The sequence below is a fragment of the Kitasatospora sp. NPDC096147 genome, assembly GCF_044763225.1.
GTDB lineage: Bacteria > Actinomycetota > Actinomycetes > Streptomycetales > Streptomycetaceae > Kitasatospora.
Window position 1 is genome coordinate 55,253 of the sequence record NZ_JBIWFX010000024.1, and the last position, 41,051, is coordinate 96,303.

Genomic DNA, 41,051 nt, shown 5'->3' on the forward strand with positions numbered 1-41,051 from the left:
TCGCCCCAGATCTCCACCACCACGTGCCGCCTTCGCTCCGCCGTACCGCCGTCCCGCCGTCCGGTCGTCGTGCCGCACGGTCCGCATCTGAACGATAGTCGGATCACCGGTACGGCGCCGAGGACCGCCCTCCGCTCGTCGCCTCTCCCCCGACACCCCGTCAGGTGGGTTCGGTAGCGTGCCCCCATGCAGAAGTACGAGGACGAGATCCTGGACGTGGTGGACGAGCACGACGCGGTGATCGGCACCGCCTCGCGGGCCGAGGTCTACCGGCGGGGTCTGACCCACCGCTGCACCTTCGTCCTGGTCCGCGATCCGCAGGACCGGGTCTTCGTGCACCGCCGGGCCGCCACCAAGGGCTACGGTCCGGGCGCGTACGACGCCTTCGTCGGCGGCGTGGTCGGCACCGGCGAGAGCTACGCCGAGGCCGCCGTCCGGGAGGCCGAGGAGGAGCTCGGCGTCTCCGGGGTGGTGCCGCGTCGGCTGTTCAACTTCCTGTTCTCCGAGTCCGGCTTCTCCTGGTTCTGCGACGTCTGGGAGGCCCGTTGGGACGGCCCGGTGCAGCCGCAGGCCGAGGAGATCGACTGGCACGGCTGGCTCACCGACGCGGAGCTGGCCGAGCGGCTGACGGAGTGGGAGTTCGTGCCCGACGGCCTGGAGGCGTACCGGCGTTACCTCTCCCACCGGAGCGACACGCCGGGGCAGTAGGGTGACGCCATGGTTTCGCGGACGCCGCCGGTGGCGGATCGGGACGGGCGGGCACCCCGCCGACGGCTGAGCGTGGACGAGCGCCGGGAGCAGCTGATCGCGGTGGCGCTCGACCTGTTCAGCCGGTACGCCCCCGAAGACGTGTCGATCGACGACATCGCAGCCGCCGCCGGGGCCTCCCGGCCGCTGGTCTACCACTACTTCCCCGGCAAGCAGGCGCTCTACGAGGAGTCCCTCCGGCGGGCCGGCCAGGAGCTGGCCGGCCGCTTCGAGGAGCCCCGGGAGGGTCCGCTCTCCGAGCGGCTGCACCGGGTGATGGGCCGTTACCTCGACTTCGTGCAGAGCCACGGGCCCGGCTTCACCGCCCTGCTGCGCGGCGGCTCGGTGGCCGCCAGCCCGGCCGGCACGGCCGTCATCGACCAGGTCCGCCGGGCGGCGGCCGAGCAGATCCTCTCCCACCTCTCGGTCGGCGACCCCGGTCCCAACCTCCGGCGCACCGTGCGGGCCTGGATCGCCAACGTCGAGATCACCTCCCTCGACTGGCTGGCCGACGGCTCGACGCCCCCGGAGGTGCTCCAGCTCCAGCTGGTCCAGGAGTTCACCGCCGCCCTGGTGGTCTGCGCCGCCCGTGAGCCGGCCCTCGCCCTCGACCTGGCCGCCTTCCTGGCCACCGAGTCGCACGACGGCCCCACCGCGCAGCTGGTCCGCCAGCTCGCCGCGCTGCTCACCGTCCCGGGCCTCCCCGAGGCCCTCGGCGAGCTGGCGGCTCCCGAGTAGCCGACGCCGCGTCAGGCCCCGGCGCCGGGCCGGGTGTCGACGGTGCGGGCCGCCGTACGGGCGCTCCGCCACCGGCTCCCGCTCCCCGGCGCCTTCCACGCGCCGACAGCCGCACTCCCGGGCGCGGTGGCCACCGCGCCGCCCGGGTCCGGGCTCCCCCGGGCCCGTCGGTGTGCCACCCGGCCGCACACCCCCGGCGCCGGGCCGCCGGACGGCCGTCCCGCCCCGAGGTCGGGCACCGCTGCGTCCGGGGGTTCTGATAGAAAGTGAACGGAATTTCCACCGGGGAGCGAGGGGGCCCACCGCCATGACTCTGGACGGCTTCGCGGGCGCGGAGCGGATCGGCGCCACGATCGACGTACTGGCCGACAGCCTGTTGAGCCGGGTGGCCACGCACTACCCGGCGGGCTCGCTGAGCAGCGGGCCGTCGACGCACCCGGCGGCGGAGGCGCTGTTCGGCCTGCGGCTCTCCCGCACCGGCCCGGGCCGGCTGACGGTCCGTGGGCTGGGCAGCGTGGTGGAGGCGTCCACCGTGACCGCCTTCGCCGAGGCCGACGCCCCGACCGCCGAGCTGTTCGGCCGGTACGGGGCCAAGGAGTTGCGCGGGCTGCCCGCCGAGGCGGTGACGGCCGCTCAGGTCGGGCTGCCGGTGGTGTCGGAGGCGGCCGGCGCGTTCCTGCGGCCGGAGTTCCCGCCCGCCGTGGCGTGGTTCGCCTCGGACCGGCCGGTGGCGGAGCCGGAGGAGCTGGCCACCGGGGCGGGCGTCGAGGTCCGCTTCGTGGTGTCGCCGGTCTTCCACCCGCTGGTGGCGCGCGGCAGCCGGGCCGACCGGGCCGGTCATCTGGCCGAGGTCGCCGAGGAGTTGTACGCGGGCGGCGGCGCGCAGGAGCGCCTGGAGTGGTCGGTGCTGACCGGTCTGCTGACCCAGCCCGCCGCCGCGGCCGGGGTGGTCTTCGCCGGGCTGGCCGCGCTGGAGGTGGACGGCCGTCCGAGCCGGGCCTCGCTGGTGGTCTCGCTGGGCCGCTCCGGCCGTCAGATCACCGAGCTGTCGGCCGAGTTGGCCGACTCCCGGCAGCAGGCCGAGGTGTGGACGGTGCTGCTGCCGGCCGGTCCGGCCGCCGTGCTGGTGGAGACCCGGATCGCCACCGTGCCGCAGCTGCTGCTGCCGGTCGGCCAGGCCGCCGACGAGCCGGACGCACCGGACAACACGGTGAGTTCGGTGGTCGAGGCGTTCCTCCCGCTGCCGGACGGCGTCTCGGTGCTGACGCTGCAGCTCGGCACCGCCCACCCGGAGGACTTCGGGCTGTACACCACCGCCTTCGCCGAGGTCCTGGCCTCCGTCCAGCTCGGCTGGGACGGCACCCGTGCCGCCCTGCCGCCGCAGGCTCCCGCCCAGGAGCAGCCGCAGGCCGCCGCCGCGTACCAGCCGGAGCAGCCCGCCTACCAGCCGCCGGCGTACCAGCCCGAGGTCCAGGCGGTCGTCCCGCCGCAGCCGGTGGCCCCGCCGCCGGTCGCCCCGCCCGTTCCCCCGCCCGCACCTGTGGCCGCACCCGCGCCCGCAGCACCCGCACCGGCGCAGCAGCAGCCGGCCGCGACCGGGCTGGCCTCGGTCGAGCCGGAGGAGCCCAAGGGCCGGTTCGTCCACGTGCCCCCGCCGGACTTCAACCCCTTCGCCCCGCCGAAGCCCGCCGCCGCTGCCGCCCCGGCCGCCGCCGCGCCGGCCGGGGACGAGGAGGAGCTCAAGGGCCGCTTCGTGCACGTGCCGCCGCCGGACTTCAACCCCTTCGGCGCCCCGCCGCCCAAGGCGTCGGCCCCCGCCCCGGCGGCGGCCGTCCCGGCTGCGGCTCCGGCCGCCGCCGACCCGTTCGGCACGGTGACCACCAACCAGCCGGCCGACCCGTTCGGCACGGTGACGACCGCTCAGCCGGCTGCCCCGGCCGCCCCGGTGGCTCCGCCGCGCCCGACCACCCCGCCGCGGGTGGCCGCTCCCGGGCCGCTGCTCGACGAGGACGGCAAGCCGAGGGGCCGGTTCGTCCACGTGCCCCCGGCGGACTTCAACCCCTTCGCCCCGCCGAAGCGCGCCGCCGCCCCGGCCGCCGCCGAGCAGGAGGAGGACGAGGCACCCAAGGGCCGCTTCGTCCACGTCCCGCCGCCGGACTTCAACCCCTTCGGCGCCCGGCCGGCCGGCTCGGCCCCCGCTGCCGCCGCCCCGGCCCCGCCCGCACCGCCCGCGAACAACCCGTTCGGCTGACGGACGGTCGGTCCACGCTCCGTCCGACGGCCGTCGGTCCCGAGGCACCCGCCTCGCGACCGGCGGCCGTCGCCGTTCCCCGGCGGCCCGCGCGCCCTCCGGCCGCCCCGGTCACGACACTGGTCCAGACCCATTGCCAGCCCCGTGGTCCGTCCCTACTCTCGCAGGACACAGGATCTCCGTGGCACCCCGACGGCCCGGCGGCCCAGCACCATTCGCACCTGGCACCGTCACCTCCCCACAGGTAGGGAGCGGACCGTCCGGGCCCCGGGCGGCGGCTCCCTGGACAGGAGTTCAGCCATGCGCAGACGTCGGTTCGGCCTGCCCCTGCTCGCGGCGGGGGCGTTGATCGCCCCGCTGCTGGCGGTGGCCCTGCCCGGCACCGCCCAGGCCGCCGCCCCCACCGCCACCTTCGCCAAGGGCAGCGACTGGGGCTCCGGCTACGAGGGCAGCTTCACCGTCAAGAACAACGAGACCACCGCGCTGAACAACTGGGTGCTCGAGTTCGACCTGCCGGCCGGGAACACCGTCGCCGCGCTCTGGAACGCGAGCTACACCGCCGCCGCCTCGCACGTCACCGTCAAACCGCCGGGCTGGCAGACCTCGATCGCCCCCGGCGCCTCGTACGGCCTGGGCTTCAACATCGCCTACTCCGGCACCTACAAGCCGCTGCTCAACTGCAAGTTGAACGGCAAGCCGTGCGACGGCAGCGGCTCCGACACCGTCCCGCCGACCGCTCCGGGCAACCTCCAGGCGAGCCTGGGCGGCAACGGCACGGTCGCGCTCTCCTGGACCGCGAGCGCCGACAACGTCGGGGTCACCGGCTACGACGTCTTCGACGGCTCCGTCAAGATCGCCACCTCGGTGGGCACCGGGCTCAGCCTCGGCGGCCTGGCCACCGGCAGTCACAGCATCACCGTGGTCGCCTTCGACGCGGCCGGGAACCGCTCCGCACCCGGCGGCCCGATCACCGTGGTGATCCCGCCGCCGCAGCCGGACACCGACCCGCCGAGCAGGCCCGGCACCCCCACCGCCGTCCCCGACTCCCGCTCGGTGGCGCTGAGTTGGGCCGCCAGCACGGACAACATCGGGGTCACCGCCTACGAGGTCTACAACGGTGCCGCGCTGGCCACCACCGTCCCGGCCGCCAACGCCGTGGTCTCCGGCCTCACCCCGGAGACCGACTACACCTTCACCGTGAAGGCCCGCGACGCGGCGGGGAACGTCTCGGTGCTCTCCGACCCAGTGGCCACCCGGACCACCAAGGAGGTGGTCAACCCGAACGCGCTGAAGATCGGCTACTTCACCCAGTGGTCGGTCTACGCCCGGGGCTACAGCGTCAAGCAGCTGGACACCTCCGGCACGGCGGCCAAGCTGACCCACCTCAACTACGCCTTCGCCAACATCCACCCGTCCACCAAGCAGTGCTTCATCACCAACAAGGCGGCGGGCAACGACTCCGACCCGAACGCCGGTGACGGCGCCGGCGACGCCTGGGCCGACTTCGGCCGGGGCTGGGACGCGGGCAGCTCGGTGGCCGGCACCACCGACACCTGGGACCAGAAGCTGGCCGGCAACTTCAACCAGCTGAAGCAACTCAAGGCCAAGTACCCCAACCTCAAGATGCAGATCTCGCTGGGCGGTTGGTCCTACAGCAAGTGGTTCTCCGACGCCTCGCTCACCGACGCCTCCCGCAAGGCGCTGGTCAGCTCCTGCATCGACATGTACATCAAGGGGAACCTGCCGACCATCGACGGCCGGGGCGGCGCGGGCTCGGCCGCCGGGATCTTCGACGGCATCGACCTGGACTGGGAGTGGCCGAACTCCGAGGGCCACCTCGGGAACGTCATCCGCCCGGCCGACAAGGCCAACTACACCCTGCTGGCCCAGGAGTTCCGCCGCCAGCTGGACGCGCTGACCGCCACCACCGGCAAGAAGTACACCCTCTCCGCCTTCCTGCCGGCCGACCCGGCCAAGGTGGACCTCGGCATCGACGTGCCCGGCCTGTTCGGCGCCTTCGACTTCGCCACCATCCAGGGTTACGACTACCACGGCGGCTGGGAGCTGCAGACCAACCAGCAGTCCGGCATCAAGCTCGCGGCCGGCGACCCGAACCCGGTGGCCCGGCAGTTCAGCTCCGAGATCGCCATCAACGCCTACCTGACCCGGGGCGCCCCCAAGTCCAAGCTGACGCTGGGCATCCCGTTCTACGGCCGGGGCTGGACGGGCGTGCCGCGCGGCACCACCAACGGCCTGTTCCAGACCGCGACCGGGCCCGCGCCGGGCTCGTACGAGGCCGGCTTCGAGGACTACAAGAAGCTCAAGACCATGGCCACCAGCGGTGGTTACACCATCTACCGGGACCCGGTGGCCGGCCACTCCTACATCTACAACGGCTCGGTCTTCTACACCTACGACGACCCGACCGAGATCGCCCGCAAGACCGCCTGGATCAAGTCCCAGGGCCTGGCGGGCGCGATGATCTGGTCGTTCGACGGGGACACCCCGAACGGCGAGCTGATGACCGCCGTGGACAGCGGTCTGAAGTAGCGCCCCGGAGCAGTGGCCTGACGGGGCCTCGACCGTCGGGCTCAGCCCGCGCGGCGTGCCAGGTGGACCACATCGGGCACGCCGCGCAGCACCGGGATCTCCTCGGTGCGCACGTCCGCGAAGCCGGCCGTCCGCAGCGCCTCCTCGAAGGCGGCGGACGGCTGGGCGCTCCACACCGCCAGCACGCCGCCGGGGTTGAGCCGCCGCTGCGCGGCGGCCAGCCCGGCCGGGCCGTAGAGGCCGGAGTTCTCCTCGGTGACGGTCCAGTCCGGGCCGTTGTCGATGTCGAGGCAGAGCGCGTCGAAGCGCTCGCCCTCACCCGCCAGGTAGCCGACCAGGTCACCGTGCAGCACGGCGACCCGGGGGTCGTCCAGCGCGTGCTCGGAGAAGGCGGCCAGCGGGCCGGTGCGGTGCCAGTCGATGATGGCGTCCTCCCGCTCGGCCACCGCGATCCGGCCCCAGCGCGGCTCGGCCGCCGCGTACGCCAGCGAGAAGCCGACGCCCAGGCCGCCGATCAGCACGCTCGGCCGCTCGACACCGGCCAGCTGGTCCAGGGCGGCCTGGACCAGCAGCCGCTCGGAGCGGCCGTCGGCGGTGTCCATCAGGAAGCAGCCGTTGGCGATCACCTCGTAGTGCGCGCCGCGCCGCCGCAGCGCCACCTCGCCGTACGGGCCCTCCCGGCGGTCGATCGTGACGGGGGCCTCGAAGCCGTCCCGGTCCGGCAGATCGGTCATCGGGGGCACGGTCATCTCGCTGGGTCCTTCGGTCGTTCGTCCGCGGCTGTCCGCCCCCGACTCTAGCCGCTCTCCCGGAACCGTCCGCCGCCGTACCGGCGCAGCGCCTCGCCGACGGTGACCCGGCCGGCCGGCAGCTCGCGCACCGGCACCAGGGCGCGGGCCCACAGCCCGTCCTGCCGGAAATCGCCGGAGCCGCCGTACCGGGTGCCCGGCACCGCCCAGACCGTGAGCCAGGCCACGCCGTCGGTCCGGTCCGGCCGGGGGGCGATCCGCACCGCCGTCAGCTCGGCCCAGTCCAGCAGCAGTTCGGTGCCGCCGCGCTCGCGCATCCCGATGCCCCGGCTGCCGATCCGCAGCCGCCTCGGGTGCCGGGCCCGGCGGCGGTAGCGGCGGGCCCGGGACAGGCCGGCCACCACCAGGTAGGGCGCCAGCAGGCCGAACGGGAACAGCGGGGCCCGGGTGAAGGCGGCGAAGGACGCCACCCCGGCCAGTCCGAGCCCGACCGCCGTGCCGTACAGCAGCCCGAGCACCCAGACCGCGCGGGCCAGCGCCGCGCGGCGGTGCGAGCCGTCGGTGACGAGGTACTCCTGCCACTCCTCGGGGCCGTGGTAGCCGGCCGGCAGCCCGCCCGGCGGCTCGGCACCGATCCCGGCCGGGGCGGTGACGAACCGCGGCCCGCCTCAGCGGGCCAGTGCGGCGCTCAACTCGGCCACCCCGGGCGTCAGATCGGTGCAGCGGGTGACCGCGTACCCCGGGTGGCCGCCGCGGGCCCCGGCCGGTTCGGCGTCCAGCGCCACGCCGGGCACCGGCCAGAGCACCAGCAGCGGATCGGGGTAGGCCCGGCCGGTGCCCTCGTAGTCCTCGACCGCTTCGGGGTACTCCAGGGCGACGGCGGTGATCTCGGCCCAGCTCAGCTCGCGGTCGTGCAGCGCGATCCCGTGCTCGTCCACCCGCAGCCTGAATGGCCGTGCCGCCTCCCGGAGTTGCGAGACCGCGAAGACCGCCGCGAGCAGCCCCACCCCCAGCAGCGCGTACTGCCCGGCGTCCCCCGGGCCGGCCTGCACCACCCAGGCCCCGTCCGCCAGCAGCACCGCCACCGCGAAGGCCAGCACCCGCCCGCCCCGGCGGCGCAACCGCCCGGCCCGTTCGAACTCCATCGCCCTCACCCCCTGCGGCGAGGATGCCCCGCCCGGAGAGGGTGCGTCGACCCCGGGCGGCGATCCGTGACCGACTCAGGACGTGAGCAGCACGCCGCCGTAGGCGACCCCGGCGATCAGCACCCAGGAGGCCAGGCCGAGCAGCGCCACCCGGGCGCCGGTCCGGGTCAGCGAGGACAGCCGGACGGCGCTGCCGAGGGCGAACAGGGCGGTGGCGAGCAGGAGTTCCTGGGCGTGCGCGGCCAGCGAGAGCGCGACCGCCGGGACCAGCCCGGTGCTGTTCACCGCCACCATGGCCAGGAAGCCGAGCACGAACAGCGGCAGCACCGGCGGCCTGGCCCCGGCCGCCGCACCGCGCGGACGGCGACGGGCCAGCACGATGCCGACCCCGGCCACCAGCGGGGCCAGCATCGCCACCCGCATCAGCTTCACCAGCACCGCCTCGCGCAGCGCCTCCGCCCCGGCGCCCTGCGCGGTGGCCACCACCTGGCCGACGTCGTGCACCCCGGCGCCGACCCAGCGGCCGAACTCCCCGGCGTCCAGCCCGAGCGGGGTGCGCAGCAGCGGCAGCACGGCGATGGCCAGCGTGCCGCAGAGGGTGACCAGGGCGGCCGAGGTGGCCATGTCCTCCTCCTCGCTGCCGGCCGCCTGGCCGACCGCGCCGATCGCCGAGGCCCCGCAGATCGAGTAGCCGGTGGCGATCAGCAGCGGCTGGTCGCCGGGCAGGCCGAGCCGGCGGCCCAGCCAGACGGTGCCGGCGAAGGTGGCGGCCACCACAGTGAGCACCATCAGCACGCTCGCCCAGCCGAGGCCGAGCACGTCCCGCAGTCCGAGCTTGAGGCCGAGCAGCACGATCCCGGCCCGCATCAGCCGCTTGGACGCGAGCCCGAGCCCGGCCTTGGCCGCGCCGCCGACCAGCGGGCGCAGCGCGGGCAGCTGACCCGCCGTCACCCCGAGCACCACGGCGGCGGTGAGCATCGGCACCGCCGGGACGGCCCGGTGCACGGCCCAGGCCAGCGCCACCCCGGCGGCGGCCAGGGCGAGACCGGGGCCGTGCCGGCGGACCGGACCGGGCAGGGTGGGGTGGGCGACGGCGCGCAGCGTGAGGGCCATGGTGGTTCAGCCCTCGGCCGGCTGCCGGTAGACCCGGCGGATGCTGCTGCCGAGCCGGGCCAGGTCGGCGCCGTAGACGTGCAGCGAGATCGCGGTGCCGGTGCCGGTGTTCGCCACCCGGTGGATGTCACCGGGCGGGGTGAAGCCGCAGACCTCGCCCTGACAGTTGGTCACGTCCTCGGTCGCGACCAGCCGGCCGGTGGGGCCGTCCGGGACCAGCAGGTAGCGGCGCTCGCTCTCCTCGCCCCGGTGCACGCCGGTGGCGCACCAGGAGACGTGGTCGTGGATCGCGGTGTGCTGGCCGGGCAGCCAGACCAGGGCGGCCACCGAGAGGCTGCCGTCCGGCTCGGCGTGCAGCAGGTGCTGACGGTAGCGGTCCGGGTCGCCCTCCTGCTGGGCGGGGGTGAGCAGGTCCGGGCTGCCGAGGTGCGGGGCGAGCGCGGCGGCGACCAGCCGGACCGTCAGCTCCGGCGGCAGGGCCCGGCCGACCACGCGGCGCAGCTCGTCGACCAGGCCGTGCATCCGCTCGGTACAGGCGTCCAGGGGCGCGGTGGTGGTTGTCATGCCACCGAGCGTGCGGCGCACGCGCGAGGGCGTCCAACGAGGATCCGTTGGCATCGTGGCTGCTCGCGCTTATGGATGACGGGGCGTTCGGGTACGTCCGTCGCCCTTTCGGCGGTCGGCCGTCCGGGTCGGCGGGAGGCGGGGGGCGGCCGGCCGGATGGTCGTCCCGGAGGGCACGCGGGGCCCGGTCGACGGGGTGACCCTCGGGGCGGTGGGCGGGACGGTGGTCCGGGGCCGGTCAGCAGCCGACCCGGGCGGCGGCGGCTCGGGTCAGCTCGTCCAGCACCAGTCCGGTGGCGGGCACCCGGAGGTGGTCGCGGAGCACGTAGGCGCTCACCCGGCGGCGCACGTGCGGCTCGGCGAGCCGGCCGGTGACCTTGGCGTGGCACATGAAGGAGAGCACCAGGGCCGGCATCAGCGCGATGCCGACCCCGGCGGCCACCAGGCTCTGCACGGCGAGGTTGTCGTCGGTGGTGAAGACCACGTCGGGGGCGAAGCCCTGGTCGGCGCAGACCTGGAGCAGATTGGCCCGGCAGCGCGGGCAGCCGGCGATCCAGCGCTCCTCGGCGAGGTCGGCGATCCGCACCGCCTGACGGCGTGCCAGCGGGTGGCCGAGCGGGAGCAGTACGGTGAGCTGGTCCTCCATCAGCGGGGTCACCTGCACCTCGGGCGGCACCTCGGGGTCAGCACCCGGGTAGCCGAAGGCCAGCGCGATGTCGCACTCGCCGCGCACCAGCCGCTGGACCGACTCGGGCGGTTCGGCCTCCAGCAGCTCGACCCGGATGCCGGGATGCTCGGCCTGGAGCCGGGCCATCGCGGCCGGGATCAGGGTGGCGTTGGCGCTGGGGAAGGCGCAGACCCGGACCCGGCCGGCCCGCAGCCGGGCCAGCGCGCCCAACTGCTGCTGGGCGGTGTGCATGCCGTCCAGGATGGTCCCGGCGTGCCGGGCCAGCGTCTCGCCGGCCTCGGTCAGCCGCAGGCCGCGCCCGGCCCGGGTGAACAGCGGGACCCCGACGCTGCGCTCCAGCGCCTTCATCTGCTGGGTGATCGCGGGCTGGGTGTAGCCCAGCGCGCGGGCCGCCGCCGAGTAGGAGCCGGTGGCGACCACCTCGTGGAAGGTGCGCAGGTGCCGGGTGTCGAACATCCCGGAATCATAAGCAGATTTTGGGACGGCCCCGTGATGCCTCGTCAGCTCCTTCTGGGTCCCACCGGTCTCACCGTGCCTCAGGAGGCAGGCCCATCGCCACCCCCGCCTTGGCCATCGGTGCCCCGCCCTTGATCCGGGGGCTGCGCCGGCCCCGCTGCTCGACCCAGCGGGCCAGCCAGGAGAGCAGCAGGCACATGCCGATGTAGACCGGAGCGATCACCATCACCACCGGGATGAACGGCAGGTCGTAGTCCAGGTTGGTGGCGATCAGCTTGCCCGCGTGCAGGAACTCCTCGTAGGTGATCAGGAAGCCCAGCGAGGTGTCCTTGAGCGCCACCACCAGCTGGCTGATGATGCTCGGCAGCATCGCCCGGTTCGCCTGCGGCACCAGCACGTACGCCATCACCTGGGTCTTGCGCATGCCGAGCGCGAAGGCGGCCTCGCGCTGCCCCTTCGGCACCGCCAGCACGCCGGCCCGGAAGACCTCGGCCAGCACCGAGCCGTTGTAGAGGGTGAGCCCGGCCACCAGGGCCCAGAGCGGCTGCACCTGCATGGCGACGAAGATGAAGAAGATCATCACCAGCAGCGGCATGGCCCGGAAGAACTCCACCACCACCGTGCAGACCCAGCGCACCGGCCGGTGGTCGGAGAGCCGCCCGGCGGCGAACAGCGCGCCGAACGGGAGCGAGAGCACCGCGGTCAACGCGAAGGCCTTGAGCGTGTTGCCCAGCCCGCGCAGCAGCAGCTCCTGGACGCCCTTGTACTCGAACGGCGACCACTTCTCGGAGGTGAACTGGTCGGTGTCGAAGAGCTTCCACACCACCCAGCCGACCGCCGCCGCCAGCAGCACCGTGGTCAGCACCCCGTAGAGCCGGTGCCGGGCGGCAGCCTTCGGGCCGGGGACGTCGTAGAGGGCCGAAGCCGTCGCACTCACCGGGACACCGCCAGCTTCCGTTCCATCAGGTTGAAGACCGCGCTGATCGCCAGGGTGATCACCAGGTACCCGGCGGCGATCCAGACGAAGGTCCAGATGATGCTGTAGCCCAGCTCGTTGATGGTCCGGTAGGTGCCGAGCAGCTCCACCACCGAGAACGAGCCGGCGATCGCGGTGTTCTTGGCCAGCGCGATCATCACGCTGCCGACCGGTGCCACCACCGAGCGGAACGCCTGCGGCAGCACCACCAGGCCCAGGGTCTGACCGAAGGTCATGCCCAGGCTGCGGGCCGCCTCGCCCTGCCCGGTCGGCACCGTGTTGATCCCCGAGCGGAGCGCCTCGCAGACGAAGGCCGAGGTGTAGCAGCCGAGCGCGAGCACCGCGAAGGTGAAGAACGGCAGCGAGACGCCGAAGCGCGGCAGCCCCAGCAGCACCGCGAAGAACAGCAGGGTGAGCGGGGTGTTGCGGAGCACCGTCACCCAGGCCGTGCCGAGCGTGCGCAGCGGCTTCACCGGCGAGACCCGGCAGGCCGCCATCAGCACGCCGAGCAGCAGCGCCAGCGCGGCGCTGACCGCCGTCAGCTCCACCGTGCCGAGGAAGCCCTCCCAGTACGTGGACCAGTTGTCCGTCAGGACCTTCACCCGCGGCCTCCTCCGTCAGTACCGGTCGATGGGCGGCGGCGTCGGCGCCGGTACCCCGGACAGTCCGAGGGTGGCGTCGTACGCCTTCTTCCAGTCGCCGTTCTCCTCGTGGTGCCGGAGCGCGTCGTTGATCGCGGCCCGCAGCACGGTGTCGTTCCTCGGCGTGCCGATGCCGTACGGCTCCTTGGAGAACGGCTGCCCGACCAGCTTCAGCTCGTCCGGCACCTTGGCCGCGTAGCCCATCAGGATGGTGTCGTCGGTGGTCACCGCGTCCACCTGAGCGGTGATCAGGTTGTCCACGCAGGCCGAGTAGGTGTCGTAGCCGACCAGGGTGGCCTGCGGGTAGTCCTTCTGGATCCGCTGGTACGGGGTGGAGCCGGCCGCTGAGCAGACCTTCTTGCCGGCCAGGCTCTGCGGCCCGGTGATGTCCTTCTCCTGCTGACGGACCAGCAGGCCCTGGCCCGCGATGTAGTACGGGCCCGCGAAGCCGACCAGCTTCTTGCGGTTGTCGTTGATGGTGTAGGTGCCGACGTAGTAGTCCACCTGGCCGTTCTGCAGCGCCGTCTCGCGGTTGGCCGAGGCGATGGTGCGGAACTGGATCTGCCCGGGGGCGAAGCCGAGGTCGGCCGCCACCATCTTGGCGATCTCGATGTCGAAGCCCGAGTACTCGCCGGTGGCCGGGTTCTTCTGCCCCAGGTACGGCTGGTCCTCCTTGGCCCCGACCACCAGCCGGCCCCGGCTGCGGGCCGCGTCCAGGGTCGGCGAGCCCTGCACCGCGTCGGCGCTGCCCACCTGGTAGCTGGGCAGCGCGCTCGGCTGCGGGCCCTTGGGGGGCGGGGTGCCGGGCTTGCCGCAGGCGGCGGCCGTGAGCAGCAGCACCGCAACGACCGTGAGCCGTCTCATCGCTGACCGCCCCTCAGTGCTTGAGGATCTTGGAGAGGAAGTCCTTCGCCCGGTCCGTCTCCGGGGCGGCGAAGAAGTCCTCCGGCGCGCGGTCCTCCAGGATCTGCCCGTCCGCCATGAAGACCACCCGGTGGGCCGCGCTGCGGGCGAAGCCCATCTCGTGGGTCACCACCACCATCGTCATGCCCTCGTCGGCGAGGCCCTTCATCACGTCCAGCACCTCGTTGATCATCTCCGGGTCGAGGGCGGAGGTCGGCTCGTCGAACAGCAGCGCCTTCGGGTCCATCGCCAACGCCCTTGCGATGGCGACGCGTTGCTGCTGCCCGCCGGAGAGCTGGGCCGGGTACTTGTCCGCCTGCGCGGCCAGCCCGACCCGGTCCAGCAGGGCCCGGGCCTTGGCCTCGGCCTCCGCCTTGGCGCGCTTCCTGACCTTCACCTGGGCCAGCACCACGTTCTGCAGCACCGTCTTGTGCGCGAAGAGGTTGAAGGACTGGAACACCATGCCGACCTCGGCCCGCAGCTTCGCCAGTCCCTTGCCCTCCTCGGGCAGCGGCACCCCGTCGATGGTGATCGTGCCGGACTCGATCTGCTCCAGCCGGTTGACCGCGCGGCAGAGCGTCGACTTGCCCGACCCGGACGGCCCGATCACCACCACCACCTCGCCCCGGCCGACCGTGAGGTCGATCTCCTGGAGCACGTGCAGGGCGCCGAAGTGCTTGTTGACCCCGCGCAGTTCGATCAGCGGGGTGAACGCGGCCGTCCCGCTCACTTCGAGCGCCGCCCCTTGAGCAGCCAGCCCAGCGCCCCGCCCGCGATCAGCGTCGCCAGCAGCGCGATCCACAGCGGCGCGGTCACCGTGAACACCCAGAACTGGATCTTCACCTTGTCCAGGTTCGCCAGCAGGAACCACACCGCCAGCACCACGATCGCCCCGATCGCGATCGCCCGCGTGGGGATCCCCGCGATCTCGCCGCGCTTGCCCGACCCATCACCCGTTGTCTTGGTCACCGGTCGAGCATGCGCCCGCCCCGGCGGAGCCCCGCCGCACCACTCCGACGATCGCACCGACACCATCCGTACGGCCCAGTCAGCCGAGCACCTCGGCCAGCACGGACACCCCCGCCAGCACGAGCGTGACGGTCCCGGCGAACGCCACCGCTCCGGCCCGCACCGCCGCCGCCCGCCCCGCCCCCTCCAGCCGGGCCAGCTTGGCCGCGCCCGCCGCCACCAGCAGGGCGAACAGCAGCACCACGGCGGTGGCGAGCAGGACGAGGGCGGTACGCGGCACCGGGGCTCCCGAGGGTCGGCGGACAGTGCTCCGACCCTCCCGCACCGCCCGGGTGTTGCGGGAGCGGAGACGCGTCCCCGGTGCCGGAGCACTGTTGACAATGCGCCGGGAACAGCTCCGGCGGGCTGCGCCCGGCTGGACAATCATGGCGGGGAACGGCCGGCACCGGGCCCTGACGGACGGTCAACGAGGCGGCAAGGACAGCACGGTGGCGATCGAAGAACCGGTGGGGAACCCACCCGCCCTGCGGACCGACGCGTCCTTCGGAGCACGGCAGGCCCTCGCGACGCAGCTCCGGCCGCTGTTCGCCTCGCTCAACCAGTCCTACCGCGCCTACGGGAAGCGGCGTCACCTCACCTCCTCCGCGCTGTGCCGGTACCTCAACGGCGACCGGGTGCCGCCGGTCGAGTTCCTCACCGGTCTGTTCGAGGACCTGGCGGCGGACGGCCGCCCGGTCAGCCCGGCCGACCGGGACAGGCTGCTCGGGCTGCGCGACCGGCTCCTGCGCACCGGCAGTGCGGTCCAGCAGCTGGAGTCCCAACTGGCGGAGTGCCGGAAGGAGTTGTCCGACTGCCTCCAGGACCAGGACGCCCTGGTCCGGGAGCTCGCGTGCCAGGAGTCCGTCCTGCGGTCCCTGGAGGAGCGCTACCGGACGATCCGCTCGGACCGGGCCCGGACCCGGGACGAGGACTACCTGCGGGTCGAGCGGGAGCGCGACGCGCTCCGCCGGCAGGTCGACCAGCTGCGGGAGGAGCTGCTGCGCGAGCGGGCCTGGGCACTGCGGACGGAGGAGCAGTGCCGGCACCTGGTCTGGCGGTTGCGGTTCGCCTCCGGCCCGGCCCGGCGCAGCGGGGACCTGGCCAGCCTGCTGAACGACATGGACCACGTCCCGGTCGGCGAGCTGGCGGGCCTGGTCGCCCGGACCCAGCGGCGGCACGAAACGCTGGCCACCGAGCTGATCCGGGCCGCCAGCCGCACCAGGACGGTGGCGGACACCGTGGCGCTCTTCGCCGCCCTCGACGAGGCGGGCACTCCGCAGAAGGCCGAGGCGGCCGTCCCGGACGCCCTGCGGGACCGTGAACTGCCCGAGGTGGTCGAACTGCTGACGAGGCTCCACCGGCACCGGCTGGACGGCTGCGTCGCGGTGGCCCTGGACACCGTCGCACTGACCCGTCCCGGTGCCTTCGTCCACCAGGTCGTGGCACGGCTGGACTCCGGGGCCCGAAGCTCCCGGCTCGGCCCCGCCCTGGTCACCGAGGCCGCGACCCGCCTGCGGGTGCCCGAACTCGCGGCCCTGCTGGCCGCACTCGCCGGCGACGACCGGCTCCCCGGCGCGGCCGAGCGGTGCGTCGACCACGCCGCGCGCACCCGCTGGGTCCACGAGCAGGTGGAGGTGACGGTGCTCCTGAACCGGAGCGGCTCCGCCCCACTGGCCGAACGGCTCGTCACCGGCGTCATCCAGCACCGGTCCCCGCTGCACGCGGCGAACGTCCTGGACGAGCTGTCCCGGCGCGGGCTCGATCCGCTGGCCGGCCGGGCCGTCGACCGGCTGATCAGGTCCGAGGTGGCGAGCCACGTGGTCCGGGCCCTGGCCGCCATGCCGCACGGCACCCGCGACCACCGGCTGCGGCTGCTCCGGCAGCGCTGCGCGGCCTCGCACCCGCCCGCCGAGGCCGCCGCGATCGCCGAACTGCTCCACTCCCTCAACCTCTCGGGGCAGGCCGCCGAACTGGCCGGCGCCTTCCTCTGGCACCGGTCCGCCGAGGACGTCCGGGAGTTCGCCGCCGAGCTGCGCGGCACCCGCAGCGGCCGGCTGGTCCAGCTGCTCTCGCTGGCCACCGCCGGCCGGCCACTGACCGACCTGGTCGAGGTGGCCGACCGGCTGGCGGAGGTCGGACTGCCGGAGTCGGGCACCGCGCTGCTCGCCTGGGCCGCCGGGAACCGCAGCACCGACGACGCCCTCGCCCTGCTGATCCGGTCCGTGGACGACCCCGACGGCGCCCCGGAGCTGACCGCGTCCGCCGCACTCCGGCCACGGCAGTCGGTCGCGGAACTCCTGGACGCCCTGCGCCGACGGGGCTGGGACGGACCGGCCGAAGCGCTGCTGGCGGCCATCGACCGGAGCGAGCCGAGCGCTCTGAAGTCCGTGCACCAGGCCATCAACCGCCGGAGGCCGCCCGGTGGAGGCCCGGACTCCCGAGCCGTCCCGACCGCGCCCGGCGAGGCCGACCAGCCGAACGGAGTGGCCCTGCTCCGTCATGAACTGGCCAGGACCAGGGAGGAGTTGACCAGGGCGCGGCGTCGCGCCGACGCGGAGGAGCGGCGCCGGAAGGCCGCCGAGGACCTGGTGCGGAAGCTGCGCCGGAACCCGACGGCCCCGCTCGGCGAGGGCGCCGGGCGGGGCCGCTGACGAGCCGCTGACCGGGCGTCAGCCCTCGTCGCGCCAGGACCGCCAGAGCGCCGCGTACGGGCCGCCGGCCGAGACCAGGGCGTCGTGCGGGCCGTACTCGCTGATCCGGCCGCGCTCCACCACGGCGATCACGTCGGCGTCGTGCGCGGTGTGCAGCCGGTGGGCGATGGCGATCACGGTGCGGCCGGCCAGCACCCGGGAGAGCGAGCGCTCCAGGTGGCGGGCGGCGCGCGGGTCGAGCAGGGAGGTGGCCTCGTCCAGGACCAGGGTGTGCGGGTCGGCCAGCACCAGGCGGGCCAGGGCGAGCTGCTGGGCCTGTGGCGGCGTGAGGGCCAGGCCGCCCGAGCCGACCTCGGTGTCCAGTCCTTCGGGGAGCGCCTCGGCCCACTCGTCGGCGTCGACGGCGGCCAGCGCGGCCCGCAGCTCGGTGTCGTCCGCCTCGGCGCGGGCCAGCCGGAGGTTGTCCCGGAGGGTGCCGACGAAGACGTGGTGCTCCTGGTTGACCAGGGCGACCTCGGCCCGGACCCGCTCGGCGGGCATCCGGGCCAGCGCGGCCCCGCCCAGGGTGACGCTGCCGCGCCCGGGGGCGTAGATCCCGGCCAGCAGCCGGCCCAGGGTGGACTTGCCGGCCCCGGACGGGCCGACCAGGGCGACCCGGCTGCCGGGGGCGACGTCCAGGCTGATGCCGTGCAGCACGTCGGAGCCCTCGCGGTAGCCGAACCGGACCTCGGTGGCGGCCACCTGACGGCCCGCCGGGCGGATCGCGGCGTCGGTGTCCGGGTCGGCCACCTCGCGGACGCCGACCAGCCGGGCCAGCGAGGCCTGGCCGACCTGGAGCTCGTCGTACCAGCGCAGGATCAGGTCGACCGGGGTGGTCAGGGCCTGGGCGTAGAGCACGCCGGTGGTCAGCTGACCGACCGTCAGCCAGCCGCGCAGCACGAACCAGCCGCCCAGCGCGAGCGTCCCGATGATGACGATCGCGTAGGAGGCCGAGACGGTCGGGAACCAGACCGAGCGCAGCCACAGGGTGTACCGCTCCCAGGCCTGCCACTCGTGGATCTTGCGGTCCGCCAGCTCGACCCGGCGGGTGCCGAGCCGCAGCGACTCGACGGTGCGGCCGGCGTCCACCGTCTCGGCGAGCACCGTGTTGACCGCCGCGTAGCCGGCCGACTCGGCGCGGTAGGACTGCGGGGCGCGGCGGAAGTACCAGCGCGAGGTGGACAGCAGCAGCGGCAGCGCGACGGCCACCGAGACGGCCAGCAGCGGGGAGGTGAGCACCAGGGCGCCGAGCACCAGCACCACCGAGACCACCGCCACCGCCAGCTCGGGCACCGCCTCGCGGACCGACTTGGAGAGCCGGTCCACGTCGGTGGTGCCGCGCGAGACCAGGTCGCCCGTCCCGGCCCGCTCCAGCACGCCCGGCGGCAGGGCCACCGAACGCACCAGGAAGTCCTCCCGCAGGTCGGCCAGCACCTCCTCCCCCAGCATCCCGCCGCGCAGCCGGGACCAGCCGATGAAGGCGGACTGCAGCACCAGCGCGGCCAGGTACCAGCCGACGGCGGACAGCACCCGGCCCTCGGTGGTGCCCGCGCTGAGGTCCTCGACCAGCGAGCCGAGCACCCAGGGCCCGACCAGTCCGGCCAGCGTGGCGACCGTGTGCAGGCCCACCACCGCGCCGAAGCCGCCCCGGTGACGGCGCGCCAGATGGCGGACGTAGGCCCGGACGGTGGCGGGGGTGGCGACCGGCAGGACCGTCGCCGGGCCCTGCTCCTGGATCAGGGGCGGCTTCACACGGTCTCCTCGACGGCGTCGGCGGCGACGAGGCGCACGGCGGCCTCGTCGTCCTCTCGGGTCACCACGGCACGGTAGGCCGGGGCGGTGCGCAGCAGTTCGCGGTGGCGGCCGGTGGCGGTCACCCGGCCGTCCTCGACCAGCACCACGGTGTCGGCCTGGTCCAGCAGCAGCGGACTGGTGGCCAGCACCACCGTGGTGCGGCCCTCCCGGACGGCCCGCAGGCCGCCCGCGATCCGGGACTCGGTGTGCGCGTCCACCGCGCTGGTCGGCTCGTCCAGCACCAGCACCGGCGGATCGACCACCAGGGCCCGGGCCAGCGCCAACCGTTGGCGCTGGCCGCCGGAGAGCGACCGGCCGCGCTCGGTGATGCCGGCCCGCATCGGATCGCCGCCCGCCTCGGGCGAGCCGTCCACCAGGGCGTCCAGCACGTCCTCGGCCTGGGCGGCGCGGACCGCCTCCTCGGCACCGACCCGACCGGAGGCGGGCACCGCGAGCAGCTCGGCCAGCGTGCCGGAGAGCAGCACCGGCTCCTTGTCGTGGACCAGCACGGCGGCCCGGGCCCCGGCCAGCGGGACGGCGTCCAGCTCGACGCCGCCGAGCCGCACCGAGGGCGGCGGGCTCTCGTCCTCGGCCAGCGGCACGTGGCCGCCGAGCCGGGCGGCCAGCGAGCCGGCCGTCTCCGGGTCGCCGCAGACCACGGCGGTCAGCCGCCCGGCCCGGGCGGTCAGGCCGGTGACCGGGTCGTGCAGGTCGGCCCGCTCGGGAGCGGCGGGCAGCTCGGCGGTGAGCACCGCCTCGGCGGAGGTGCGGCGCAGCGCCAGCACCCGGGTGGCCCGGCCGGCCGAGACCCGGGCCACGCTCCAGGCGTGCGCGGCCTCGCCGAGGATGCGCAGCGGGGCGCCCAGGAAGGCGGTGGCGCCGTAGACCGCGACCAGCTCGCCGACGGTGATCCGGCCCTCGGCGGCCAGCTCGACCCCGTACCAGGTGACCCCGACCACGAACAGGCCGGGCAGCAGCACCTGCTGGGCCTGCATCAGCGACCAGACCCGGGCGGCCCGCACGGCGGCGCCGCGCACCTGCTGGGAGGCCTCGCGGTAGCGGGCCAGGAAGAGCTCCTCGCCGCCGATGCCGCGCAGCACCCGCAGGCCGGCGACGGTGTCGGCGGCCAACTCGGTGGCCTTGCCGCCGAGCCTGCGCTGCTCGTCGTAGCGCCGCTCGAACGGGCCGAGCAGCGGCAGCACCGAGAGCGCCAGCACCGGGACGCCGAGCAGCACGGCGGCGCCCAGCAGCGGCTGGCGCACCAGCACCACCAGGCTGACGGTCAGCCAGACCAGCACGGCGGAGCGGACCCGGGCGACCAGCTCGACGTACCAGCCGATCTTCTCCACGTCGCCGCTGCTGACCGCGACGATCTCGCCGGTGGCGATCCGGCGGGACAGGCCGGCGCCCAGCGCGCTGGCCTGACGGGCCACCAGTTGGCGGGTCTGGGCGGCGGCGGTGATCCAGTTCCACACCGCCTGACGGTGCAGCAGCACGCTGCCGGCCGCCTGCAGGGTGGTGAGGAGGACGGCGAGCGCCCCCGCCCACCAGAGTGCGCCGGTGTCGCCGTCGACCACGGCCTGGATGCCGAGGCCGAGCGCGACCGGGAGGGCGGCCATCGCGCCCATCTCCACGGTGCCCCAGAGGGTGGCGAGCCAGCTGCCCCGCCGCTGGCTGCGTTGCAGCCAGCGCAGGAAGGCCAGCGGGGAGTGCAGGTCCGGACGGCCGGGATCGGCCAGCGGGAGGGTGGTGAGCGGCATGACGCTCCTGCGGTGGTGCGGGCGGGGGAGGTGGGGGGCGCGCCGGGCCCGGACGGTCCGGGGGCGGCGGGCGGGGCTGGACATCCGTCACGAGGTCACGGCCATCGAGCGTGCCGGGGTCCGTGCGCGGGCCGCAACCGTTTTTCCGGTCGCGCCGCCCGTCCGACCGGGGCGGACGCCGGGGCGGACGGGTGCGGGCCGGGGCCGGCCCGGGGCCGGAGGGACGGCCGGGGCGGGTGCGCAGGAAGTTCGGACGAATTCGCCCAGGTCGGGAACAAGTGGCGTGGACCACCAGTTGGCACCTTGTCGGCAACGCACGTCCGTACGACCTGGAGGGCACCCCTTCCCGTGAGCACCATCCCGAGCATCACCCTCAACAACGGCCGCTCGATCCCCCAGCTCGGCTTCGGCGTCTGGCAGGTCGAGGACGACCAGGCCACCGCCGCCGTGGCCACCGCGATCGAGGCCGGCTACCGCTCGATCGACACCGCCGCGATCTACGAGAACGAGGCCGGCACCGGCAAGGCGATCGCGGCCTCCGACGTCGCCCGCGAGGACCTGTACGTCACCACCAAGCTGTGGAACTCGGGCACCGTCGACTGGTCCGGCGAGCAGGGCCGCGAGCGGGTGGAGCGGGCCTTCGAGGAGTCGCTCACCAAGCTCGGCCTGGACCACGTGGACCTCTACCTGATCCACTGGCCGCGCCCGATGCACGGCGACAGCTTCCTGAACATCTGGACGGTCTTCGAGAAGCTGGCCGCCGACGGCCGGGCCCGCTCGGTCGGCGTCTCCAACTTCGGCCCGGAGCAGCTGGACAAGCTGCGCGAGCGCAGCGCGCTGGTGCCGGTGCTGAACCAGGTGGAGCTGCACCCGCACTTCCCGCAGCACGAGTTGCGCGCCTACCACGCCGAGCACGGCATCGCCACGGAGGCCTGGAGCCCGCTCGGCCAGGGCAAGGCCCTGCTCGCCGAGCCGGCCCTGGCGAAGGTGGCCGAGAAGCACGGCCGCACCGTCGCCCAGGTGGTGCTCCGCTGGCACCTGCAGAGCGGGATCATCGCGATCCCGAAGTCGGTCACCCCGTCCCGGATCCGGGAGAACCTCGACGTGGCCGGCTTCGAGCTGGACGCCGAGGACCTGGCCGCGATCGCCTCGGTCGAGACCGGCGAGCGCCTCGGCCCGGACCCGCAGCAGTTCGACTGGAACTGACGCCGGCCCGGCACTGAGAGCCGATCGGCCACCGCCCTCTGCGGATAGGGCGGTGGCCGATCGGGCAGGCGTCCCGGAAACCCCTCCGGAGAAGCCTTGGCAGAGAATTCCTGCGCCTCGGTGCTCCCGGCAAAATCGTTCCTGCCAGGTCCTCGGCGACTGATGAATCGTTACAGCCGGGCCGCCTTGGCGAGCAGCGCCATGGCGGGCGCGTGCTCGTGCTGCTCCAGCGGGGCGAGCAGCAGCTCCTGCACCGCGCGGACCCCCGCCGAGGAGCGGTGGAGCAGCTCCTGGCCGGCCGGGGAGAGCGAGAGCAGGTTGCGCCGCCCGTCCAGCGGGTCCCGGCGGCGGAGCACCAGACCGCGCCGGACCAGCCGGCTGACCATCTCGGCCATGGTCGCCTTGTCCAACGACGCCAGCTCGCCGACGGTGCGCTGGTCGGCGCCCGGCTCGGTCTCCAGCGCGTCCAGCACCGCGTACTGCGGCGCCGTCAGGTCGGAGCCGACCTGGTCGGACCAGAGCTTGGTGTGCACCTGCTGCGCCACCCTGATCAGGTAGCCGACGGCGCGCTGCGCGTCCAGCAGGGGCCTGGCGTCGGTCATCGCCGCCACCGCAGCGGGCTCCAGTCGGGCGATGCGGGCCATCACCCGGACCAGTTCCAGCTGCTCGTCGGGCGTCAGCGGCTCGAAGAGCGTCCGCTGCACGCGGACCACGCCGCCGGTGGCCTCGCGGACCACCTGGGCGCCGTTCTGCGAGAGCGCCAGCAGCTTGCGGCGGCCGTCCGCGGGATCGCGGCGGCGCAGGACCAGACCGCGCCGGACCAGCCGGGCGACCATCTCGGCCATCGTGGCCTTGTCGAGCGAGGCACGCTCGCCGACGGTGCGCTGGTCCGCTCCCGGTTCGAGCGCCAGCACGAGCAGCACGGCGAACTGAGGCGCCGTCAACTCGTTGCCGACATGCTCGGACCAGAGGCGGGTGTGCACCTGCTGGGCCACGCGAATGAGGTGTCCGGGCGACTGCTGCAGTCGGCCGGGCACGCGGGTTGTCGGGATCTCCCCCAGCACCATGAAATCCGTCCCGATGTCACACCCGGTGTGTGTGGGACACCCGGGTGGGCAGTAACGGCGAGTGAGCGACCCGCTGTGAGGGTGAGCGCGCCAGCCGTGCAGCCGGTGGCTGCTGGCGCACACTATACAAACGGTCGGCCAGAACTGGCAGGCTGGGGCCAGGAGTAGATGTTTGTTCGGCAGAGTTGGCATATTTCCGCCAGGTGTCGCGCACACGCCGAACGGGCCTCCACGGCTCCGAACATGAGCCATCCTCACCCTGCGTCACCTGCGGCTCTGCCCTCTGGTCAGCATTCCTACCGGTCGGTAATCTTGCGCCCACAACGCCCGTCCGAACGTTCGGCGGCGTCGATGGCGTTCTCCCGTCACCCCCGAGAGAGAGACGAGTACGAACATGACCGAGCAGAGCACCCCCCGCGTCGCGGTGGTCACCGGAGCCGCGCGCGGGATCGGCGCGGCCACCGCCGAGCGGCTCGCCGCCGACGGCTACGCGGTCGCGGTGGTCGACCTGACCGAGGAGGCCGGGAAGGAGACCGCCGGGCGGATCACCGCGGCCGGCGGCCGGGCCCTCGCGGTCGGCGCGGACGTCTCGGACGCGGCCCAGGTGGCGGCGGCCGTGGAGCGGATCGCCACCGAGCTCGGCGCCCCCGTGGTGCTGGTCAACAACGCCGGCGTGCTGCGCGACAACCTGCTGTTCAAGATGTCCGAATCCGACTGGGACACCGTCATGGACGTCCACCTCAAGGGCGCCTTCCTGATGTCCCGGGCCTGCCAGAAGCACATGGTGGACGCCGGCTTCGGACGGATCGTCAACCTCTCCTCCTCCTCGGCCCAGGGCAACCGGGGGCAGGCCAACTACTCCGCCGCCAAGGCCGGGATGCAGGGCTTCACCAAGACCCTGGCGATCGAGCTCGGCAAGTTCGGCATCACCGCCAACGCGGTCGCCCCCGGCTTCATCGCCACCGAGATGACCGCCGCCACGGCGGCCCGGGTCGGCATGGAGTTCGAGGCCTTCAAGGCCGCCGCCGCGACCCAGATCCCGGTCGCCCGGGTGGGACTGCCGGAGGACGTCGCCAACACCATCTCCTTCCTCGCCGCCGAGGCGGCCGGCTTCGTCTCCGGCCAGGTCATCTACGTCGCGGGCGGCCCGCTGGACTGACCGGCCGGCGGGCGCCGGGCCGTCCGTTCGCGCCGGCCCGGCGGCGGGGGCAGACTCGGGGCACGGGTGCCGGTGCGCACCCCCTTCCGGACCCCGGTCCGAGGACCCTGGAGGCAGCACGATGACGAACCCCGCAGGCGACGCCGACTCCATGCCCACGCCCGACCGGCTGCTGCACACCGGCGCCGAGCACCCGGTCGACCCCGAGGACCTGGTGATGGCCTCCGGCCGGACCCCCACCCCCGCCCTGATCGAGCGGGCCCGGCGCCAGCTGGAGCTGGAGGGGGCCGCCGCCGTAGAGCGGCTCACCCCCTGACCACTCCTTACATACAGCAGTCCCCGCCGCACCCCGCGAGGAGCGGCACCGCACCTCCCGTCAGGCCCCGCACACCCTGCGGGGCCTGACGGCTTCCCGGGTCCCGCACGGGGAGCGCTCCCAGCGGAAATGGGGTGACTGCGACGAGCGGGGGGCTGCTAAGTTCCTCTGCAACCGATGTCCGAACAACTCGGTTGACACCGGTCGGCCGACCCTGGTTCGGGCCCGGTACGGCGGCCGTTTCCGCAGGACCCCCACCCTGCGGAAGCGGCCGTTCCGCACGGATGCCGGATTGTCCGGTTCCGTCCCGGTACTGTCGGGCCGTGCCCGCCTCCGACCGACCCACCGTCAGCCCGCCGCCCCTGATGAGCCGGGGCCACCTCGCACTGACCGTGCTGGTCGCCCTGCTCTACCTGCTGGTGGTGCTGGCGGTGGTGTTCGACACCTCGCTGGTGCGGCTGGACTGGTGGCTCAAACAGCTGCGCCCGTACAAGCGGTGGCCCGGCGTGCTGGACTTCCTGGACCTGTGGGTGGTGGCCGGCCAGCGCGGCCCCTCCGCCGTGGCGGCCTGCGCCTGGCTGGGCTGGCGGTGCGTCAGACGGCGCACGGTCCGACCGCTGCTGGTGATGGCGGGGGCGCTGCTGCTGCTCAACATCACGGTGGGCAGCGTGAAGATCCTCACCGGTCGGCTCGGCCCGCACTACGCGCACTACCTGGACAGCCCCGAGCTCTTCCTCGGCGGCACCATCTTCCCCTCCGGGCACACCGCCAACTCGGTGGTGACCTGGGGCGTGCTGGCCTACCTCGCGGTGCGATGGCAACGGACCGGCGTGGTGCTGGCCGCGGTGGTCGCCGCCTCGGTCGGCCTGACCACCGTCTACCTGGGCACCCACTGGCTCTCCGACGTACTGGCCGGCTGGGCCGCCGGGGCGCTGGTCCTGCTCGCCCTCCCGGCCCTCGAACCGCTGGTCACCGCGGTGGACCGCAGGATCACCGACCTCTGGCGCGCCGCCCCGGCCCGCCCCGCGGCCGGTCCGGCCCCGGTCAGCCCTGCCAGCAGCGCTCCACCAGACCGTCCCGCACCTGAAGGTTGAGCCGGTCCTCCCGGTACTCCAGGGTGATCAACGCCCCCGGCGCCAGCACCCGCACCGTCCGCCACCCCTGCTCGGCGGCCAGCCGCTCGGCCGCCTCCCGGGTCAGCCCGGTGTACGCGTCCTCGTCCATCCCGTTATCCCTCTCCCCTCGCGGGTACATGCCGATGGTAGGGGCGGGAGAGGCGGTGGAGCGATGCGTCGGACCAGCACTCCGCACGAGTGGCGCAGCGGCAGCGAGCCGCTGACCGCCCGCAGCGATCTCAGGCTGCGCCTCCTGCTCTCCGTCCTCTTCACTCCGCTGTTCGCCCTGATGACGGCCGGTTTCGCCCTCTGGTCGGCGGCCAACGGCCCCGGCGACGTCCCGAGCCCGGCGAGCCTGCGCACCTTCGCCGTGGTCTGCGGGGTGCTCACCCTGCTGGCCGCCGTCGACCTGGCGGTGGTGGTCCGGCGGCGCCGGACGGAGCGTTAGGGGATGGAGCGTCAGGGGCCGTCCCCTCGGTGCCGCCCCCGGCCGGTCAGTAGACGTCCCGGGAGTAGCGGCCGTCGGCGGCCAGCTGCTTGAGGTGGCGTTCGGCCTCCGCCCCGGTGAGGCCGCCGTGGGTGACGGCGATCTCCTGGAGGGTGCGGTCGACGTCCTTGGCCATCCGGGTGGCGTCACCGCAGACGTAGAGGTGGGCGCCGTCCTGGAGCCAGCGCCAGAGCTGGGCGCCGTGCTCGCGCATCCGGTCCTGCACGTAGACCTTGGCGCGCTGGTCGCGGGAGAAGGCCAGGTCGAGGCGGGAGAGGGTGCCGGAGCGGTAGAGGTCGTCGAGCTCGTCGCGGTAGTAGAAGTCGGTGTCCCGGCGCTGCTCGCCGAAGAACAGCCAGTTGCGGCCCAGGTGCCCGAGGGCGCGGCGCTGCTCCAGGAAGCCGAGGAAGGGGGCGATGCCGGTGCCGGGGCCGATCATCACGGTGTGGGTGGCGGACTCGGTGGGCGGGCGGAAGTGCGGGGCGCGCTGGACGAAGACCGGCACGGACAGGCCCGCACCGGCACCGGCCGCCGGGTCGGCGTCGGCCAGGAAGGTGGAGGCCACCCCCTTGCGGGGGCGGCCGGTCGGGCCCTCGTAGCGGAGCACCGAGACGGTGACGCTGACCAGCTGCGGGTCGGTGAGCGGGCTGGACGAGATGGAGTAGAGCCGGGGCTGGAGGCGGCGGAGGGTGTCGGTCCACTCCTGGGCGGTCAGCTTGAGCGGGTGCTCGGCCAGCAGGTCGGCCGCCTGGCGTCCCCAACTCCAGCGCGCCAGACCGTCCTTGTTGTCGGGGCGGAGCAGCGCGCGCAGCTCCCGGTCCCTGGTCCGCTCGGCGGCCAGCCGGAGCAGGTCGGGGGTCAGTCGGGTGATGTCCAGGTGACGGCTCAGCGCCTCGGCGAAGCCGAGCTCGCCGAGGCCGTCCAGGGTGACGGCGGCCTCGGGGTGGTGGCCGGTGAGGGTGAGCCACTCCTCCACCAGGGACGGGCAGTTGACCGGGCGGACACCGAGTGCGTCGCCGGCCTCGTAGGCGGGGCCGTCCTCGCCGAGGTCGAAGGTGAAGCGGCGCACCTCCTTGGCGGCGCCGGGCAGGCTGAGCAGCCGGTTGCCGACCAGCCGGGCCGGGTGCTCGCGGCGCTTGGCGGTGCTCGGCGCGGCGGCCTTGGCGCTGCCCAGCGCCTCCACCGCGCGGGCCGACCAGTCGGTGGCCCGCTGCTCCTGGCCGGGCTCGCAGTCGGTGCGGGGCAGCAGCCGCTCGGCGCCCAGCTCGGCCAGCCGCTCGTCCAGCCGGCGGCCGTGGGCGCAGAAGTCGGCGTAGCTGGAGTCGCCGAAGGCCAGCACGGCGTACCGGGTGCCGGCCAGCCGGGGCGCGTCCTCGGCGCTGAGCCACTGCCAGAAGGCCGCTCCGTTGTCCGGCGCGTCCCCGTCGCCGAAGGTGCTGCTGACCACCAACAGGTCGGCGCCTCCAGCGAGTTCGGCGGGCGTGCAGTCGGCCATGGCGAGCACCCGGGCGGACCGCCCGGCGGCGGCGAGCCGGGCCCCGAGAGCGGCGGCGGCCTCCTCGGCCGTCCCGGTCTGGGAGGCCCAGAGCACCAGCACCTGCCCGCCCTCGCCCGCTGCGGGGACGGTCCGGGAGTACATCCCGGCCAGCAGCCCGTCCACCCAGCGGGCGGTGGCGGCGGCCAGCGGCGCCTGCGCGGGCAGCACCGGCACGCCGTGGCCGGGCGGGGCGGCGGTGATCCCGGCCAAGTAGCCGGACAGGTAGCTGCGCTCCTCCTCGGTCAGGGCCGGCGGGGCCAGCTCTCCCAGGCCGAGGGCAGTGGCCAACAGCGGTACGGTGAGCGGAAGTTCGGCGGGAAGCTCGACGGCGGCGAGGGCCGTCGGGCCGGGAGCGGCAGCCGGGGCCGGGCTGACGGCCGCCGCGACCCTGGTCAGCCGGACCGCGCAGGCCTTGAACTCGGGCTGGAAGGAGACCGGGTCGACGGCGTCGTTGGTCACGGCGTTGACGCTCAGGTACTCGCCGTACAGATCGTTCCAGTGGAACGGGGCGAAGCAACTCCCGGGCAGCACGCGGTCGGTGACCCGGGCGGGCAGTACTGCCCGGCCCCGCCGGGAGGCGATCTCCACCTGATCGCCCTCCGCGATCCCCAGCTCCGCCGCGTCCTCGGGGTGCAGCTCGGCGAACGGGCCCGGGTCCAGCCGGTTGAGCTTGGCCACCTTGCCGGTCTTGGTGAGGGTGTGCCACTGGTGCTGCACCCGGCCGGTGGTGAGGGTGAACGGGTGCTCGGCGTCCGGGAGTTCCGCGGGCGGCAGGTGCGGCCGGGCGAAGAACCGGGCCCGACCGGTGGGGGTCGGGAAGGCCAGTGCGGGGCGGCTGCCGTCCGGGTGCTCCAGCAGGGCCTGGCTGACGCCGTCGTTGCGGTAGCGGATCGGGTTGCGGTCCGGCCCGCCGGGCGCGGCCGGCCACTGCACCGGGCCGCCGCGCAGCCGCGCGTGGTCCACCCCGCGCAGGTCCCAGCCGGTGGCCGGGTTCCAGAAGCGGGTGAGCTCCTCGAAGACCTCGGCCGCGCTCGCGTACGTGAAGCCCTCGGCGTAGCCCATGGCGCAGGCCACCCGGGCGATCAACTGCCAGTCGGGGAGTGCCTCCCCGGGCGCGTCCAGCACACCGGGCACCAGGGTCAGGCAGCGCTCGGAGTTCACCTGCACGCCGTCCGACTCGGCCCACAGGGTGGCGGGCAGGGTGAGGTCGGCGTACGCGTTGGTCTCGGTCTCGGCGAACACGTCCTGGGTGATCACCAGGTCGGCCGCCTCCAGGCCCCGGATCACGGTGGCCCGGTTCGCCACCGAGGCGACCGGGTTGGTGCAGATGATCCAGCACGCCTTGACGGCGCCGTCCGCCATCCGTTCGAACAGCTCCACCGTGCCCTTGCCGACCTCGGTGCGCAGGCTGCCCTCGGGGATCCCCCAGACCCGCTCGGTGAACGCGCGCTCCTCGGGGACCAGCACGGAGCGCTGGCCGGGCAGGCCGGGCCCCATGTAGCCCATCTCCCGGCCGCCCATCGCGTTCGGCTGCCCGGTGAGCGAGAACGGGCCGCTGCCCGGACGGCAGATCGCGCCGGTGGCCAGGTGCAGGTTGACCAGGGCGTTGGTGTTCCAGGTGCCGTGGGTGGACTGGTTGAGGCCCATGGTCCAGCAGCTGGTCCAGTCGGCCGCCGCGCCGATCCACTCGGCGGCGGTGCGCAGCTCGACCTCCGGTATCCCGGTGAGCGCGGAGACGGCGGCCGGGGTGTAGTCGGCCAGGAACTCCGGCAGTGCCTCCCAGCCCTCGGTGTGCTCGGCGATGAAGGCGGGGTCGGTGGCGCCGTTCTCGACCAGCAGGTGGAGCAGCCCGTTCAGCAGGGCCAGGTCGGTGCCGGGGCGGACCTGGAGGAAGAGGCCGGCCTTCTCGGCGGTCGGGGTGCGACGCGGGTCCACCACGATCAGCTTCGCCCCGGCCTTGACCCGCTCCATCATCCGCAGGAACAGGATCGGGTGACAGTCCGCCATGTTGGACCCGATCACCAGGAACAGGTCGGCCCGGTCCAGGTCCTCGTACGAGCCGGGTGGGCCGTCGGCTCCCAGCGAGAGCTTGTAGCCGCTGCCGGCACTGGCCATGCAGAGCCGGGAGTTGGACTCGATGTTGTTGGTCCGCCAGTAGCCCTTGGCCAGCTTGTTGGCCAGGTACTGGGCCTCGATCGACATCTGGCCGGAGACGTAGAGCGAGAGCGCGTCCGGCCCGTGCTCGTCCAGCACCGCCCGCAGCCGCCGCGCCGCCTCGGCGATCGCGGCGTCCACCGCCAGCTCGGCGGGCGGCGCGCCGCGCTCGGCCCGGGCCAGCGCGGTGCCCAGCCGCCCCGGGGCGGCGAACAGTTCGGCGTGGGTGGCGCCCTTGGTGCAGAGCCGTCCGGCGTTGGCCGGGTGCTCCTTGTCCCCGGTGGCCTTGGCGGCGGTGGTCCGCCCGTCCGGGCCGGTGGTCAGGTCGAGCACGATGCCGCAGCCGACGCCGCAGTACGAGCAGGCGGTCCGTACCTGGTTCACGCTGCGACCCTTCCTCCGACGGCTCCTGACCGATCACCGTAGGCAGGCCCTGTTGCGGGCAGATCACGGGGGTCGTCGCCGACGGGTTACGCGCCGCGCACCCGGGTTCTCCCCGGCTGTGAGCAGCACCGACTGACCAACCGCCCCTCCGGGTGCTCCCGGTTCCGCGTCCCGCTGGTGCCGGTCGGCGAGCCGCTGCCGATCGGCACCGGCGGGACGGCGGCCGACTCGGTCGAGCGCGTCCTGGTGGTGGACCCGGAATGCGCCTCCCAGGAGGGGCTGCTGCACCGCCTGCGCCGGGAGCACGGCCTCGACCCGGCCGTCCTGGAGACCGGCTCCACCCGGGGCTCGCTGAGCATGGCGCAGGCCGGACTCGGCGTCGCGATGGTCCCCGAGAGCGCCGTCAGCGGAGGCGGCCTGGCCGATGAGGGCCTCTCGGTGCTGCCCTGGCTGCCCCGGGCCGAGACCTACGCGCAGGCACTGTGGGCCGACGGCACCGGGCTGTCGCCCGCCGTCGCAGCCTTCTTCGACCTCATCCGGCAGGCCCCGGGCACCGCCGCCCGGCAGGCCGTCCGGGTCTGACAACCCGGCCGTCCGGGTCCGACCGAGGGGTGTCCGGGTCCGACCGACGGGCCGCCTAGGCCTGGCCGTCGGGCCGTCCGGAGGGCCGCCCGGGCCTGGCCGTCGGGCTCGGTCCCGGTCTGACCGGCAGCCCGGCCGGAGGGGCCGGCCGGCTCCTCCGGCACACCTGACGGACACCCGGCCGCCCGTCGCGCGGCGTCCGGGATCTTGCTGCTAACGAACTATCATCCCTCCATGCCTGCTGCCGAGTTGATCCGCATCGTGTCCCGCTCCTCCCCGATGGCACTCGCCCAGGTCGAACGGGTCCGGGCCGAACTGGCCACCCTGCACCCCGGCCTGCGCACCGAGGTGGTGCCCGTCACCACCTCGGGCGACCGCTGGATGGGTGACCTCGCCAAGCTCGGCGGCAAGGGCGCCTTCACCAAGGAGGTCGACGCCGCACTGCTGGCCGGCGAGGCCGACCTCGCCGTGCACTGCCTGAAGGACGTCCCGGCCGACCGCCCGCTCCCGGCCGGGACGGTCTTCGCGGCCTACCTGCGCCGCGACGACATCCGCGACGCGGTGGTCCAGCCGGCCGGCCTGACGCTGGACCAGCTCCCGCCCGGCGCCCGGATCGGCACCTCCTCCGTCCGCCGGGTGGCCCAGCTCGCCGCCACCCACCCGCACCTGGAGTGCCTGCCGATCCGCGGCAACGCCAACAGCCGGCTCGCCAAGCTGGAGGCCGGCGAGTACGACGCCCTGCTGCTCGCCGTCTCCGGCCTGGAGCGGATCGGCGAGACCGGCCGGATCACCGAGGTGCTGACGGTCGAGGCGATGTGTCCGCCGATCGGGGCCGGGGTGCTGGCCCTCCAGTGCCGCGAGGACGACCACCGGACCATCGAGACCGTGGCCGGCCTCGCCGACCACGCCACCTGGCGGGAGGCCACCGCCGAGCGGATGTTCCTGCACGTCCTCCAGGGCCACTGCAACTCGCCCATCGCCGGCTACGCCAAGGCCGAGCCGGACGGCCGCCTCTCGCTGCGCGGCCGGGTGTTCTCCCCCGACGGCAAGCAGATCCTGGACGCCCACGAGTGGGCCGGCTCCCTCACCCCGGAGGACCTCGGCACCGCCACCGCCCTGGCCCTCAAGCGGCAGGGCGCCTCCGACCTGATCGCCGCCATCCCGCACTGACACCCGCCGGGACCGGGGCACGACCAGCGGCCGTCCGGCAACCCACCCCCTGACGACCGGTCAGGCCGGGAACGCCCCCTGGAACGCGAGCCGCTCCTCCGCCCCGTCCCCGAGCGCTGTGAGCAGCTCGTCCAGGGCCAGGTACTCCTCCCACCGCTCCCGGCCGCTCGCCACCACCAGCCGCTCCAGCAGCAGGTCTTCGAGCTCCGGCAGCCGCTTGTTCTTCCACACCTTGTCGGCCGTGCTCACCAGCAGCTCCTCCAGCGAGGTCCCGGGCAGCGTCCAACTCGCGTGGGTGGCCGCGAACCGGGCCAGGTCCGGGGCCGTGCCGTGTGCCAGCAGCAGCTCCCGCCCGGCCTCCTCGTGCAGCGAGCCCGGCCCGGAGAGCTCGGCCGGGTGCCGGATCTTCCCGATGTCGTGGGTGGCGGCCCCGAACAGCACGGCCTCCCGGTCGACGGCCAGCCCCGGGTGCCACCGCTCCAGCCACTCCACCAACCGGTGGGCCACGTCGTGCACCGCCCGCAGGTGCGCGGCCAGCCGGGGCGGGGCGTCCAGCTCCAGCAGCAGCGCGGCCACCTCAGCGGGCAGCGGGCGCAGCGGCGGTTCACCGGAAGCGGTCAGGGCACGCGAGAGCAGCGGGGAGGCCATCCGCCTGACCCTACCGGCCCGGCAGGCCGGACCTGACGGAGTGTCCGCCGTCCCCCGCCCGCGTCAGCACCGGTCCATCGCATCCAGGTCGGCGCTCGCCAATGAGCCGATCGGCGGTTGCCCCGCCCACTCCGCCGCCGTCCGGATCGGTACGCCGCCGTTCCCGATCAGCGCGATCCCGCCCTCCCGGAAGAACTGCCCGCCCCGCTCGAAGAACAGCAGCAGCGGCTCGAACGGGTCCTCGGCCACGCCGACCGCCCGCCACCGGCCCAACTCCGCCCAGCGGGCGGCGTTCCGGCACAGCCGGGCGACCAGCGGGCCGAGCGCACGGTCCTCCGTCAGCTCCGCCAGCCGGGCCTCGTGCGCCGCGTCCAACCGTACCGCCGGGTCCAGGTGCTGCACCGGGTCGACCGCCGGCCACGGCCTCCCGACCCCGTTGGCGACCGCCCAACTCCCCATCCGCCGCAGGTACTCGGCGAAAAGTCCGGCCCTCGAACCCTCGTGCCGCACCCGCAGGTCCTCGTCGTGCCACCGGACCGCCGCCAGTCGGTCCAGCAGCCTGGTCACCGGATCGGGCGCCGCCCAGTCCGCCGGTCTACGCCGGGGGATCATCACCGTCCACAGGTCGATCCAGTGGCCTTCGGTGGCGAGCCCGCCACCCAGCTCGAAGCAGCGGACCAGCGGCTCGTACGGATCCTCCAACGGCGGCCTCGGCACGGCCGACAGCTCCGTCATCGCGGCCCACCGGACGGCGGCCCGGCTCACCGCGCACGCACTCGGCAACCCCACGGTGTCGGACAGGTACTCCTCGAACGGCACCCGCACCTCCTCCGGGACCTCCACCGTCGGATCGACCAACTCCACCAGGTCCAGGAACGGCCAGTCCCCCACCGCCACCCCGGACCACTCCACCCAGAGCGCCGCCCGCCGCAGGTACTCCTTCACCAGCACCGCGCGGGTCTCCGCCTCGGCCACCGCCCGCCGCTGGTCCCGCCAGTCCACCGCCCGCAGCCGCGCCGCCATCGCCGCAGCCGCCACCGAGGCCGGCCGGCCCGCCATCGGCCGCTTCGGCGGGATCACCTGCACCCGCCCGCCGCGTGCCGCGATCCACCGCTCCAACTCCGCACCGCCCAGCTCCACTTGGCCGTCCTCCCGCACCAGGGTCACCGGCCCGAAGACCGTCCCCGTGAGCCCGTCGAGCACGGTCGCCCCGTCCACCAGCACCTTGAACGAGTTCTCGTGGAGCACCGCCCCCGAGAGGTCCGCACCCCGCAGGTCCGTCTCCAGCAGCCCCGCCCCCAGGATCAGCGCCCCTCGGAAGCTCGCCCCCGACGCGTCCACCGCGTACAGCGAAGCCGCCGTCAACTCCGCCCCGTCCAGCCGCGCCCCGCGCAGCACCGCCTCGTCCAACTCGGCCTTCACCAGGCAGGCCCCCGTCAGATCGGCCCCGGAGAAGTCCTCCCCCTCCAGATACGCCCGGTAGAAGTCCGCCCCACGCAGATCCGCGCCCCGGTAGCCGTTCCCTTCAACCAACGTGATCCCGCCAACTCCTCGCCTGCACCAGGGCGGCGGCGAGACTGCTCGTCCCGTACCCCGCGCCGCCCACCCTCCCGCTCTCCCCATCGCCATCACCACGTCATCGGCATCCACGAGCGTGGCGGCGAAGCCGGTTCAGGTCGTCTCGTACTCGCCGATCCAACTATGGTCCAGCAGGTTCTCCGGCAGGTAGTCCGACTCCACCTCGACCTGCATGCCGCTGTCGAAAGCCATGCACGCCACCGCCAAGGGTGCCAACGCGAAGAATCCCGTCGAGGTGATCGACCGCTCCCTGTCCGAGGTCCAGTACTCCTTGTGCAACTCCAGCGCCTGGACGAGCGAGGAGTTGAACGCTGCCTGATCACCCTTCAGGAACTGGTAGAACATCTCCATCGGCGGATACACCACCCGCAACAGGTAGTCCTTCGACGCGATCCGCGCCACCTCCGGATCAGAACCCTCGATGGCAGCCGCCAACTTCTCCGCCTGCAACGGCTCCCGCTTCCAGTACGCCTGCAGCGCCTCCACCCACGCGTAGACGTACTCGTCGTACACCGCGCCGGATTCACGGAGCACCTCAACCGGCAATGCTGCCAACGCATCCAGCCGTTCGGTCTCGCGGCAGACGACGCACAGCCAGAACGCCGTCAGCCAGTTCCCGGCATGCGCTTCCCGCTTCGAGTTACCCGCCGGAACCCGCCGCACCTCACCGGCAATCCGACACTCCGCCTCCCCTTCGGCCATGCCCGCCGCCACGAACAACGCGGAAGACGCCTGCATCGCCGTCAGGACCGCCTCCCACGACTCGATACGCCCCGCCTTCGGGTCCAGCAGCAAACGCCCCTCGGTGATGGTCACTGCCGTATCCATCAACTCGATCAGGCCAAGCCGCCGGCTCCCGAAGTCCTCGAGATCCGCGACCAGATCCTCGCCCAGCCCCTCAAGGGCGTTCGGAGCGTGCTCGGTCGGAATCTCATGACGTGCCACAACCACTATCCACTCACCCCTCAGATCGGCTGTCGTCCTCGACGCCGAACCCATCGACTTCCCAACGGAGCGAACCCCTCCGCCCGACCAGCCCTGCACGATCAGGTCGGGAACTCCCCGATCCAAGACCGCTCCAGCAAGTGCTTGGGCAGGTAGTCCGACTCGACCCCGACCGACATTCCCACGTCCTTGGCGAGGCAGGCCACCCCGAGCAGTGCCAGAGCCACCAGCCCGTCCGAGTCCTCGAGTCGCTCCTCATCCGCCGACCAGTACTGCCGATACAGGACCAGTCCCTGCAACAGCGCCTCGTCGAACTTCTCCTGATCACGCTGCAAGACGTAGGAGAACGCCTGCAGAGGTGGATAGAGCACTCGGAGCATCAACTCCTCGCCGGCTACCGGGGCGTTCGCTGGGTCAGAACCCTGCACAGCCTCGGCCAGTCGATCTGTCAGCTCAGCATCGCCGTTCCAGAACGCCTGCAGCGCCTGCACCCAGGGATAGACGTACTCGTCGAATTCCGCGCCCGACTGCCGCAGCAGTTCAACCGACACGCTGCTCAGCATCGACAGCCGCTCGGCCTCCCGGCAGACCACGCACAGCCAGAACGCCGAGAGCCACCGACCCGCGTTCGTGTAGTACTGCGGACCGATCGCCGGGATCGACCACTCCCGATCCGCGATCCTGCACTGCGCCGTTCCCCCGGGCTCCGCAGTCGCCGACGCGAACACCGCAGAGCTGACCTGCATGGCGACGACCCACGCTTCCCAGCTCTCCAACCGAGCAGCAGACGGGTCGATGAGAGAACGAGTGCACGCCGCCGACATGACCGGATCGATGAGCAGACTCAGGGCCTTGGGTTTCGCCTCCACGTACGCGAGCAGCTCCGGGATGTGGCTCTCCCACGCCTCCACCCGAGCCGGCACGTCCGTCTCCGCAACCTCATGACGGACCGCCTTCTGAACCACTGCCCGCTTCCCCTCTGTCAGTTGGGAATCGAAGTAATGCATCTCATGACCGTCGAGCTTCTCACTGCCACCCTTCCCGGTGCCCCTGGGACGCACCAGGACGTAGTCCACTCACCGAGAATCCATGCCTGCCCTCAGCTTCTTGGCAAGACCGCTCTCGGGTTCACCACGACCTTCCATGTGCTTGAGGATCGTCTCGAAATACGCAGGGTGACCCTGCTTCGCACTCGGCATCCACGAGCGTGGCGGCGAAGCCGGTTCAGGTCGTCTCGTACTCGCCGATCCAACTACGGTCCAGCAGGTTCTCCGGCAGGTAGTCCGACTCCACCTCGATCCGCATCCCGCTGTCGAACGCCATACAGGCCACCGCCAAGGGTGCCAACGCGAAGAATCCCGTCGAGGTGATCGACCGCTCCCTGTCCGAGGTCCAGTACTCCTTGTGCAACTCCAGCGCCTGGACGAGCGAGGAGTTGAACGCTGCCTGATCCCCCTTCAGGAACTGGTAGAACATCTCCATCGGCGGATACACCACCCGCAACAGGTAGTCCTTCGACGCGATCCGCGCCACCTCCGGATCAGAACCCTCAATGGCAGCCGCCAACTTCTCCGCCTGCAGCGGCTCCCGCTTCCAGTACGCCTGCAACGCCTCCACCCACGCGTAGACGTACTCGTCGTACACCGCGCCGGATTCACGGAGCACCTCAACCGGCAATGCTGCCAACGCATCCAGCCGTTCGGTCTCGCGGCAGACGACGCACAGCCAGAACGCCGTCAACCAGTTCCCAGCATGCGCTTCCCGGAGAGAATCGCCGGCCGGAATCGTTCGCACCCGGCCGGCGATCCGGCATTCCACCTGTCCCTCGGAGATCCCGGCCGACGCGAACACCGCCACCGACGCCTGCATGGCCGTCAGGAACGCGTCCCATGTCTCAAGGCTCGCCGCCTTCGGGTCGCTGGACGTTCGCATCTCCGCGATGGTCACCGCCGTATCCATGACCTGGTACGCACTCAGCGGCCGCGTGCCCAAGGTCGTGAGCCAGGTGGCAAGGTACTTGTCCATCTTCTGGAGAACGGACTCGGTGTTCCTGCCGGTGATCTCATGCCGTGCAACGACCACAGTCAACTGACCCAGCCCCTCTAGATCGGATTTCCCTTGGCGTCAAGGTTGTACAGATTGAATTGCTCCATGCTATAGCCCGCGTACTCGTCCCTGAGCTTGGCTCCTCCGGAGCCCTGGCCGTCAACTTCCGCGGACCCGCCGGTACTCGACTCCGGAATGCGGTTCACCTTCGCCTTGACCACGACATAGACGACCTTCTGATCGGCCTTGGCAACCGCCAGCTCCATGGCGAGGTCCAGCTCCGCGCCATCGTCCTCAGCCGCGGTTCCCCGCTTGATCATCTGCGAGACGATCGCGTCGAAATAGGCCGGGTGCCCCTGCTCGACCTGGCGCCCGGCCAGGTCCTTCCGGCTGCCGAGGTCGGCCGACGGTGCCTTGGCCTCCACCACCAGCATCCGTCCGTCCGGCAGGTCGTAGATCTGATCGAAGCGGTTGTTCCCGGTCTCCTCGTTGTCCCGGCGTTTGGCGCCGGGGAAGTGGTCCTGGACCGCGTGGAGTTGGGCGGCCTGCTCACCGAGCTTCTCGCTCGCGTCGCGCACCTCGGTGTGCGAGGCCGCGTAGTCCTCCTGCGCGTCGGCCAGCGCCTGCTTCGTCGCGGGGGTGGAGTTGGCGTCGTCCGCCGCCTTCGCCGCATCGAGCACTGCCCTGTTCGCCTGGTCCGCCGTGATCGCGTTGCGACGCTTCTGGACCGAGTCGTCGAAGACCTTCTCCAGCTCCTTCGGCAACGTGTCGGCCTTGCCGTCCTTGCGGTCGGTGGTCATGGACGGAAGCGGTGTCGACTCGTTCGCCGTCCACGTGCCCGGGTTGTCCGGGTCGTCCCGCATGATCGCCAACGGCTCGCCGGTCTCGTCATCCACGCCCTTGGCATCCCAGCGGTGACCGTCGCCCGGGCGGTAGTGGCGGTTGAACCAGTCCCTGTTGGGGTCGTTGGCCTTCCGGGCCTGCTCCTCCACGACCCGTTTGCGGGCTTCGACGGCATCCGTGTCCGGGCTCGTACCTGCCGCCTCCTCCGGGGCGCGGCGGTCGGTGTCGTGCGGGTCGGTGGTGTCGTCACGGTGGGGGGTGGTGGGGGCGCGGTCGGGGTCGAGGGGGATGGCGAAGACGCCGTTGTCGCCGTTGTGGAGGGGGCGGTTGCTGCGTTGGCCGGTCTGGCCGTCGATGTAAGTGATCTTGCCGTTGTGGTTGACGGCGTTCCAGGCGTGGGAGCGGCCGTCCTTGTCGGTGGTGATGATGACGGCCTGGGAGCCGTGGCCGCTGTTGCGGAGGGTGTTCTCCAGGCGGCGGTAGGCGTCGGGGCCGTTGCCCATGTCGTTGAAGCGGGTGCCGAGGGCGTTCTCGATGCGGTCGCGGCCGTTGCGCTCGCCCCGGTCGGAGGGGTGGCCGTCGGCGTCGAGGTCCGGGGTGCGGGAGGCCGCCGGGGTGGGGTGGCCGGAGTAGGTGTCGACCATGGCGAGGGCGACGTCGACGCAGTTGTTGTTGCGCCCCGGGGCGTTGGGGTCGGCGCCGTTCACGGCGGCCGGCCAGTCGCCGTCCTCGGGGTCGGGGTGCCGGACGGGGGTGCCGTCGGGGTGGCGCGGGATCTCGTCCTGGAGGTGACGGTGGTCGGCGTCCGAGGGGTCGTCGAGTCCACCGGGGCTGCCCTGGGGGCGGTCCGCGGTCGCGGGACGGTAGGGCTCCTTCGGGGTCTGGCCATCGGGGTCCAGGCGGTGGCCGATGTCCGGGCGCGGATTGTCGCCTTCGTGTGAACGGGCACTGTCCGGGCGCGAGTTGTCGCCATTGGGGTCCAGGCGGTTCCCGATGTCCGGACGCGGAGTGCTGTCCGGCTTCGGGGTGGCGTTCTGACCGTTGGGGTCCAGGCGGTGGCCCAGGTCCGGACGAGGAGTGCTGTCCGGCTTGGGCGTGACGTTCTGACCGTTGGGGTCGAGGCGGCGGCCCAGGTCCGGACGCGGGGTCACGTCCGGTTTCGGGGCGGTGTGCTGGTCGTTGGGGTCCAGGCGGTTGCCGAGGTCAGGGCGCGGGGTGGCGTCCGGCTTCGGGGGCGTGACGTTCTGGCCGTCCGGGTTGAGGCGGTTACCGATGTCCGGACGGGGGTTGGCGAAGGCAGTGCGGGGGTCGGGCCGGTTGGGCACTGGGCCCCGGTCGGCGGCCGGACGCGGCCCGAAGGTGGGTCCGTCGGCGGCGGGGCGGCGCTGCGAGGGCACCGGGCCGGTCGGCGCGTGTGGTGCGGACGGAGCCTGCGGGCGGCTGCCCGGCGGCGTGCTCGTCGGGTTCGCGGCCGAGGGCGCCCCCGCGTACGGGACACCGCCGGGCGTGCCGGGCGTGGGGTCGGGGGTGGATATCGGGCCGAGGGTGGGCCGGTGCTCCGGCGCCGGGGCCGTGGCGGTGGCGCCCAGGCCGGCGGTGTTGAGGCGCGGGGTGCCCGCCGGGGTCGTGTGGGACGGGTCCGAGGGGGAGGTGGGGTTGCCGGGGGTCGGATCGTTGGCGAACGCGGTCCTCGGGTCCACCCGGGTCGGTGCGGGCGACGCACTGTCAGGAGAGGGCGTGTGCGCGGGCGCCGGGGCGGAGGGGGAAGTGCGCGGGTCCGTCGTGGCGGCACCCGCCGGCTCGGCCGGCGCCGAGCGCTCCGGCTGCGACGCCTGCTGCGGGGAGGGTGTGGTGGAGTCGGGCCGCGCGGACACCGGCTCCGGCGACGGCTGTTGGGGCGAGGGCGTGGTCGGGTCCGGCCGAGTGGGGGCGGGCTCGGGCGACGGGTGCTGCGGGGATGGTGCGGTCGAGTCGGGCCGGGTGGACACCGGCTCCGGAGTGGGCTCGTGACGCGGCGCCGGAATGTCCGCCGGGCGACCGGCCTCCGGCGCGGGCGCAGGCTGTGGTGCGGGCCCCTGCTCCGAGGGACGCACCGGCCCGTAGGTCGGCGTGGCACTCTCCTGCGCGGGCCGTGGCGCCGCTGACTCGGGCTCAGGGGTACGCGACGGGCCGTCGTCGGCGGCCGGTCGCGTGCTGCCGGTGTCACCATCCGGCGACCGGGACGGACCCTCGCTCGCCGTCGGCCGCGTCGAGCCCGGGTCCTGGTCGGGCGTGCGCGACGGGCCGTCGTCGGCGGCCGGCCGCGTGCTGCCGGTGTCACCATCCGGCGACCGGGACGGACCTTCACTCGCCGTCGGCCGCGTCGAGCCCGGGTCCTGGTCGGGCGTGCGCGGGGTGCCGGTGTTGTCTGGAGCCGAACGGCTGTCCGGGGCAGGGGCGTTGGTCCGCCCGCCAGTGCCGCCGTCGTCGTTGCGCGCGGGCGGCGTACTGCTGTTCTCCGGCGTCACCGGCGTCCGCGACGGGCCGTCCGACGCCGCCTCCGGGCCCACCCGCGTACCGAACGGGTCCAACGCCGCCGACCGCGACCCGTCGGGCTGCGACGACGCAGCCGTCGGCTGCGGACGGCTCGACGACGGGGCATCACCCGTCGGGGCACCGTCCGGAGCGGTACTGGTCGGACGGCTCGACGTACCGCTGTCCCCCGGAGCACTGCTCGACGGGTTCGAGGACGACGGCGAGCCGGTCTGCGAAGGACCGGGGCTCGACGACGAGGAGGCGGACGGGCTCGGCGAACCGGTCTGCGAAGGACCGGAGTTGGACGGCGAGGACGTCGAACCCGAGTCCCCTCCCCGATCGCCACCACCCTCACCACCACCACCCGAGTCGCCACCACGCCCCGCCGCATGGTCCAACCCACCCCGCGCGTGCGAACCCGCCTTCGACCCTAGACCGTCCCGCAACGACTCCGTGAACGTCTGCCCCGAGTTCTTGACCGCCTCCTTGAACTCCTCCGCCCCCGTCTTCGCCGTCCGCCCCAGGTC

Annotated in this window: 38 protein-coding genes (1 of these 38 cut by a window edge); 14 read left to right on the forward strand and 24 right to left on the reverse strand. The window is 73.5% G+C overall.

Annotated features, from left to right (window positions below; all coding sequences use genetic code 11):
* Nucleotides 1-20: the 5' portion of a serine hydrolase domain-containing protein gene (locus ACIRBX_RS37495; RefSeq protein ID WP_402304753.1), read on the reverse strand. 1,216 nt of this gene lie to the left of the window's left edge; 20 of the gene's 1,236 nt are visible here — the first part of the coding sequence; it begins with the start codon at nucleotides 18-20; its stop codon lies off the left edge, out of view.
* A 166-nt stretch (nucleotides 21-186) separates the two neighbouring features.
* On the opposite strand from ACIRBX_RS37495, the gene ACIRBX_RS37500 reads away from it, so the two are divergent.
* From ACIRBX_RS37500 to ACIRBX_RS37515, 4 genes are all read left to right on the forward strand, one after another.
* Nucleotides 187-708 (forward strand): NUDIX hydrolase, encoded by a 522-nt coding sequence (locus ACIRBX_RS37500; protein WP_402304756.1) that lies wholly within the window; start codon nucleotides 187-189, stop codon nucleotides 706-708.
* Nucleotides 709-717: 9 nt separating this feature from the next.
* The gene (locus ACIRBX_RS37505; protein ID WP_402304758.1) at nucleotides 718-1,485 is read left to right on the forward strand and encodes a TetR/AcrR family transcriptional regulator; all 768 of its coding nucleotides are present in this window, start codon (nucleotides 718-720) and stop codon (nucleotides 1,483-1,485) included.
* Nucleotides 1,486-1,792: 307 nt separating this feature from the next.
* Complete coding sequence (locus ACIRBX_RS37510) at nucleotides 1,793-3,736, forward strand: hypothetical protein (protein ID WP_402304760.1); 1,944 nt, start codon at nucleotides 1,793-1,795, stop codon at nucleotides 3,734-3,736.
* 300 nt (nucleotides 3,737-4,036) lie between these two features.
* Nucleotides 4,037-6,286, forward strand: a complete 2,250-nt coding sequence (locus tag ACIRBX_RS37515; protein ID WP_402304763.1) for a glycosyl hydrolase family 18 protein — start codon at nucleotides 4,037-4,039, stop codon at nucleotides 6,284-6,286.
* A 41-nt stretch (nucleotides 6,287-6,327) separates the two neighbouring features.
* Here the strand turns inward: ACIRBX_RS37515 and ACIRBX_RS37520 are convergent, their stop codons facing one another.
* From ACIRBX_RS37520 to ACIRBX_RS37575, 12 genes are all read right to left on the reverse strand, one after another.
* The gene (locus tag ACIRBX_RS37520; protein WP_402304765.1) at nucleotides 6,328-7,035 is read right to left on the reverse strand and encodes a spermidine synthase; all 708 of its coding nucleotides are present in this window, start codon (nucleotides 7,033-7,035) and stop codon (nucleotides 6,328-6,330) included.
* 47 nt (nucleotides 7,036-7,082) lie between these two features.
* The gene (locus tag ACIRBX_RS37525; RefSeq protein WP_402304767.1) at nucleotides 7,083-7,553 is read right to left on the reverse strand and encodes a hypothetical protein; all 471 of its coding nucleotides are present in this window, start codon (nucleotides 7,551-7,553) and stop codon (nucleotides 7,083-7,085) included.
* 150 nt (nucleotides 7,554-7,703) lie between these two features.
* On the reverse strand, nucleotides 7,704-8,180 hold the full coding sequence (locus tag ACIRBX_RS37530; protein WP_402304768.1) for a hypothetical protein: 477 nt from the start codon (nucleotides 8,178-8,180) through the stop codon (nucleotides 7,704-7,706).
* Between the two features lie 75 nt (nucleotides 8,181-8,255).
* Nucleotides 8,256-9,293 carry a YeiH family protein gene (locus ACIRBX_RS37535; protein ID WP_402304770.1) on the reverse strand — a complete coding sequence of 346 codons (1,038 nt, stop codon included), beginning with the start codon at nucleotides 9,291-9,293 and terminating at the stop codon, nucleotides 8,256-8,258.
* A 6-nt stretch (nucleotides 9,294-9,299) separates the two neighbouring features.
* Nucleotides 9,300-9,857: a cysteine dioxygenase gene (locus ACIRBX_RS37540; protein ID WP_402304771.1), complete on the reverse strand. Its 558-nt coding sequence runs from the start codon at nucleotides 9,855-9,857 to the stop codon at nucleotides 9,300-9,302.
* Between the two features lie 238 nt (nucleotides 9,858-10,095).
* On the reverse strand, nucleotides 10,096-11,001 hold the full coding sequence (locus tag ACIRBX_RS37545; RefSeq protein WP_402304774.1) for a LysR family transcriptional regulator: 906 nt from the start codon (nucleotides 10,999-11,001) through the stop codon (nucleotides 10,096-10,098).
* Between the two features lie 70 nt (nucleotides 11,002-11,071).
* The gene (locus ACIRBX_RS37550) at nucleotides 11,072-11,938 is read right to left on the reverse strand and encodes an amino acid ABC transporter permease (protein WP_402304777.1); all 867 of its coding nucleotides are present in this window, start codon (nucleotides 11,936-11,938) and stop codon (nucleotides 11,072-11,074) included.
* Nucleotides 11,935-12,579, reverse strand: coding sequence for an amino acid ABC transporter permease (locus tag ACIRBX_RS37555; RefSeq protein ID WP_402304779.1), 645 nt, complete (start codon nucleotides 12,577-12,579; stop codon nucleotides 11,935-11,937). Before ACIRBX_RS37555 ends, ACIRBX_RS37550 begins: the two co-directional genes overlap by 4 nt.
* Nucleotides 12,580-12,594: 15 nt before the next feature.
* Nucleotides 12,595-13,482 carry a glutamate ABC transporter substrate-binding protein gene (locus tag ACIRBX_RS37560; protein ID WP_402304780.1) on the reverse strand — a complete coding sequence of 296 codons (888 nt, stop codon included), beginning with the start codon at nucleotides 13,480-13,482 and terminating at the stop codon, nucleotides 12,595-12,597.
* A 13-nt stretch (nucleotides 13,483-13,495) separates the two neighbouring features.
* The gene (locus tag ACIRBX_RS37565) at nucleotides 13,496-14,224 is read right to left on the reverse strand and encodes an amino acid ABC transporter ATP-binding protein (RefSeq protein ID WP_402304836.1); all 729 of its coding nucleotides are present in this window, start codon (nucleotides 14,222-14,224) and stop codon (nucleotides 13,496-13,498) included.
* Between the two features lie 23 nt (nucleotides 14,225-14,247).
* Nucleotides 14,248-14,490, reverse strand: a complete 243-nt coding sequence (locus ACIRBX_RS37570; RefSeq protein WP_402304782.1) for a LapA family protein — start codon at nucleotides 14,488-14,490, stop codon at nucleotides 14,248-14,250.
* Nucleotides 14,491-14,569: 79 nt separating this feature from the next.
* The gene (locus ACIRBX_RS37575) at nucleotides 14,570-14,770 is read right to left on the reverse strand and encodes a hypothetical protein (RefSeq protein WP_402304785.1); all 201 of its coding nucleotides are present in this window, start codon (nucleotides 14,768-14,770) and stop codon (nucleotides 14,570-14,572) included.
* A 208-nt stretch (nucleotides 14,771-14,978) separates the two neighbouring features.
* Here ACIRBX_RS37575 and ACIRBX_RS37580 point away from each other — a divergent pair, with 208 nt between their 5' ends.
* Nucleotides 14,979-17,180, forward strand: coding sequence for a hypothetical protein (locus ACIRBX_RS37580; protein ID WP_402304787.1), 2,202 nt, complete (start codon nucleotides 14,979-14,981; stop codon nucleotides 17,178-17,180).
* Between the two features lie 18 nt (nucleotides 17,181-17,198).
* Here ACIRBX_RS37580 and ACIRBX_RS37585 read toward each other — a convergent pair whose 3' ends face one another.
* Together ACIRBX_RS37585 and ACIRBX_RS37590 are read right to left on the reverse strand one after the other, a co-directional pair.
* Nucleotides 17,199-18,971 (reverse strand): ABC transporter ATP-binding protein, encoded by a 1,773-nt coding sequence (locus ACIRBX_RS37585; RefSeq protein WP_402304789.1) that lies wholly within the window; start codon nucleotides 18,969-18,971, stop codon nucleotides 17,199-17,201.
* Nucleotides 18,968-20,773, reverse strand: coding sequence for an ABC transporter ATP-binding protein (locus tag ACIRBX_RS37590; protein ID WP_402304792.1), 1,806 nt, complete (start codon nucleotides 20,771-20,773; stop codon nucleotides 18,968-18,970). Before ACIRBX_RS37590 ends, ACIRBX_RS37585 begins: the two co-directional genes overlap by 4 nt.
* Before the next feature lie 348 nt (nucleotides 20,774-21,121).
* On the opposite strand from ACIRBX_RS37590, the gene ACIRBX_RS37595 reads away from it, so the two are divergent.
* Nucleotides 21,122-21,979 carry an aldo/keto reductase gene (locus tag ACIRBX_RS37595; protein ID WP_402304794.1) on the forward strand — a complete coding sequence of 286 codons (858 nt, stop codon included), beginning with the start codon at nucleotides 21,122-21,124 and terminating at the stop codon, nucleotides 21,977-21,979.
* A gap of 170 nt (nucleotides 21,980-22,149) precedes the next feature.
* Here ACIRBX_RS37595 and ACIRBX_RS37600 read toward each other — a convergent pair whose 3' ends face one another.
* Nucleotides 22,150-22,974, reverse strand: a complete 825-nt coding sequence (locus tag ACIRBX_RS37600) for a MarR family winged helix-turn-helix transcriptional regulator (RefSeq protein WP_402304796.1) — start codon at nucleotides 22,972-22,974, stop codon at nucleotides 22,150-22,152.
* 466 nt (nucleotides 22,975-23,440) lie between these two features.
* Here ACIRBX_RS37600 and fabG point away from each other — a divergent pair, with 466 nt between their 5' ends.
* The 3 genes from fabG to ACIRBX_RS37615 all read left to right on the forward strand — a co-directional run bounded on the left by fabG (nucleotide 23,441) and on the right by ACIRBX_RS37615 (nucleotide 25,615).
* A complete protein-coding gene (gene fabG / locus ACIRBX_RS37605) occupies nucleotides 23,441-24,205 on the forward strand; it encodes a 3-oxoacyl-ACP reductase FabG (RefSeq protein WP_402304797.1) in 765 nt (254 codons plus the stop codon).
* Between the two features lie 121 nt (nucleotides 24,206-24,326).
* Nucleotides 24,327-24,521, forward strand: coding sequence for a hypothetical protein (locus ACIRBX_RS37610; protein WP_402304800.1), 195 nt, complete (start codon nucleotides 24,327-24,329; stop codon nucleotides 24,519-24,521).
* Between the two features lie 323 nt (nucleotides 24,522-24,844).
* Nucleotides 24,845-25,615, forward strand: coding sequence for a phosphatase PAP2 family protein (locus ACIRBX_RS37615; RefSeq protein WP_402304803.1), 771 nt, complete (start codon nucleotides 24,845-24,847; stop codon nucleotides 25,613-25,615).
* On the opposite strand, the gene ACIRBX_RS37620 is transcribed toward ACIRBX_RS37615, so the two are convergent.
* Nucleotides 25,566-25,745: an I78 family peptidase inhibitor gene (locus tag ACIRBX_RS37620; protein WP_402304805.1), complete on the reverse strand. Its 180-nt coding sequence runs from the start codon at nucleotides 25,743-25,745 to the stop codon at nucleotides 25,566-25,568. The two genes, ACIRBX_RS37615 and ACIRBX_RS37620, sit on opposite strands and share 50 nt — an antisense overlap.
* A 63-nt stretch (nucleotides 25,746-25,808) precedes the next feature.
* Here ACIRBX_RS37620 and ACIRBX_RS37625 point away from each other — a divergent pair, with 63 nt between their 5' ends.
* Nucleotides 25,809-26,084, forward strand: a complete 276-nt coding sequence (locus ACIRBX_RS37625) for a DUF6343 family protein (protein WP_402304807.1) — start codon at nucleotides 25,809-25,811, stop codon at nucleotides 26,082-26,084.
* A 46-nt stretch (nucleotides 26,085-26,130) separates the two neighbouring features.
* Here ACIRBX_RS37625 and ACIRBX_RS37630 read toward each other — a convergent pair whose 3' ends face one another.
* On the reverse strand, nucleotides 26,131-30,198 hold the full coding sequence (locus ACIRBX_RS37630; RefSeq protein ID WP_402304810.1) for a molybdopterin-dependent oxidoreductase: 4,068 nt from the start codon (nucleotides 30,196-30,198) through the stop codon (nucleotides 26,131-26,133).
* 177 nt (nucleotides 30,199-30,375) lie between these two features.
* Between ACIRBX_RS37630 and ACIRBX_RS37635 the strand changes: the two genes are divergently transcribed.
* Nucleotides 30,376-30,780 (forward strand): LysR family transcriptional regulator substrate-binding protein, encoded by a 405-nt coding sequence (locus ACIRBX_RS37635; protein ID WP_402304812.1) that lies wholly within the window; start codon nucleotides 30,376-30,378, stop codon nucleotides 30,778-30,780.
* Nucleotides 30,781-31,014: 234 nt separating this feature from the next.
* A complete protein-coding gene (gene hemC, locus ACIRBX_RS37640) occupies nucleotides 31,015-31,950 on the forward strand; it encodes a hydroxymethylbilane synthase (RefSeq protein ID WP_402304813.1) in 936 nt (311 codons plus the stop codon).
* Nucleotides 31,951-32,010: 60 nt separating this feature from the next.
* Here hemC and ACIRBX_RS37645 read toward each other — a convergent pair whose 3' ends face one another.
* From ACIRBX_RS37645 to ACIRBX_RS37670, 6 genes are all read right to left on the reverse strand, one after another.
* Nucleotides 32,011-32,598: an HD domain-containing protein gene (locus ACIRBX_RS37645; RefSeq protein WP_402304816.1), complete on the reverse strand. Its 588-nt coding sequence runs from the start codon at nucleotides 32,596-32,598 to the stop codon at nucleotides 32,011-32,013.
* A gap of 63 nt (nucleotides 32,599-32,661) precedes the next feature.
* Nucleotides 32,662-34,131 carry a pentapeptide repeat-containing protein gene (locus ACIRBX_RS37650; protein ID WP_402304817.1) on the reverse strand — a complete coding sequence of 490 codons (1,470 nt, stop codon included), beginning with the start codon at nucleotides 34,129-34,131 and terminating at the stop codon, nucleotides 32,662-32,664.
* 138 nt (nucleotides 34,132-34,269) lie between these two features.
* A complete protein-coding gene (locus tag ACIRBX_RS37655; protein WP_402304820.1) occupies nucleotides 34,270-35,121 on the reverse strand; it encodes an immunity 49 family protein in 852 nt (283 codons plus the stop codon).
* Between the two features lie 101 nt (nucleotides 35,122-35,222).
* Nucleotides 35,223-36,197, reverse strand: a complete 975-nt coding sequence (locus ACIRBX_RS37660; RefSeq protein WP_402304823.1) for an immunity 49 family protein — start codon at nucleotides 36,195-36,197, stop codon at nucleotides 35,223-35,225.
* A 148-nt stretch (nucleotides 36,198-36,345) separates the two neighbouring features.
* The gene (locus ACIRBX_RS37665; RefSeq protein ID WP_402304837.1) at nucleotides 36,346-37,203 is read right to left on the reverse strand and encodes an immunity 49 family protein; all 858 of its coding nucleotides are present in this window, start codon (nucleotides 37,201-37,203) and stop codon (nucleotides 36,346-36,348) included.
* Between the two features lie 20 nt (nucleotides 37,204-37,223).
* A complete protein-coding gene (locus tag ACIRBX_RS37670; RefSeq protein WP_402304825.1) occupies nucleotides 37,224-39,710 on the reverse strand; it encodes a toxin glutamine deamidase domain-containing protein in 2,487 nt (828 codons plus the stop codon).
* A 67-nt stretch (nucleotides 39,711-39,777) separates the two neighbouring features.
* Between ACIRBX_RS37670 and ACIRBX_RS37675 the strand changes: the two genes are divergently transcribed.
* Both ACIRBX_RS37675 and ACIRBX_RS37680 read left to right on the forward strand, forming a co-directional pair.
* Nucleotides 39,778-40,020, forward strand: a complete 243-nt coding sequence (locus ACIRBX_RS37675; protein ID WP_402304827.1) for a hypothetical protein — start codon at nucleotides 39,778-39,780, stop codon at nucleotides 40,018-40,020.
* Nucleotides 40,021-40,209: 189 nt separating this feature from the next.
* Nucleotides 40,210-41,051: hypothetical protein (locus ACIRBX_RS37680; protein ID WP_402304829.1), on the forward strand; the 842-nt coding region annotated here is incomplete at its 3' end.

Excerpts from the sequence above, each read along its gene's own strand:
- ACIRBX_RS37500 (WP_402304756.1), top strand. The coding sequence starts at position 187 with ATGCAGAAGTACGAGGACGAGATCCTGGACGTGGTGGACGAGCACGAC.
- ACIRBX_RS37505 (WP_402304758.1), top strand. The coding sequence starts at position 718 with ATGGTTTCGCGGACGCCGCCGGTGGCGGATCGGGACGGGCGGGCACCC.
- ACIRBX_RS37510 (WP_402304760.1), top strand. The coding sequence starts at position 1,793 with ATGACTCTGGACGGCTTCGCGGGCGCGGAGCGGATCGGCGCCACGATC.
- ACIRBX_RS37515 (WP_402304763.1), top strand. The coding sequence starts at position 4,037 with ATGCGCAGACGTCGGTTCGGCCTGCCCCTGCTCGCGGCGGGGGCGTTG.
- ACIRBX_RS37520 (WP_402304765.1), bottom strand. The coding sequence starts at position 7,035 with ATGACCGTGCCCCCGATGACCGATCTGCCGGACCGGGACGGCTTCGAG.
- ACIRBX_RS37530 (WP_402304768.1), bottom strand. The coding sequence starts at position 8,180 with ATGGAGTTCGAACGGGCCGGGCGGTTGCGCCGCCGGGGCGGGCGGGTG.
- ACIRBX_RS37535 (WP_402304770.1), bottom strand. The coding sequence starts at position 9,293 with ATGGCCCTCACGCTGCGCGCCGTCGCCCACCCCACCCTGCCCGGTCCG.
- ACIRBX_RS37540 (WP_402304771.1), bottom strand. The coding sequence starts at position 9,857 with ATGACAACCACCACCGCGCCCCTGGACGCCTGTACCGAGCGGATGCAC.
- ACIRBX_RS37545 (WP_402304774.1), bottom strand. The coding sequence starts at position 11,001 with ATGTTCGACACCCGGCACCTGCGCACCTTCCACGAGGTGGTCGCCACC.
- ACIRBX_RS37560 (WP_402304780.1), bottom strand. The coding sequence starts at position 13,482 with ATGAGACGGCTCACGGTCGTTGCGGTGCTGCTGCTCACGGCCGCCGCC.
- ACIRBX_RS37590 (WP_402304792.1), bottom strand. The coding sequence starts at position 20,773 with ATGCCGCTCACCACCCTCCCGCTGGCCGATCCCGGCCGTCCGGACCTG.
- fabG (WP_402304797.1), top strand. The coding sequence starts at position 23,441 with ATGACCGAGCAGAGCACCCCCCGCGTCGCGGTGGTCACCGGAGCCGCG.
- ACIRBX_RS37610 (WP_402304800.1), top strand. The coding sequence starts at position 24,327 with ATGACGAACCCCGCAGGCGACGCCGACTCCATGCCCACGCCCGACCGG.
- ACIRBX_RS37620 (WP_402304805.1), bottom strand. The coding sequence starts at position 25,745 with ATGGACGAGGACGCGTACACCGGGCTGACCCGGGAGGCGGCCGAGCGG.
- ACIRBX_RS37625 (WP_402304807.1), top strand. The coding sequence starts at position 25,809 with ATGCGTCGGACCAGCACTCCGCACGAGTGGCGCAGCGGCAGCGAGCCG.
- hemC (WP_402304813.1), top strand. The coding sequence starts at position 31,015 with ATGCCTGCTGCCGAGTTGATCCGCATCGTGTCCCGCTCCTCCCCGATG.
- ACIRBX_RS37645 (WP_402304816.1), bottom strand. The coding sequence starts at position 32,598 with ATGGCCTCCCCGCTGCTCTCGCGTGCCCTGACCGCTTCCGGTGAACCG.